The sequence below is a fragment of the Croceibacterium segetis genome (assembly GCF_011320115.1).
Lineage (GTDB): Bacteria > Pseudomonadota > Alphaproteobacteria > Sphingomonadales > Sphingomonadaceae > Croceibacterium_B > Croceibacterium_B segetis.
Genome location: NZ_JAANOZ010000010.1, coordinates 1 through 54,844, shown reverse-complemented (window position 1 = coordinate 54,844; position 54,844 = coordinate 1). Strand labels below are relative to the sequence as shown.

Annotated in this window: 56 protein-coding genes (1 of these 56 cut by a window edge); 30 read left to right on the top strand and 26 right to left on the bottom strand. The window is 67.0% G+C overall.

The window, feature by feature from the left end:
* On the bottom strand, nt 1–604 hold the 5' end (the start) of the coding sequence (locus tag G7B69_RS12110) for an MFS transporter (RefSeq protein ID WP_166179614.1). Its footprint begins 644 nt before the window's first position; 604 of the gene's 1,248 nt are visible here — the first part of the coding sequence; it begins with the start codon at nt 602–604; its stop codon lies beyond the left edge, outside the window.
* 86 nt (nt 605–690) lie between these two features.
* Between G7B69_RS12110 and G7B69_RS12105 the strand changes: the two genes are divergently transcribed.
* The gene (locus tag G7B69_RS12105; protein WP_166179612.1) at nt 691–1,773 is read left to right on the top strand and encodes an amidohydrolase family protein; all 1,083 of its coding nucleotides are present in this window, start codon (nt 691–693) and stop codon (nt 1,771–1,773) included.
* A gap of 95 nt (nt 1,774–1,868) precedes the next feature.
* Here G7B69_RS12105 and G7B69_RS12100 read toward each other — a convergent pair whose 3' ends face one another.
* Nucleotides 1,869–4,463 (bottom strand): TonB-dependent receptor, encoded by a 2,595-nt coding sequence (locus tag G7B69_RS12100; RefSeq protein ID WP_166179610.1) that lies wholly within the window; start codon nt 4,461–4,463, stop codon nt 1,869–1,871.
* Nucleotides 4,464–4,603: 140 nt separating this feature from the next.
* On the opposite strand from G7B69_RS12100, the gene G7B69_RS12095 reads away from it, so the two are divergent.
* Both G7B69_RS12095 and G7B69_RS12090 read left to right on the top strand, forming a co-directional pair.
* Entirely contained in the window at nt 4,604–5,494 is an 891-nt protein-coding gene (locus G7B69_RS12095) for a LysR family transcriptional regulator (protein WP_166179608.1), read from the top strand.
* 121 nt (nt 5,495–5,615) lie between these two features.
* Complete coding sequence (locus tag G7B69_RS12090; protein WP_166179606.1) at nt 5,616–6,098, top strand: DUF3237 family protein; 483 nt, start codon at nt 5,616–5,618, stop codon at nt 6,096–6,098.
* 3 nt (nt 6,099–6,101) lie between these two features.
* On the opposite strand, the gene G7B69_RS12085 is transcribed toward G7B69_RS12090, so the two are convergent.
* The 4 genes from G7B69_RS12085 to G7B69_RS12070 all read right to left on the bottom strand — a co-directional run bounded on the left by G7B69_RS12085 (nt 6,102) and on the right by G7B69_RS12070 (nt 9,593).
* The gene (locus tag G7B69_RS12085; protein ID WP_243415153.1) at nt 6,102–7,046 is read right to left on the bottom strand and encodes a DUF8021 domain-containing protein; all 945 of its coding nucleotides are present in this window, start codon (nt 7,044–7,046) and stop codon (nt 6,102–6,104) included.
* Entirely contained in the window at nt 7,043–7,495 is a 453-nt protein-coding gene (locus G7B69_RS12080; protein ID WP_166179604.1) for a DUF3237 family protein, read from the bottom strand. The genes G7B69_RS12085 and G7B69_RS12080 overlap by 4 nt, the downstream gene beginning before the upstream one ends.
* Nucleotides 7,495–8,025, bottom strand: coding sequence for a DUF3237 domain-containing protein (locus G7B69_RS12075; RefSeq protein WP_166179602.1), 531 nt, complete (start codon nt 8,023–8,025; stop codon nt 7,495–7,497). Before G7B69_RS12075 ends, G7B69_RS12080 begins: the two co-directional genes overlap by 1 nt.
* 89 nt (nt 8,026–8,114) lie before the next feature.
* Complete coding sequence (locus tag G7B69_RS12070; protein WP_166179600.1) at nt 8,115–9,593, bottom strand: carotenoid oxygenase family protein; 1,479 nt, start codon at nt 9,591–9,593, stop codon at nt 8,115–8,117.
* Nucleotides 9,594–9,701: 108 nt separating this feature from the next.
* Here G7B69_RS12070 and G7B69_RS12065 point away from each other — a divergent pair, with 108 nt between their 5' ends.
* Nucleotides 9,702–11,003 carry an MFS transporter gene (locus tag G7B69_RS12065; protein WP_166179598.1) on the top strand — a complete coding sequence of 434 codons (1,302 nt, stop codon included), beginning with the start codon at nt 9,702–9,704 and terminating at the stop codon, nt 11,001–11,003.
* Here the strand turns inward: G7B69_RS12065 and G7B69_RS12060 are convergent.
* Nucleotides 10,992–12,563 carry a GMC family oxidoreductase gene (locus G7B69_RS12060; RefSeq protein WP_166179596.1) on the bottom strand — a complete coding sequence of 524 codons (1,572 nt, stop codon included), beginning with the start codon at nt 12,561–12,563 and terminating at the stop codon, nt 10,992–10,994. The two genes, G7B69_RS12065 and G7B69_RS12060, sit on opposite strands and share 12 nt — an antisense overlap.
* Before the next feature lie 73 nt (nt 12,564–12,636).
* Between G7B69_RS12060 and G7B69_RS12055 the strand changes: the two genes are divergently transcribed.
* Both G7B69_RS12055 and G7B69_RS12050 read left to right on the top strand, forming a co-directional pair.
* Nucleotides 12,637–13,107, top strand: coding sequence for a DUF3237 family protein (locus tag G7B69_RS12055; RefSeq protein ID WP_166179594.1), 471 nt, complete (start codon nt 12,637–12,639; stop codon nt 13,105–13,107).
* A gap of 2 nt (nt 13,108–13,109) precedes the next feature.
* The gene (locus G7B69_RS12050; protein ID WP_166179592.1) at nt 13,110–13,625 is read left to right on the top strand and encodes a nuclear transport factor 2 family protein; all 516 of its coding nucleotides are present in this window, start codon (nt 13,110–13,112) and stop codon (nt 13,623–13,625) included.
* Here the strand turns inward: G7B69_RS12050 and G7B69_RS12045 are convergent.
* Nucleotides 13,622–14,410 (bottom strand): SDR family oxidoreductase, encoded by a 789-nt coding sequence (locus tag G7B69_RS12045; protein WP_166179590.1) that lies wholly within the window; start codon nt 14,408–14,410, stop codon nt 13,622–13,624. The genes G7B69_RS12050 and G7B69_RS12045 overlap by 4 nt on opposite strands.
* A gap of 174 nt (nt 14,411–14,584) precedes the next feature.
* Here G7B69_RS12045 and G7B69_RS12040 point away from each other — a divergent pair, with 174 nt between their 5' ends.
* Nucleotides 14,585–15,046: an NUDIX hydrolase gene (locus tag G7B69_RS12040; protein WP_166179588.1), complete on the top strand. Its 462-nt coding sequence runs from the start codon at nt 14,585–14,587 to the stop codon at nt 15,044–15,046.
* A gap of 58 nt (nt 15,047–15,104) precedes the next feature.
* Entirely contained in the window at nt 15,105–16,331 is a 1,227-nt protein-coding gene (locus G7B69_RS12035; RefSeq protein ID WP_166179586.1) for a Rieske 2Fe-2S domain-containing protein, read from the top strand.
* A 4-nt stretch (nt 16,332–16,335) separates the two neighbouring features.
* Here the strand turns inward: G7B69_RS12035 and G7B69_RS12030 are convergent, their stop codons facing one another.
* Entirely contained in the window at nt 16,336–17,187 is an 852-nt protein-coding gene (locus G7B69_RS12030; protein WP_166179584.1) for a formate/nitrite transporter family protein, read from the bottom strand.
* A gap of 127 nt (nt 17,188–17,314) precedes the next feature.
* Here G7B69_RS12030 and G7B69_RS12025 point away from each other — a divergent pair, with 127 nt between their 5' ends.
* From G7B69_RS12025 to G7B69_RS11995, 7 genes are all read left to right on the top strand, one after another.
* Nucleotides 17,315–19,381: a chemotaxis protein CheA gene (locus G7B69_RS12025; RefSeq protein WP_166179582.1), complete on the top strand. Its 2,067-nt coding sequence runs from the start codon at nt 17,315–17,317 to the stop codon at nt 19,379–19,381.
* Between the two features lies 1 nt (nt 19,382).
* A complete protein-coding gene (locus G7B69_RS12020; protein ID WP_166179580.1) occupies nt 19,383–19,817 on the top strand; it encodes a chemotaxis protein CheW in 435 nt (144 codons plus the stop codon).
* Nucleotides 19,818–19,872: 55 nt separating this feature from the next.
* Nucleotides 19,873–20,238: a response regulator gene (locus G7B69_RS12015; protein WP_166179723.1), complete on the top strand. Its 366-nt coding sequence runs from the start codon at nt 19,873–19,875 to the stop codon at nt 20,236–20,238.
* A gap of 9 nt (nt 20,239–20,247) precedes the next feature.
* The gene (gene cheB / locus G7B69_RS12010) at nt 20,248–21,348 is read left to right on the top strand and encodes a chemotaxis-specific protein-glutamate methyltransferase CheB (protein WP_243415152.1); all 1,101 of its coding nucleotides are present in this window, start codon (nt 20,248–20,250) and stop codon (nt 21,346–21,348) included.
* Entirely contained in the window at nt 21,348–22,199 is an 852-nt protein-coding gene (locus tag G7B69_RS12005; protein ID WP_166179578.1) for a CheR family methyltransferase, read from the top strand. The genes cheB and G7B69_RS12005 overlap by 1 nt, the downstream gene beginning before the upstream one ends.
* A gap of 109 nt (nt 22,200–22,308) precedes the next feature.
* The gene (locus G7B69_RS12000; RefSeq protein WP_166179576.1) at nt 22,309–23,832 is read left to right on the top strand and encodes a putative bifunctional diguanylate cyclase/phosphodiesterase; all 1,524 of its coding nucleotides are present in this window, start codon (nt 22,309–22,311) and stop codon (nt 23,830–23,832) included.
* Entirely contained in the window at nt 23,810–25,156 is a 1,347-nt protein-coding gene (locus G7B69_RS11995; protein WP_166179574.1) for a methyl-accepting chemotaxis protein, read from the top strand. The genes G7B69_RS12000 and G7B69_RS11995 overlap by 23 nt, the downstream gene beginning before the upstream one ends.
* 346 nt (nt 25,157–25,502) lie before the next feature.
* Here the strand turns inward: G7B69_RS11995 and G7B69_RS11990 are convergent, their stop codons facing one another.
* The 3 genes from G7B69_RS11990 to G7B69_RS11980 all read right to left on the bottom strand — a co-directional run bounded on the left by G7B69_RS11990 (nt 25,503) and on the right by G7B69_RS11980 (nt 27,306).
* The gene (locus tag G7B69_RS11990) at nt 25,503–25,892 is read right to left on the bottom strand and encodes a hypothetical protein (protein ID WP_166179572.1); all 390 of its coding nucleotides are present in this window, start codon (nt 25,890–25,892) and stop codon (nt 25,503–25,505) included.
* Between the two features lie 118 nt (nt 25,893–26,010).
* Nucleotides 26,011–26,493 carry a GFA family protein gene (locus G7B69_RS11985; RefSeq protein WP_166179570.1) on the bottom strand — a complete coding sequence of 161 codons (483 nt, stop codon included), beginning with the start codon at nt 26,491–26,493 and terminating at the stop codon, nt 26,011–26,013.
* Between the two features lie 258 nt (nt 26,494–26,751).
* Nucleotides 26,752–27,306 carry a nuclear transport factor 2 family protein gene (locus G7B69_RS11980; RefSeq protein ID WP_166179568.1) on the bottom strand — a complete coding sequence of 185 codons (555 nt, stop codon included), beginning with the start codon at nt 27,304–27,306 and terminating at the stop codon, nt 26,752–26,754.
* Nucleotides 27,307–27,383: 77 nt separating this feature from the next.
* Here G7B69_RS11980 and G7B69_RS11975 point away from each other — a divergent pair, with 77 nt between their 5' ends.
* The 3 genes from G7B69_RS11975 to G7B69_RS11965 all read left to right on the top strand — a co-directional run bounded on the left by G7B69_RS11975 (nt 27,384) and on the right by G7B69_RS11965 (nt 29,507).
* Nucleotides 27,384–28,787 (top strand): carotenoid oxygenase family protein, encoded by a 1,404-nt coding sequence (locus G7B69_RS11975; RefSeq protein ID WP_166179566.1) that lies wholly within the window; start codon nt 27,384–27,386, stop codon nt 28,785–28,787.
* A gap of 67 nt (nt 28,788–28,854) precedes the next feature.
* Entirely contained in the window at nt 28,855–29,214 is a 360-nt protein-coding gene (locus tag G7B69_RS11970; protein WP_166179563.1) for a hypothetical protein, read from the top strand.
* A gap of 11 nt (nt 29,215–29,225) precedes the next feature.
* Entirely contained in the window at nt 29,226–29,507 is a 282-nt protein-coding gene (locus G7B69_RS11965; RefSeq protein ID WP_166179561.1) for a hypothetical protein, read from the top strand.
* On the opposite strand, the gene G7B69_RS11960 is transcribed toward G7B69_RS11965, so the two are convergent.
* From G7B69_RS11960 to G7B69_RS11950, 3 genes are read right to left on the bottom strand one after another with little or no spacing between them, the layout of a single operon-like run.
* Nucleotides 29,497–30,369 (bottom strand): alpha/beta hydrolase, encoded by an 873-nt coding sequence (locus tag G7B69_RS11960; RefSeq protein WP_166179559.1) that lies wholly within the window; start codon nt 30,367–30,369, stop codon nt 29,497–29,499. The two genes, G7B69_RS11965 and G7B69_RS11960, sit on opposite strands and share 11 nt — an antisense overlap.
* Complete coding sequence (locus tag G7B69_RS11955) at nt 30,366–31,475, bottom strand: NAD(P)-dependent alcohol dehydrogenase (RefSeq protein WP_166179557.1); 1,110 nt, start codon at nt 31,473–31,475, stop codon at nt 30,366–30,368. Before G7B69_RS11955 ends, G7B69_RS11960 begins: the two co-directional genes overlap by 4 nt.
* Entirely contained in the window at nt 31,472–32,935 is a 1,464-nt protein-coding gene (locus G7B69_RS11950) for an aldehyde dehydrogenase family protein (RefSeq protein WP_166179555.1), read from the bottom strand. Before G7B69_RS11950 ends, G7B69_RS11955 begins: the two co-directional genes overlap by 4 nt.
* A 192-nt stretch (nt 32,936–33,127) precedes the next feature.
* On the opposite strand from G7B69_RS11950, the gene G7B69_RS11945 reads away from it, so the two are divergent.
* Nucleotides 33,128–33,343, top strand: coding sequence for a 1,4-beta-xylanase (locus tag G7B69_RS11945; protein ID WP_166179553.1), 216 nt, complete (start codon nt 33,128–33,130; stop codon nt 33,341–33,343).
* Nucleotides 33,344–33,471: 128 nt separating this feature from the next.
* Nucleotides 33,472–33,636 (top strand): hypothetical protein, encoded by a 165-nt coding sequence (locus G7B69_RS11940; RefSeq protein ID WP_166179551.1) that lies wholly within the window; start codon nt 33,472–33,474, stop codon nt 33,634–33,636.
* 60 nt (nt 33,637–33,696) lie between these two features.
* Here the strand turns inward: G7B69_RS11940 and G7B69_RS11935 are convergent, their stop codons facing one another.
* Nucleotides 33,697–35,703, bottom strand: coding sequence for a TonB-dependent receptor (locus tag G7B69_RS11935; RefSeq protein WP_166179549.1), 2,007 nt, complete (start codon nt 35,701–35,703; stop codon nt 33,697–33,699).
* A gap of 107 nt (nt 35,704–35,810) precedes the next feature.
* Here G7B69_RS11935 and G7B69_RS11930 point away from each other — a divergent pair, with 107 nt between their 5' ends.
* Both G7B69_RS11930 and G7B69_RS11925 read left to right on the top strand, forming a co-directional pair.
* Nucleotides 35,811–36,338: a nuclear transport factor 2 family protein gene (locus G7B69_RS11930; RefSeq protein WP_243415151.1), complete on the top strand. Its 528-nt coding sequence runs from the start codon at nt 35,811–35,813 to the stop codon at nt 36,336–36,338.
* Nucleotides 36,339–36,389: 51 nt separating this feature from the next.
* Nucleotides 36,390–36,614: a YgaP family membrane protein gene (locus G7B69_RS11925; RefSeq protein ID WP_423717940.1), complete on the top strand. Its 225-nt coding sequence runs from the start codon at nt 36,390–36,392 to the stop codon at nt 36,612–36,614.
* Between the two features lie 10 nt (nt 36,615–36,624).
* On the opposite strand, the gene G7B69_RS11920 is transcribed toward G7B69_RS11925, so the two are convergent.
* Genes G7B69_RS11920 through G7B69_RS11910 form a run of 3 tightly spaced genes read right to left on the bottom strand, consistent with a single transcriptional unit; the run spans nt 36,625 to nt 41,262 of the window.
* The gene (locus tag G7B69_RS11920; RefSeq protein ID WP_166179547.1) at nt 36,625–38,097 is read right to left on the bottom strand and encodes an aldehyde dehydrogenase; all 1,473 of its coding nucleotides are present in this window, start codon (nt 38,095–38,097) and stop codon (nt 36,625–36,627) included.
* 52 nt (nt 38,098–38,149) lie between these two features.
* A complete protein-coding gene (locus G7B69_RS11915) occupies nt 38,150–40,351 on the bottom strand; it encodes a PQQ-dependent dehydrogenase, methanol/ethanol family (protein ID WP_166179545.1) in 2,202 nt (733 codons plus the stop codon).
* The gene (locus tag G7B69_RS11910) at nt 40,348–41,262 is read right to left on the bottom strand and encodes an SDR family oxidoreductase (protein WP_166179543.1); all 915 of its coding nucleotides are present in this window, start codon (nt 41,260–41,262) and stop codon (nt 40,348–40,350) included. Before G7B69_RS11910 ends, G7B69_RS11915 begins: the two co-directional genes overlap by 4 nt.
* Nucleotides 41,263–41,344: 82 nt before the next feature.
* On the opposite strand from G7B69_RS11910, the gene G7B69_RS11905 reads away from it, so the two are divergent.
* The gene (locus G7B69_RS11905; RefSeq protein ID WP_166179541.1) at nt 41,345–41,842 is read left to right on the top strand and encodes a nuclear transport factor 2 family protein; all 498 of its coding nucleotides are present in this window, start codon (nt 41,345–41,347) and stop codon (nt 41,840–41,842) included.
* A 22-nt stretch (nt 41,843–41,864) separates the two neighbouring features.
* Complete coding sequence (locus G7B69_RS11900; RefSeq protein ID WP_166179539.1) at nt 41,865–43,454, top strand: tannase/feruloyl esterase family alpha/beta hydrolase; 1,590 nt, start codon at nt 41,865–41,867, stop codon at nt 43,452–43,454.
* Between the two features lie 3 nt (nt 43,455–43,457).
* On the opposite strand, the gene G7B69_RS11895 is transcribed toward G7B69_RS11900, so the two are convergent.
* The 4 genes from G7B69_RS11895 to G7B69_RS11880 are packed head-to-tail and all read right to left on the bottom strand — an operon-like array spanning nt 43,458 to nt 46,522.
* Nucleotides 43,458–43,826 (bottom strand): hypothetical protein, encoded by a 369-nt coding sequence (locus G7B69_RS11895; RefSeq protein WP_166179537.1) that lies wholly within the window; start codon nt 43,824–43,826, stop codon nt 43,458–43,460.
* Complete coding sequence (locus G7B69_RS11890; RefSeq protein ID WP_166179535.1) at nt 43,823–44,185, bottom strand: c-type cytochrome; 363 nt, start codon at nt 44,183–44,185, stop codon at nt 43,823–43,825. The genes G7B69_RS11895 and G7B69_RS11890 overlap by 4 nt, the downstream gene beginning before the upstream one ends.
* Nucleotides 44,182–45,744 carry an FAD-binding oxidoreductase gene (locus tag G7B69_RS11885; RefSeq protein WP_207786010.1) on the bottom strand — a complete coding sequence of 521 codons (1,563 nt, stop codon included), beginning with the start codon at nt 45,742–45,744 and terminating at the stop codon, nt 44,182–44,184. The genes G7B69_RS11890 and G7B69_RS11885 overlap by 4 nt, the downstream gene beginning before the upstream one ends.
* 10 nt (nt 45,745–45,754) lie before the next feature.
* On the bottom strand, nt 45,755–46,522 hold the full coding sequence (locus G7B69_RS11880; RefSeq protein WP_166179532.1) for an SDR family NAD(P)-dependent oxidoreductase: 768 nt from the start codon (nt 46,520–46,522) through the stop codon (nt 45,755–45,757).
* Nucleotides 46,523–46,630: 108 nt separating this feature from the next.
* Between G7B69_RS11880 and G7B69_RS11875 the strand changes: the two genes are divergently transcribed.
* Together G7B69_RS11875 and G7B69_RS11870 are read left to right on the top strand one after the other, a co-directional pair.
* Nucleotides 46,631–47,491, top strand: coding sequence for a DUF8021 domain-containing protein (locus G7B69_RS11875; protein WP_243415150.1), 861 nt, complete (start codon nt 46,631–46,633; stop codon nt 47,489–47,491).
* A complete protein-coding gene (locus tag G7B69_RS11870; protein WP_166179530.1) occupies nt 47,473–48,705 on the top strand; it encodes an MFS transporter in 1,233 nt (410 codons plus the stop codon). The genes G7B69_RS11875 and G7B69_RS11870 overlap by 19 nt, the downstream gene beginning before the upstream one ends.
* On the opposite strand, the gene G7B69_RS11865 is transcribed toward G7B69_RS11870, so the two are convergent.
* Nucleotides 48,695–49,126: a nuclear transport factor 2 family protein gene (locus G7B69_RS11865; protein ID WP_166179528.1), complete on the bottom strand. Its 432-nt coding sequence runs from the start codon at nt 49,124–49,126 to the stop codon at nt 48,695–48,697. The genes G7B69_RS11870 and G7B69_RS11865 overlap by 11 nt on opposite strands.
* Nucleotides 49,123–49,653, bottom strand: coding sequence for a MarR family winged helix-turn-helix transcriptional regulator (locus G7B69_RS11860; RefSeq protein WP_243415149.1), 531 nt, complete (start codon nt 49,651–49,653; stop codon nt 49,123–49,125). The genes G7B69_RS11865 and G7B69_RS11860 overlap by 4 nt, the downstream gene beginning before the upstream one ends.
* Nucleotides 49,654–49,754: 101 nt before the next feature.
* Here G7B69_RS11860 and nov2 point away from each other — a divergent pair, with 101 nt between their 5' ends.
* The 3 genes from nov2 to G7B69_RS11845 all read left to right on the top strand — a co-directional run bounded on the left by nov2 (nt 49,755) and on the right by G7B69_RS11845 (nt 53,418).
* Nucleotides 49,755–51,245, top strand: a complete 1,491-nt coding sequence (gene nov2 / locus G7B69_RS11855; protein ID WP_166179526.1) for a lignostilbene-alpha,beta-dioxygenase NOV2 — start codon at nt 49,755–49,757, stop codon at nt 51,243–51,245.
* A 101-nt stretch (nt 51,246–51,346) separates the two neighbouring features.
* Nucleotides 51,347–52,447, top strand: a complete 1,101-nt coding sequence (locus tag G7B69_RS11850) for a hypothetical protein (RefSeq protein ID WP_166179524.1) — start codon at nt 51,347–51,349, stop codon at nt 52,445–52,447.
* On the top strand, nt 52,447–53,418 hold the full coding sequence (locus G7B69_RS11845) for a DUF8021 domain-containing protein (RefSeq protein WP_166179522.1): 972 nt from the start codon (nt 52,447–52,449) through the stop codon (nt 53,416–53,418). The genes G7B69_RS11850 and G7B69_RS11845 overlap by 1 nt, the downstream gene beginning before the upstream one ends.
* A gap of 52 nt (nt 53,419–53,470) precedes the next feature.
* Here the strand turns inward: G7B69_RS11845 and G7B69_RS11840 are convergent, their stop codons facing one another.
* Nucleotides 53,471–54,001 carry a DUF1097 domain-containing protein gene (locus G7B69_RS11840; RefSeq protein ID WP_166179520.1) on the bottom strand — a complete coding sequence of 177 codons (531 nt, stop codon included), beginning with the start codon at nt 53,999–54,001 and terminating at the stop codon, nt 53,471–53,473.
* A gap of 155 nt (nt 54,002–54,156) precedes the next feature.
* On the opposite strand from G7B69_RS11840, the gene G7B69_RS11835 reads away from it, so the two are divergent.
* Nucleotides 54,157–54,714: a nuclear transport factor 2 family protein gene (locus tag G7B69_RS11835; protein WP_166179518.1), complete on the top strand. Its 558-nt coding sequence runs from the start codon at nt 54,157–54,159 to the stop codon at nt 54,712–54,714.
* Nucleotides 54,715–54,844 lie beyond the last annotated feature (130 nt).

The window sequence follows — 54,844 nt, the reverse complement described above, 5'->3', positions numbered from 1 at the left end:
GCTTGCCGGGGAGACCCAAAGAAATCGGCACGAGCGCGCCCGCCGCCAGCGCGGCCAGAAGGACGAACCCGCTGCGCCAGCCGCCGCTGACGATTTGTGCAGCAACGAGCGGCGGCACGAGCGCGGCCGCTAGACCGATCCCGATCTGGGTTATCCCAAGCGCCAGCCCGCGGCGCCGCGCGAAAATTCCAGCCACCGCGCGAGTGTGCGCGACCGGTGCGGACAAGCTGGCGCAGAAGCCGATCACAACCAACGCGGCGGCGTAGAAGGCGACCGACTGGGTGCGCGAAAGCGCCAGGAACCCGACGGCAAGGATGGCCGAACCCGTGGCAGCAACCGCTCTCGGGCCAAACCGGTCGACAAGGCGTCCGACGAGGGGCATCGCCAGCGCGAGCGCCAGGTTGAGGCCGAGGAGCACACCGCCATATGTCGCGGGAGTGAGGCCGATCTGGTATTCCAGATCAGTGGTGAACAGGCCCAGGTTGTAAGTCAGCAGGCCCGAGACCCCGAGCCCTACGCCGAACGACGCGCCGAGAAGCACTCGCCATCCGAGCGCGAACTCCCGCCACGATTCATGCGCAAGATGGTGACCCCGAGCGTCCATCATCTCCTCCCCGTTGGCGCACCTATTGCACGCAGCCCAGCTTTAACCGATAAAATTCCGGAACAGCGGAATTAAAGGAGCTGGCCGTGACGGATGCAAAGCTCTCTGGCGAGATTTCGCGCCTTTCGGGCTGTACTCGACGCTACGTGCTCGCCGGAACCGCGGCCACGCTGGCGCGCGGCGCGCCCGCCCGCGCTGCCGACGCCCCCCGGTTCGTGAGGGCAGCGATCGACGTCCACCATCATTTCCTGCCGCCGTTCTACAAGCCTCTCGCGAAGCCCTGGCTGGACAAGTTCGCCACCGGCGTGTCGGCGGTGCTGGCGTGGACCCCGGAAGCCTCGCTGGCAGCGATGGACGAGGCGGTTGTCGGCACGGCGATCTTGTCGATTTCCTCGCCGGGAGTTCATTTCGGAGACGACCTGCAGGCAGTGGAACTGGCGAGAGCATGCAACGATTATGCCGCCGGCTTGTGCAAGGACCACCCGGACCGCTTCAAGTTCTTTGCCGCCCTGCCGCTGCCCGACGTAGACTCCGCCATAAGGGAGGCCGAGCGTGCGCTGGCCCTCTCAGGGTGTCGCGGCGTGGGCATGCTGAGCAACTACGGCGGAGGATATCTCGGCGAGGCTCGCTTCAAGCCGCTGTTCGAGTGGCTGAACCGGCGCGGTGCCTTGGTCTACGTCCACCCGACCGACGCACCTTGTTGCGCAGGGCTGGTGCCCGGCCTCGCCACGCCGCTCATCGAGTTCCCCGTCGACACGGCTCGCACGATCGCTAGCCTTCTGTGGTCGGGCACCTTGAGCGCCCATCCCAATATCCGCTTCATCTTCTCACATGGCGGCGGCGCCTTGCCGATGGTGACGGAGCGCGTAATCGCGATGGGATTTGTCGATCCATCGCTCGGGGCCAAGGTCCCCGAGGGGGCCCCGGCGGCACTGTCGCGAATCTACGTCGATACCGCCAGCGTCACAGGCAAGCCGGCTATGGCCGCGTTGACCGCATGGTTGCCGCCCGACCATATTCTATATGGCACGGACTTCCCCTGGGGCACGCTGGCGGCCTCCCGCGCGGCTCTGGAGCGCGTGGGGCTCTCCGCGGAGCAACTCCTCCGGATCGAGAGCGAGAATGCGGCCGCACTTATGGGCCTGAAAACCGATCGCAGACAGTTGTGATCAGACAGACCGTGCCTCTATTTCCCGACTGACCGGCAAAAAAAGGGGCGACCCGATGGGCCGCCCCTTCTGTGAACCGCTCTAGTGCGCCGAATCTAGAACTTCTTCTTGAGTGAGACCGCCCATTCCTGCGGCCGGCCCGGCTGCCCCGTGGCATAGCCCTGACCGCCCGTGGTCTGATCGAAAATCGTCAGCAGGTAGTACTTGTCGAACAAGTTCGTCACTTCGAGCGACACGTCGAGGTCCCTTCCGACGTTACGCCATGTGAGCCGCGCGTTGGCTAGCGTGTACGAGCCGATTCTGTTGCTCGGGCGATTGGCCGATACGGTATAGACCGTGCTCTGATAGGCGGCGTCGAAGCGCGGAGTCAGCGACCCCGCCGTCCCGAGATCGATCTCGTACTGGACCCCGGCGCTCCACTTCCACTTCGGAGTGAACGGCGCGTAGTCGCCGAACTGGGGTCCGTTTAGATTGGTCGGTCCGCCGACCGATACCGTCGTCGCGCCCGCGGTGTACGAGCCGAACTTCTTGTACTTGAAGTCGAGGTAGCTCAGCGAGCTGTCGATGCTCAGCCCGGTGACAGGATGGAGCGATGCCTCGACCTCTATGCCCTTGATGTCGGCATCGCCGGCGTTGACCGGCATTGCGCAGGGTGCACCGAAGCCGGGACCGGTAATGGCGGTGCAGTTGCCGAGCGAAAGCTGCATATCCTTGTATTTGCTGAGGAAGGCCGCGACGTTGAAGCGAAGCATGCGGTTGAACAGATCGGTTTTCAGGCCCGCCTCGTAAGCCTGAAGCGTTTCCGGTCCGAACGGCAGCGCCTGCTGCACGAAGAACGGACGCGGGTTGACGCCGCCGCCTTTGTAGCCGGTCGAAAACTGGGCATAGACCATGACGTCGTCGGTGACGGCGAATTGCGCGGTTGCGCGATAGTCCACGCGATCGCCGCTGTATTTGCCGATGGTACCGTTGAGCGGGAGCACCGCGTTGGCAGTGGTCGAGGTCGGATCGTTGTACGGCTTTTCGCGGATGTACGTGTAGTCCTTCGATTCCTTCGTGTAGCGAACACCGCCGATCAGGGTGAGCGGTTCGATCGGGTTCCACGAGAGGTGCAGGAAAACGGCCTTGCTGTCCGCATTGACCGGATCACGCTGTTGGAACTCAAGGGCCGAGGAACGCAAATCCTGGAAGGAGGCATAGACCGACTTTTGATCGCTGTAATAGCCGCCCAGGGTATATTCGATGGTATTGCCGATCGAGCCGTTGAGCCGCAGTTCCTGGCTGAAGAAGCGGAACGTCAGAGGCCCATACCCCAGGCTGTGCGCCATCGGCGAAGCATCGTTGTCGTTCGAGAAGATTGAGCGGTAGCCACGATAGGCAGTGATCGACTGGACCTGCAGCGCATCGGACAAGTCCCAGTCAACCTGACCGGAATAACCCCAGCCCTTGTAATGCACCCGCCCGTCCGCGGTCGAGGCGCGGAACGGGCCGTCGGCCGGGTTGTCGAAAGAAACGAAGTTGCAATACGGCCCACAGAGAAACCGATTGTCGTAGGACAAGAGGCTGCTGGGTGCCGCGAACGGATTGATGTCGCGCGAACCTGGCGTGGGAGTGGCATAGTTCTGCGGCGGCGACGAACCCGGGGCGGGAATCAGCGGCAGCGGGTAGTGCGGCGAAGCGATAGATCCGTCGGGATACTTGCGCAGAAGAAGGACCGTGGGCGCCCCGACGCGATCGTCATCCGTGTAGTCGGCGATCAGGTTGATATCGAGCGTGTCGGTCGGGCGGATGCGAAGCTGAGCGCGTCCGGCGATGAAACCGACTTCGCCTTCCTTGGCGGTGACGCAGTTCGCATTGTTGGTCCGCGCCGGCACGCCGCCGACCGGGTTGACCAGCATCGGCGCCATCGTCGGGTTGCTCGCGGTCGGAAACGCCGGGGTGAAGGTGGCGGGGCCACCGGCCGGGTAAACGCAACCGAAGTCGTAGCGTTTGACGTAGCCTTCCTGGTTTTTCGACACGCCGGCGATGCGCATGTCGATGCCCGGCGCCAGGTTGAAATCGGCGCTGGCACGAAGATCCATCCGATTGCGGCTTCCATACGTCGCCGTCACCGAGCCGGAATTGCTGCCTTCCGGCTTTTGCGAATAGAGCTTGATCGCCCCGCCGATCGAGTTGCGCCCGGCGAGAGTGCCTTGCGGACCGCGCAGCACTTCCACGCGGTCGAGATCGAGCAGGTCGAGGATCGAACCCGTCAATGTGGCATAATACACATCGTCGACGTAAAAGCCGACGCCGGGTTCCAGCGCGGGATTGAAGTCGAACTGGCCGACACCGCGAATGTTTGCCCCAAGCGAAGGCCCATAGGCGGCCCCTTGCGGCTTGAGCGTTACCGACGGCGCCTGGTTGGCGACCTGGCTGATGTCGGTCTGACTACGCGCCTCGAGCATCGCCGCGTTGACGGCGGTGATCGCCAGCGGCGTGTCCTGCAGGTTCTGTTCACGGAACTGCGCGGTAACGATGATTTCGCTATTTCCGTCGCTCCCTGTGGCGCCGGCGGCTCCAGCTTGCGTTGTATCCTGAGCCGACGCCGCCTGATCCTGGGCCGGCGCCGGCGCGGCCAAGAGGGCCACTGCCGATACCCCGGCTGCCAAAACGATGCGCGCCACAGCGCTGCTGGTGATACCCGTCATGCAATCCTCCCGATGCGGCAGCTGAGTCCGCTCGCGGATCGCCAGCGCTGCCTGCACTCGCGGGTGTGCTGCGGTTGACAAAAGCAAAGCAATATCTTGGGTGGCTATCGGTGTGATAGCCTTTGGGATATCATTCGCCGGTGCCGACGACCCGCCAACTCGAACTCTTCTTGGCCGTTGCCGAGTGCGGCAGCATGCGCCGCGCAGCCGACGCTCTCGACATTTCGCAACCGTCGATCAGCAAGCAGATCAAGGCACTTGAAAGGTCCGTTGGCGGTGAACTCGTTGTCCGCACGAGGGGAGGACGGGCGGAACTTTCGGCGCTGGGCAGAGAGCTCTTGCAGGACGCCCGCGCCACGCTGGAGCTACAGCGGCGGCTCATCCGGCGCGAGACGGATGATGGCCGCGCATTGCCCCGCATCTATGTGCGCGAACTCCAACTCGCCAAGATCAGTTCGATTATGCCCGAGCTTTTTGCCGCGGGTTTACCGCGACGCACTGCTTTCGTGATGAGCGGAGATCCCCTGGCTGCGTTGGATTCGGACCCCGCGAAACGAGAGGCCTTTGCCCTGTTCGGTTCGGTCCGCATTCCGGTGCGCACGGACTACATCAGTCACGTTGTCGCAGAGCAGCATGGCGCCTTGTTTGCTGCGCCTTCCATCGCGCGCGATCTTGCCGAGGGCAATCGCAAGCTTGCGGACCTCGTCTACCTCATTCCATCCCGCGCGCCGCAGCTTAGCCAGTGGCTCGAGGATACGATGTCGAGGGCGGGCCTGGATCCCGCCAATCGCCGGGAAGTCACAGGCTCGCTGGATTCCCTCGTTGATGAGGTTCGATCAGGAGCCGGCGTAGCCGTCTTGATGAACATGCATGTGGGAGACCTTGTTCGCGCAGGCGACCTTGTGCCCATAGCGCCGGTCGCCCGCCCTCTCCTGCTTATCCTCATGGCGGACCCGGGGTGCGATCTTGAAATCTACGAAGGGGTTTGCCGCGCACTCCATGTGCTCAACGTGCCACCGCTCACACTCTGACAGCTGTCGCCATGTCTCGATGGCCGCGTCCATCGCCAACAATCTTGCCCCGAGACCATTGCCGGCGAACGCGCGGCGATTGCGTTGACTTGACGACAAATTCGCCGTCTATGCCTGCGCGATGGCCGATCCGCACCCTTTCGCCCCGCGCTTCGAACACGCCTTTACGATCTCGATCGACCTGTCCAAGCCTTATTGGGTGGAGCCCTCCGTGCGCGGCGAAACCCGGGCGGCGATCTACGCCGCGAGCGGCACGGTGGAAGGGCCCCGGCTCAACGGAAGGGTGATCCCCATGTCGGGCGGCGACTTCCCGCTCCAGCGCCCCGACGGCGTGATCGATTTCGACGCGCGCTACTTGCTCGAAGCCAGCGACGGCGCAATCATATACTTGGAAAACCGCGGCTATCGCTGGGCGCGCGGCGAGAAAGTCGGCGCTGCCATGCGCCGCAACGAAGCGGCCGACTTTTCCGACTACTACATGCGCGTGACCCCGAAGTTCGACGCCCCCGCCGGGCCGCACGAATGGCTGTCCCGGCATGTCTTCGTGGGGGTGGCCGAGAAACTGCCGGGAGCCAATCGGATCCACTACTTCGTGGTGGTGTGACGATCAGCGCCCCCGCGGCGTCCACGGCGACACCGTGTAGTACGGCGCCTGGTAAAATGTCGCGACCACGGCGGCGATGCAGCCGTCGGTGACCTTGAAGCTTTCGAGCAAGCCCCAGCTCTGCGGTTCCTGGAAAACCGACTTGGCCTTGGTCCCGTCGGTGAGGTTGTATTCGTCGAGCACGCCTTTGTGATCGATGAACCCGCGCGCCATCACCACCTGGCGCTCTTGGTCGACAAGCACGATCTCGCGCCGCACGCGGTCGTTGAAGGCGTAGCGACCGGATTCGAAGCCGCCCTTGATGTCGCTGAACAGCATGCCGTTCTCGCGGCGGGTGGCGTCGGGGTGAAAGCAGGTACCGCGGATTTCGCCGTTGTTGTGCTGCAGCGTATCGAAATAGCCGTCGGCGTGACCCATCAGCGCTTCGCGCGACGCGCGCTTTTCCTTCGGCACTACCTGGTCGACGATCGGGGGTAGGGCATAGCCTTCGATGTCCCCGATCGGCGTCGGCGGGCTGCTGAGATTGCGCTTGGTCGAAATGATCTGTTCGACCTCGGTGATCTTGCGGCCCTCGACTCTTAGGCGGACCGCCAGGAAGCCGGGGACTTCGCGCTGCTTGATCGCGGTGTAGATGCCAATGTCACCGGTCTGAGGATCTGACAGCGTCAGCGTCGGGCCGACTTCCTCGGTCACGGTGTCCCAGGTTCCGTCGGGGAAAGGCATCTCGATGTTGTTTTCGCTGAAGCGAACCTTTGCCGCGAAGGGCGCCCTGGCTGGATCGTGCGCCAAATAGGCGGCGCGGTAGCTGTCGCCGATTTGCTCGAGGCATGCCTTGTCGCAGGGCTTCACGCGGCTGTCTCCCGATGCGCCGGTGAGCAGGAACGCGGCGGCGGCCACGGTGATCTTGGCGGCCGCAGCGAAACTCGAGCTCGTCCTCCTTCCGTTCATAGGACCTCGAAGTAGCGAATCGTGACGCGATCCTTGCCGCCCGGTTCGGCCATCCCGAGGAACAGCAGTCCGAGCACCCAGTCGTGCTTGCCCCGCACGTCGGCGTCCACCCAACTGGTTACGCGGTAATAGCCGTCCTGCCGGGAATAGCCGATGTTGCGGATGTAGATCCATTCGCCGCCCTCGTCGCGGACCAGGACATGCTCGTTGACGTCGGTCACGCCGTCACTGCGGACCAGCGAATACTCGCCCGCGCCTTGCGGGTAGACCGTGGCTTCGATCTTGCCGGAGACCGCACCGCCCGTGATCTTGCGGAAAAGGCGCCCGCCGTGCGGGGTTCGTTCGAGGTGGCGGGGGCCGTATTCGAGCGTCAGGGTGAACGCGGGTTCGAAGCCGATCGGTGCGACGAGGTCGGGCGAACGGTCGCCGGGAATTGCCATCTCGGCCATCAGAGCACCTCGTAATAGGTGAAGATCGTCCGGTCGGGATCGGTTCGGCGCAGCCCGTGGCCGAAGAACAGCGTGCGGTTCATCCAGTCATGCGGGCTGTTGCTCGGCGCGTCGAAGAAGGGCGAGGTGCGCATGCGCAGCGGGACCGCCGAATCCGGCGGGGCGATGAAGTCCTGGCTGAAGCGATCGCCGGGCGCGGGCTGCGCTACGTGCCGCTCGACGCCGGTCGCCGGATCCCACCCCACGCGGCGCATGTAGGCGCGGTTGTTGATGTAGATGTAATGCCCGTCGGCCGCCTCGAACATGTAATGCGCGTCGAGCGGCCCCCCGCCGCCGCCGAAGTCGGCTCCGCCATAGGGGACCACCCTGCCCTGCAGGCGCGGGCCCCAGATGTCGCCCCCGACCGCCGGCACGAAGGTGCGGCGATAGGGGGATTCTATGGCCACGCGTTCCTTGAAGAAGACGCTGACCGAAAACGCCCAGCGATAGCGCACGCCGGCCATTTCCTTGATCGGGGATGCCTCGCTCATTCCGTTTCCCTTTTTCGCGCTCGATGGCGTGGCGGTTGCCGCCAGCGCGCCGGCCGCAGTCATGCCCGCGAGGACTTCCCGGCGATCGATCATGCAGGACCTTCCGCCAGTGGTGTGAGTTGCTCCGCGTCGTACCAGCAACCGTGGACTTGCGCCGCGGCGCGAAACGGCAGGTGCAACCGCGCCAGTTCGCCTTCACCGAGGCGCTGAGCATCGGCGATGACCAACTCGGTGCGCATCTCGACGAGATTGGAGACGGTGCCGATCAAATAGCCGTCGCCTTCTTCGCTGCTGCCGCGCCGAGGCACGAAACTGCATTCCTGCAGCGTGTGGGTGTCACCAACGAACAGGCGGTCGATCGCGCCTGTGTGCAGGTCGAACCGCCCGTAAGTATTGGTGATCCGCGCCCGCGGCATTCCGGTTCGCGCCTCGTCGAAGGGTCGCGCCGCGTCGGCGAAATTGGTGAAGGCATAGCGCTGCGGCAGAGTAGTGTAGCGCGAGTCGACCTTGCCGAGATCGCCGATCGGGTTGGGAAAGAGAATTTCTTCGTCCCAGCTTTCACCGGGTTTGCCGAGGTCGAAGGTCAGCCTTCGGACGTAGGCGACGGCCTTGGTCGGATCCCACGGCGAGCCGTCGACGTTGGGGAAGAAGGGGAAGAAGTTCGATTCATAGAACGGCGCGTGGAGGACCACCTTGTCGCCTTCGCTGTAGGCGTTGAACACGTGCATCATGCAGCGTTCCGGCCCCTTGAACCAGCGGATGTCGGACCCGTCCCCGTCGCGGCGCATCACCCCGATCATGCTCGGCAATTGCCGGTTCCACGCCCAGTGGACCTTGCCCGCCTCCAGCCGCTCCATGCTCGTCGTGTAGCAGGCGAAGGGGAAGATGAGGTGGTCCTGGGTGACCGCGAAATCGTGGATCATCGAGACATAGGGCACCTTCAGGCGAACCTCGCGGGCGACCTGGCCGTGCCCGTCGATGAAATAGACGAACAAGTCGTCGCTCGCGAGGCCCGTCGCCTCGTAACCGAAGGCGATCATCTCTCCTGAAGTGGGGTCGACCTTGGGATGCGCGGTGAACGTCTCGCTCTTGTAGTCGCCGCCGAAATCCCACTGTCCGATCGTGTCCAGCGTATCGGGATCGATCTCGATCGGCAGCGCGTCCTCCTTTAGCGTGAACAGCTTTCCCGCATGGACCAGCGGAGCGGTGTTGGAGACCGTGCCGTTCAACCCGCGGACTGCGGCCTCGCAGGTGAATGGGTTGCGGTAATAGCCGAACTGCTGGCGCCCGGCGGCGAGGTTGGCCTCGAACCGGGGCGTGCGGACGAACCGGCCTTTGTACGCAACGCGACCGTCCTTGAAGCGGAAGCGGCTGATGTAGCCGTCGGAATGGAGCGGCGCGTCGTCGGGGAACTTCGGCGGGTAGAACCACTCGCCGCCGACGCGGACGAAGTCGCCGTCCATGTCCGCGGGAATCGTCCCCTCGACCTCGCAATCGAGCAAGTCGGCGTCGAAGCGTTGCGGCGCGAGGAAGCCTTGCGGCTGGGGCCTGGAAAAGCGGGCGACCATTCGACGCCCATCGTCACACGCGGCAGGGGGCCGGGCAAGACCCTTTGCGTCGGCACTATCGTGGCTGCGCGGGACCGCATAGACGGGGGTGATCGAGGGGGACGAGCATTGGCAGGACCGGACGAGGGCGACGAGGGGCTCAGGCGGCGGGTCGAGCGCAAGCTGATCGTCTGGCTGATCGTGCCGATCGCCCTGATTACCTTCGTCAACTCGATCGACCGGGTCAACATCAGCTACGCCGGCAGCGCAATGTCGGCCGATCTCGGTCTTTCGCCGAGCCAGTTCGGCCAGGGGGTGAGCGCGTTCTTCATCGCCTACCTGCTGTTCCAGTATCCGCACGTGCGGCTGCTGAGGGCCTGGGGGATCAAGTCATGGATCTTCGTGTCCATGCTCCTGTGGGCGGCCTCCGGGTTGCTGATGGCGCGGATCGCCAGCGCCAACGAGTTCTACGCCGCGCGCTTCCTGCTCGGCATGGCCGAAGCGGGCTTCGCACCCGGAATGACCTGGCTGATCTCGCAATGGGCGCCGCCCTCGATGCGCGCCCGGGCGCTCGCTGGGGCGCTGGTCGCAGTGCCCTTGTCGATGGTGCTCGGCGGGCCGCTGTGCGGCTGGCTGCTCGGCATCGCCAATCCCTTGGGAGTGGCGCCGTGGCGCTACATGTTCCTGCTGCTCGCCGTGCCCAATGCGATCATCGCGGTGGCCGCGGCCCTGTACATGGTCGACCGGCCGGACAAGGCGCGCTGGCTCTCGCGCGAGGAAGCGCACTGGATCGAGCGAGAGTTTGCCAACAGCGCGGCACCCGCCACCACCAGCGCGGCACCGAACCTGCGGATCCTGCGCGATCCCTGGCTGTGGCGCTGCTCGGTGGCCTGGCTGCTAGTCATGACCGGTTCCTACGCGCTGGTGTTCTGGTTGCCCCAGCTCGTGCGCCAATTGGCGCTCGGCGGCAGCGAGCTCGCCATCGGCACACTCAGCGCCTTGCCTCTGTTGGGATTGGCCGTGGGGCTGGTCGCCAACGGGCGGCGCTCCGACCGCAAACGCGAGCGGCTCCTGCACACCGGCCTGCCCTGCGCCGCCGCGGGTCTCGCCATGCTGGCCGCGGCCTTGCTCCCGCCGGGCTGGCCGGTTCTTGCGCTGCTTTGCGTGGCGGGATTGGGCATCGGCGCCGCGCAAGGCGTGTTCTGGGCAGTGCCCGCCAGCGTGCGGCTCGGCGGCGACAGCGTGCCGGTCGGCGCCATCGCATTGATCAGCATGTTCGGCACGGCGGGCGGGGTGATCGGGCCATGGCTGACCGGGGTGCTGGTCGCCGGCCGCGGGGGGTTTCCGCTGGCGATCGGGTTGCTCGCCTCGCTGTTGATACTGGCGCTGCCGGTCATCGCCCTGGCTCCCGGCCGACGCTCAGCGAACTAGCTTCGCCGCCTTTTCGGCGATCATCACCGTCGGCGCATGGGTGTTGCCGCGAATGACGCTGGGCATGACCGAAGCGTCTGCCACCCGCAGCCGTTCGACCCCGACCACCCGCAACGCGTCGTCGACCACCCTGCCCATCGCGCATGTGCCGGTCGGGTGCCCTGCGCTGATCAAGGACGCCCGCAGCCAGGCGTCGATCTCGTCCTCGCTCTGCGCCTGCAGGCCGGGCGCCAGCTCTGTCTCGACCAGACCGCTCGCCGGGGAGGTGGCGAAGAACCGGCGGATGAAGCGAAAGCCGCGGCGAAGACGCTCGCGGTCGCCCTCGGCGCTCATGAAGTTGAACTGCACTCGCGGCAAAGCCAGCGGATCGGCCGAAACCAGCGTAACGTCGCCGCGGCTCTCGGGATTGAGCAGGATCGCGCCGCAGGAAAACATCGGCGTAGGGGCCTTGCGCCAGCCGGGAAACCAGACCCGCGCGTCGTAGCCGCTATGGACGATCTGGAACTGCAGGTCGGGCCGCTCCTGATCGTCGCCCGAGCGCACGAAGCCCTGGATCGACATCGGGCTTTGGCTCAGCGGGCCGCGCCCGGTCAGTTGCCAGCGCACGAAGTTGAGCGCCAGCCGGTCGAGGCGAATGTCGCGGTTGAAGCCGATCGGCACTGCCGACTTCCAGATGCTCATCGCGATCGGGTGGTCCTGCAGGTTCTGTCCCACCCCCGAAAGGTCGACCAGCGGTTCGATCCCGGCAGACTTGAGCGATGCGGCGGGACCAATCCCCGACAGCATCAGCAGGTGCGGGCTGTTGAGCGCGCCGGCGCACAGGATCGTTTCGCCTCGGCAACCCAGCCTGCGCCCGTCCGCCAGCTCGACGCCGGTCGCGCGGCGATCCTCGATAACGACGCGGCGAACAGTGGCGTTGGCCACGACCGAGAGGTTCGCCCTTCCGGCGACCGGGTCGATGAACGCCCGCACGCTGCTCGCCCGGCGGCCCGCGCGGATCGTGCAGTCGGGCATGCCGAAACCTTCGGGCTGGGGGACGTTGAAGTCCTGACAGTCGGGGTACCCGAGCGCGTGCGCCGTTTCGAGAAACGCCGGATACAGCATCGGGTCGGGCCGCATCGGCGAAACGTCCATTTCGCCGCTGCCGCCATGAACCTCGCTCGCCCCGCGCCAGTTCGCTTCGGAACGCTTGAACAGCGGCAGGACGTCTTCGTAGCCCCAGCCCTCATGGCCGGCGTCGCGCCACGCATCGTAATCGGCGGCCGCCCCACGGATATACATCGTGCCGTTGATCGAGGACGAGCCGCCCAGGACCTTGCCGCGCGGGATCGGCTGGGTTCGCCCGTCGAGGTTGGGATCGGGTTCGCTTTCGTAGCCCCAGCCGAACCGAGGCGAGGCGGCTGCCTGCATCCAGGTCAGCGGCATGTCGATCAGCGGATGGCGGCATTCGCCGCCCGCCTCGACCAGCGCCACCCGCATGGCCGGATCAGCGCTGAGACGATTGGCGAGAACGCATCCGGCGCTGCCGGCGCCGACAATGATATAGTCGAACTCTTCCACCTTGCCCGTCGTCCCGTTAGGAGTCGCCGCCTGTCTAGCGCATGTGACCAGCGGCGCTACAAGGAGGATCGGCTTGCAGACACCGTCGCTCGAACTGGCGTTTCGCGCGCGCCTCGATTTCGGCGAGGGGCCGCGGCTGCGGTTCGAGCCCGCTGCCAAGGCCTTCACCCGCGGATTCGTCGCCGTCGTCGGCGGTGAGATCAGCGGCCCGCGCTTGTCCGGCCGGGTGGTCCCCTTCTCGGGCGGCGACTGGCCGCGCATCTGGGCCAGCGGGCTGATCGAATTCGAAGCTCATTATATGCTCGAAGCCGACGACGGCACGCCGATCTACATCCACAACCGCGGCATCGCCTGGTCCGATCCCCAGGTAGTTGCCAGGATCGAAGCTGGCGAGAGCGTCGATCCCGCCGCGACCTACTGTCGCATCACGCCCACCTTCGAGGTGCCGCCCGGCCCCCATGACTGGCTCAATCGGACCGTCTTCGTCGGCGTGGCCGAGCGCCAGGGCGCTTCCACCGCGTTCGACTATTACGCGGTGACCTGATCGTGACCCCAACCCTCACCGCCGATGATCGCTTGGCCATTCGCGACACCATCGCCCGCTATGTCTGGGCGCTCGATACTGGTGACGTCGATGGCTTCGTGGCCTGCTTCTGCCGCGACGGCGTGCTGGTGTGGGATGCGTTCGAAAAACCGGAGCGATGGCAGGGCGCGAAGGCCCTCCGTCACTTCGCCGAATTCTTCCGCAGCCTGCCGTCGTCGGCCGGGCGCCAGCACCATGTGAGCAACACGCTGATAGAGCCCTGCGCAGAAGGCGCGCGCAGCCGGTCTTATGTGGCGGTCGCCTTGCGCCAGGGGGACGGGCCGCACCTGCTCAACGTAATGGGCTATTACGAAGACCTGTTCCGCCGCGAGGAGGGCCACTGGCGCCTCGCCGAGCGGCTGATCCGCGACTGGTCCGGGCCGGTCTTGCGCGGGATCGCCGGCCAGACCGGAGAACGTGTCGCCCGGCCCAAGCCGGCGCCGCTGGACGGCCTGACTTACACGCCCGATGCGGGCTAGAACGTCGAAGTCGTCGCCCCGCCGTCGATAACCAGGCTCTGGCCGGTGATATAATTGGCGAACTCGCTGCAGAACATCGCGGTGATGGCGCCGACGTCGTCGGCATCGCCGAACCGCCCGCTGGCGATGCGCCAATCCTTGACGAATTCGGCGACCTCGTCGTCGTAGGTGATGCCCTTGGCCTTGGCGCGGGCCGTGAACAGCTCTTCGACGGTCGCCGTATGGTGCATTCCGGGCAGGAGATTGTTGATGACCACGTTGTGCGGAGCGACGATCTTCGACACGGCCACCGTGTAGTTGACCAGCGCCGCCCGGGTGCTGCCTGAAAGCGCACGGATCTCGCCGGGATACTTGGCCGCCACGGTGGCGATGTTGACGACGCGGCCCCACTTGCGCTCGACCATTCCGTCGAGCACGCGGCGCATGAATTCAATCGGCGAGAGCAGTGAAATGTCGATCGCCTCGCGCCACTGCCGGTCGGTGATCGCCCGGTAGTCGGGCGTCATCGGCGGCGGCGCGCAGGTGCCGACGAGGATGTCGGGCTCCGGACAGGCGGCGAGGATCCGTTCGCGGCCTTCGGCGCTGCTGTGGTCGGCGCATATGGGCGTGACCTTCGCCCCCGTTTCGGCGGCGATCTCGGCGCACGCCTTGACCAGGCGATCCTCACGCCGGGCGGAGACGAAGACCTCGACCCCCTCGCGTGCCAAAGCCAGCGCGGCACTTCGGCCCATGCCCGCGCTGCCTCCATTGACGATCGCCCTGCGGCCTCTGATGCCCAAATCCATCGCGCCCCTCTCCACGTATGCTCGGTGGTTTCCAATCGCGGGTTGGCGTGAACCGTCGCCGCATTTATGGCCAGTCTTATGGCTTTCGCATCAACTCCAGGCGCTTCCTCAAATAAGCAAGCCGAATTGGCATATTCCATCTCCGTCATTTGCTTCGACTAGATCGCCGGTCGGATGGTCGCTCGCAGTGCCGGAATGCTTCTCTACAGGCTGGCGCCCGAGATCGAAGTGTTGCTCGTCCATCCGGGCGGGCCATACTGGCGGCGCAAGGATCGCGGGGCCTGGCAGATTCCCAAAGGTGCCATCCATCCCGGCGAGCAACACGATGTCGCCGCCCGGCGCGAGCTGGCGGAGGAGATCGGGCTCGAGCTCGCGGAGGAGCTCGTCCCTCTGGGCGAAATTCGCCAGGCGGGCGGCAAGTACGTGACCGCCTTCGCGGTAGAGCACGATTTCGACCCGGCCACGCTTGCCAGCAATGCGTTCGAGCTCGAATGGCCGCCGAAGAGCGGCAAGATGGCCGCCTTTCCGGAGGTCGACGCCGCGCGATGGATGAACATTCCCGAAGCGCGCCAGATGATGCTCGAAAGCCAGCACCCGCTGCTCGATCGCCTGCTTGAGGCGCTCGGCAAAACCTAATCGTTGATTTTGTCCGCTCGCTGTCCGAGACTGCCCGACAGGGAAAGAGGAGCCGCCGATGGCCAGCGTGATAGACCCCACCGCACCGACCCAGCAATCGGTCCCGCAAGGCACCGCTTACGGCCGTTCCGCGCAGCACCCTGAGGCGGCGCTGACCCAGGTCGGAGCGGGCACGCCGATGGGTGAGCTGATGCGCCGTTACTGGCAGCCCGTACTCGCCAGCCGCAATGTCACAACGCGCCCGCGCGAGGTGCGCATTCTCGGCGAGGACCTGATCGTGTTCCGCGACGGCGAGGGGCGGCCCGGGCTGCTCTACCCGCGCTGCATGCACCGCGGCACCAGCCTGCTGTGGGGCCATGTCGAGCCCGACGGACTGCGCTGCTGCTATCACGGCTGGAAGTTCGACGTCGAAGGCAACTGCATCGAGCAGCCGTGCGAGCCGAACCCTTACCTCTGCCGTTCCGAGCATCGCCAGCCGTGGTATCCGGTGCGCGAGCGCTACGGCCTGGTCTGGGCTTACATGGGCCCGCCCGAGAAGATGCCGGTGCTGCCGCGCTTCGATTCGATGGAGCCTCTGGAGGACGGCGAAGACTACCTCGCCTTCGACAATTCGCTCGGCTCGCACGGCGACATCAATGGCCCGGAGGTCGTGCCCTACAGCTGGCTGCACATGAACGACAACGTGATGGACCCATTCCACGTGCAGGTGCTGCACACGACCTTCAGCGGCACCCAGTTCGTCCGCGAGTTCGCGGTCATGCCGACGGTCGAGTTCGAGGAGATCGACGGCGGCGTGGTCTACAAGGCGCACCGCGATCTCGAAGACGGTCGCCACGTCAACCGCGTCTCGACCTGGATCATGCCCAACGTGATGTGCGTGCCCGACGTGGCGATGCGCCCGGGCCGACCGAACGGGATCGGCTTCTCGGTGCCGGTCGACGACAGCCATAGCCGCATCCTGATGGCGATGCGCGCGGCCGTCACGCCCGACGGCCGCCGGCCGATGCGCGGGCTCGAGGCGGAGAACTTCAAGCCCTGGTCGCAGCGCACCCTCGAAGAGCGGCAGGACCAGCCGGGCGACTATGAAGCGCAGGCCGGCCAGGGCGCGATCTCGCTCCACAGCGAGGAGCACCTGGTGACCTCCGACAAAGGCATAGCCATGCAGCGCCGCGCCTTGCGCCGGGCGATGGAGACAGTAGCGGCAGGCGGTGACCCGCCCGGTGTCGCCTTCGACGACGGCGCCGCGACGATCCACTTGCCCTCGGGCAATTACTACAGCGGCTAGCAGCCTAGTCCTTGCCGCCTTCGGTCTGACCGTAGGCGAGAAAAGCGAACAGCCCGGTCCCGCCAATCACGTTGCCGGCGAGCACGGGCAGCAAGATTGTGGAGAATCCGCTCCACAAGCCCAGTTCGCCGTGCACGACGAGCAGAAAGACTTCGGCCGAGCCAACGATGACGTGCGCGAACGCGCCGGCGCCGATCAGCCACGCGAAGACCAGGATGGTGAAGAACTCGAAGCTTTTCGAGCTCGGCAGCATCCACACGATCGCGGCGATGTAAAAGCCTGCCGGAATGGCCTGGAAGAATCCGGACCAGCCGGCTTGCTCGAGTACCTTGCGCGAAACCTCGAGCATGGCGGCGGTGTTCTCCGGGCTCGTCGTTCCAAGCTTGAGCGAGATAAAGGCGGTCGCAAAGGTGCCGGCCAGGTTGGCTACGAACACCACCGCCCACAGGCGCGCCGCACGCCACAGCTTGTCGCCGGTCGGCTCGGCCAGCACCGGCAGGACTACACTGATGGTGTTCTCGGTGAACAGCTGCAGCCTGGCCAGGATCACCAGCACGAAGCCGAGCGCGTAGCCGCAAGCAGCGATTATTTCTTGCGCCGGATTGCCGGCGAATGCCCGGTAGAGCACCGCTTCCGCGAGGACCGACGTCGGCAACGCGATGCCGGCGGCAACGCCCGACCACCACAGGGCAACGACCGGCCGTTCGAGTTCGTCCTCGCCCTCCCCGCGGAGCGTTTCGAAGACGGTCACCGCCGACAGGCGTTGGCGTTCGCTGGCCTGCTCCATGTCCGGCTGGTCGGTTCCGCCGTCGATGCTGCCCCCTGGCTTCGCACTACCGTCTGGCTTATTCGACATCGTCCCGCGCTCTCCGCAACAAGGGCCTCACCCGAACAGGTTAGCGCGCCGCCGGTTCCATGTGCTTTCCGTAACTGCCGCTTAACCATCTGCAGGCATAAGGCACGGGCAAGAGGACCGAAGCCCGATGGAAGACCTGCTCGCCGAATTCATCGCCGAATCGCGCGACATGCTCGAAGCGCTGTCGGGCGAGATCGTCGCGTGGGAGGCCGATCCCGCCGATCGCGCGCGCCTCGATGCGATCTTCCGCTTCGTCCATACCGTCAAAGGCAATTGTGGCTTTTTCGAATTTCCGCGGCTCGAGGCTTTGAGCCATGCCGCCGAGGATGCCCTGGCCGACGTGCGCGCCGGACGCCGCCAGCCCGATCAGGCGCTGGTCAGCGCGGTCCTCGCCATTATCGACCGTATCGCCGAAATCGTCGCCGCGATCGGCGACGGGCGTGAACAGCCAGAGGCCGACGACGCGCCGCTGATCGCCGCGCTCGACGCCAACGCCGAGGAAAGCGCGCCCGCTCCCGCCGCCGCCGCCACCCGCGCCCAGCGCCGCCAGTCGGCGACCCCGCGGACCATCCGCCTGCCGGTCGAACTGCTCGACCGCGTGATGAGCGGCGTGTCCGACATGGCCGTGGCGCGCAACGACCTCGCCCGACGAATCGCGCAGCATGAGGGAGAAACCGGCCTCGACGCGCCGTTCAACCGACTCTCGGCGATCCTCGCCGATTTGCGTGAGGCAATCACCCGCATCCGCATGCAGCGGATCGAGACGCTGTTCTCCGGCTTTCCGCGGATGGTGCGCGACTTGTCGCACGAACTCGGCAAGCAGGTCATGGTGGAGATCGAGAGCGGCGACGTCGAGATCGACCGCGAGATGATCGAGGTCGTCCGCGATCCGCTCGTCCACCTCATCCGCAACGCCGTCGACCATGGTATCGAGACCCCTGCCGAGCGGCAGGCCGCCGGCAAGCGCGAGATCGGCATGCTGCAGATCTCGGCACGCCAGACCGGCAGCGAGATCCGCATCGGCATCGTCGACGACGGCAAGGGCATCGACGGCGACAAGCTGGTCGAGAAGGCCGTGGCCGCCGGCATCCTGACCGCCGAAGAGGCCAAGTTGCTCAGCATGCGCGAGCGCAACGCGCTGATCTGCGAGCCCGGTCTGAGCACCGCCAAGGAGGTCACCGCAGTTTCCGGCCGCGGCGTCGGCATGGACGTCGTGCGCGCCAATATCGAGAAGATCGGCGGCTCGCTGATGATCGACAGCACCCCGGGCTCGGGCACGCGAATGATGCTCAACGTTCCGCTGACGCTCAGCATCGTGCCGTCGCTGACCATCGGCGTCGGCGAGCGCACGTTCGCGATCCCGCGCAGCTACGTCGAAGAGATCGTCCGCGCCTCGAGCGAGGAGATGGACAGCGCCCAGATCGGCGGCCGCGAGTTCATCACCGTGCGCGGACAGCGCATCGCCTGCGTCGGGCTCGATGAAATCCTCGGCGTGGAATCGACCTGCCCGCGCGAAGCGCGCCTCTATGTCCTCATCCGGCTGGTTGGCGGCGACCTCTTCGGCCTCGCGGTCGATGCGATCCACAACCACGAAGAACTGGTGGTCAAACCGATCGCGCCGGTGCTGATGGCCTGCGGTTTCTACGTGGGCACGACCCAGCTCGATGACGGCAGCCCGGTGCCGATGCTCGACGTCTCCGGCGTCGCCCGCTCGGCCGGAATGATCCGCGAGGTCAAGGACCGCTCGCTGCGCCGCGAGCTGCGCCACGAACGCACCGAGGAGCGCGAGCTGGTGCCGGCGCTGATGTTCCGCGGCTTCGACGGCGCCGAGCGCGCGGTCGAGATGGACGCGGTGCGACGGATCGAAAAGCTTCCGGTTTCCGCCTTGCGCACCGCCAAGGATGGCACTGCGCAAGCCGTTATCGACGGCCGCATCGTCCCGCTCATTGGCCTCGGCGGATTCAAGCCGGAAGGCGAGGAGATCAACCTGTTCCGCGCCGGCGAGGATGGGGATGAGCGGGCTTATGCCTACGCCGAGATCGTCGATTTGTGCGAATTCGACCCGGCCGAAGTCGTCGTCGCCAAAGGCGAGACGGGTCAACGCCTGGCGCTGATCGGTGGACGCCCGGTCGAATTGTTCGACGCAGACGCGCTGCTGGCGGGCGCGGCGATCCTCGCGAATGCGGAGGCCTGAGATGGACCGTTCGCTTCTCCTCGTTTCGATCGCCGGCGAACGCGCCGCCTTCGCCTCCGAGATCATCCGCTCGGTCGTCGAGCTCGACGGCATAACCCCGGTGCCGCGCGCGCCGGAGCACATCGCCGGGCTGGCCGCGCTGCGCAGCCGGGCGATGACGGTGGTCGATTGCCGCCGCACCCTCGAGCTGCCCGAGGCTGAGGTGCCCGGTTCGCTCGCCGTAGTCGTGGAGATCGACGAGTTTCTCTACGCGTTGGTCGTCGACGCGGTCGAGGAAGTGGTCCCGTTCGACACCGAGCCGAGCGAAATTCGCGCCGATCTGCTGCCGGGCTGGGCCCGCGCGGCAATCGGCATGGTCGAGACGAGCGCCGGGCCGGCGCTGGTCGTCGACCCCGCAAAACTCATCGAAGGCCCTGCAAAAAGGAAGGCTGCGTAAGCCAATGTTTACCGTGAAGCGACTATCGGACACCGCCAACAAGGGGCCGAACGCCATGAAGAACTGCCTGATCGTCGACGACTCGCGGGTGATCCGCAAGGTGTCGCGGCACATCGTCGAGACGCTCGGCTTCGAAGTCGACGAAGCCGCGGACGGCCAGGAAGCGCTCGCCAAATGCGACGAGGCCATGCCCGACGTGATCCTGCTCGACTGGAACATGCCGGTGATGAGCGGGATCGAGTTCCTGACCAAGCTGCGCGACCGGCCCGACGGCCGCGTGCCCAAGGTCGTGTTCTGCACCACCGAGAACGACGTCGCCCACATCCGCGAGGCGATCGACGCCGGGGCGGACGAATATGTCATGAAGCCGTTCGACCACGATACGCTGCAGATCAAACTGCAGCTGGTCGGCGCCGCTTAGGAGGAGAGCTTGGGCTACTCTTCCCCGCTAGGCGCCCCCGGAGCGGGGCCGGCGCTTCAGCGCGGCCGCCAGATCCGGGTCATGGTGGTCGACGATTCGCTGATCGTCCGCGCCGCCTTCTCGCGCCTGGTCGACCAGGAGGCCGACCTCGAGCTGGCCGCCGCCGTCTCGACCGCCGAGGATGCCCTGACGCTGCTCGCCAGCGAGCGGGTCGACGTGATTCTGCTCGACCTCGAGATGCCCGGGATGGGCGGTCTCGGCGCCTTGCCGCAGATGATCGAGCGGGCCCGCGAAGCCAAGATCATGGTCGTGTCGAGCCTCACCGCCGACGGCGCCGAACATACCGTGGAAGCCCTCGCGCTCGGCGCGGCGGACACCCTTCAGAAGCCCGCTTCGGGCGGCTTCGACCGCGACTACAAGGACAAGCTGCTCGCCAAGATCCGCGCGCTCGGCCGGCGGCCGCTGCGCAAGGCGGTCAGCGCCGACGGCCCGGCGAACACGGCGACGCTGCGCAGTCCTTCGCGCGAACGCGCCAGGATCGTCGCCATCGGCGCATCGACCGGCGGCATCCATTCGATCGGCCAGCTGTTCGGCGCGCTGCCGATGGGGCTCGGCATCCCGATCCTGATCACACAGCACTTGCCGGTCTCGTTCATTCCCGCCTTCGCGCAGCAGTTGCGCGAACTGACCGGACGCGAGACTTTCGCGGCGGCCGAAGGCATGGCGCTGGTCCCCGACGGCATCCTGATTGCCCCCGGCGACGCTCACATCACCGTCGTGCGCAAGCCGAGCGGCGTGGCCGTCAAGCTCGAGCGGCGCCCGGCCCCGAGCGGCTGCATGCCCTCGGTCGACCCGATGTTCGCCTCGATCGCCGAAGTCTACGGCGGCGGCGGCCTCGGCGTGGTGCTGACCGGCATGGGCCGCGACGGCACGCTCGGCGCCGAGGAACTCGTCGAAGCGGGCGGGACCATCCTGGTGCAGAACGAAGCCACTTCCGCGGTCTGGGGCATGCCCGGTTCGGTCGCTCGAGCGGGGCTCGCCTCGGCGATCCTCCATCCGCTCGACATCGCCGGCCGCATCGCTTCCGCCGCGACCGGACGGAGCGCCTGATGGACCCTGATGACATCGCGATCGGCATCATCGCGGGACTGCTCGAAGCGCGCACCGGCCAGAAGCTGACCGAGGATCGCCGCTGGCGCATCGCCCCGGCGCTGGCCGGGCTGTTCCGCGACCGCGGCATCTCGAGCAACCAGGACCTCGTCGTGCTGCTCACCCAGCCCGACGAATCCTCGCTCGCGCAGGACGTCGTCGAAGCGCTGCTCAACAACGAGACCTACTTCTTCCGCGACCGGCAGATCTTCGATTACCTGGCCAGCGGCGTGCTTGCCGATCTCAGCGCCAAGCGTGCCGCCGAGCGCAAGCTGGCGATCTGGTGCGTCGGCTGCTCGACCGGGCAGGAGACGTTGTCGGTGGCGATGACCTTCCTCGAGCAGCAGGCCCGCTGGGACGGCTGGTCGATCGAGATCCTCGGCACCGACGTGTCGGCCTCGGCGGTCGATTTCGCCCGCACGGCGACCTACTCCAACTTCCAGATCCAGCGCGGGCTCGGCGTCGGCCAGATGCTCGGCTTCTTCACCGAGACGCCCGAAGGATGGCGGGCGCGCGACAACTTGCGGCAGATGGTCCGCTACGAGGTGCACAACGTTCTGCACCCGGCGCCCTACCCCGGGCAGTTCGACCTGATCCTGTGCCGCAACGTGCTCCTCTACTTCGATGGCCCGGTACGGGCGCGAGCCTTTGCCCGCCTCGCCGAGGCGCTCGCGCCGGACGGCAAGCTGCTGCTCGGCGGCGGCGAGACGGTGCTCGAGAAGGGCGCCTATTTCCGCCCCTCGGAGGAGCGCTTCGCACTTTACGAACCGCTGCCGGCGGGCGACCGCCCGATCCGCGCGCACGCCGCCTGAAACCGGCACCCAAGACGGTAAACGCCGACTTAAACCTTCCTTAAGTCCTCCCCCCGTATTGATGACGCCAAAGGGGGAGAGAGTGGCAAGCACGCTCCGCAGGGACCAAATGTCTGCCAGGGTGCTGGTATTCGCGCCGATCGTGGTCGTGACCGCGATCGTCGCCGCGGCCGTGCTGTACCTTTCCAGCCGCGGTCTGCTCACCACTCCCGCCAGCTATCGCGCGCTCGGCATCGGCCTGGCGCTGTACTGCGCGGCCGCGCTGCTCTTCGCCCGCATCGGTCTTTCGAGCATCGGACACCTCGAGTTGCTCGGCCTCACCGACAGCCTCAGCGGCCTGCCCAACCGCCGCGCGCTGCATCTCGACATCGTCAATCTCGCCGATGCCGACGACGAGGTCGCGCTGGCGTTGGTTGACCTCGACGGGTTCAAGTCGGTCAACGACCACTACGGCCACTTCGTCGGCGACAAGCTGATCAAGGAATGCGCCGCTCTGCTGCTCGACTTGTGCGGCCAGGAAGCGCGGGCCTATCGCCTCGGCGGCGACGAGTTCGCGCTGGTGGTGATCGGCCCGATCGCCGGCAACATCCTCGAAGGCCTGTGCCGCCGCCTGCTCGAGCGCCTGGCCAAGCCGATCGGCATCGAGGACCGGCAGATCAGCATCGGCGCCAGCATCGGCCTGTCGCGAGGCACGCGCGGCAACCGCGCCAGCTCGTCCGACCTGCTGCGCCAGTCCGACGTGGCGATGTACGCCTCGAAGACCGGCGGCAAGATGCGCTGCACCTGGTTCAATCCCGATTTCGACCGCAAGCGCGAACTCTCGCAGCAAGTCGAGGCCGACCTGCGCAACGCGATTCTCAACAACGAGTTCACCCTCAACTACCAGCCGCTGGTCGACGCCACGAGCGGCGAGATCGTCGCGGTCGAGGCGCTTATGCGCTGGGAACAGCCCGACGGCAGCTTCATCAGCCCGGCGGTGTTCATCCCGATCGCCGAGGAGACCGGCCTGATCAATCCGATCGGCCGCTGGGCGCTGCGCCAGGCGTGCACCGATGCGCTCGAGTGGGACGTGATCAAGCTTTCGGTCAACGTGTCTCCCGCCCAGTTGCGCAACCCCGACTTTCCGGTCCAGCTCGGCCATATCCTCGAGGAAACCGGCTTCCCGCCCGAGCGGCTCGAACTCGAGATCACCGAAACCTACCTCGTCGGCGACCCGGTCATTGCCGGCCGCGCGCTCGACGTGATCCGCGGCTTCGGCGTCGGCATCTCGCTCGACGATTTCGGCACCGGCTATGCCTCGATCGGCTTCCTCAGGAAGTTCCGCTTCGAGAAGCTCAAGCTCGACCGTTCGCTGATCGTCGAAGCGGCGGACGACGCCGGCAGCCGGGCGATGATGGTGTCTTCCATCGCCGTCGCCCGCGCCATGAACATGTTCGTGACCGCCGAGGGCGTCGAGACGCAAGCGCAGGCGACGCTCGCCCGCACCGCGGGCTGCGACACCATGCAGGGCTGGCTTTATTACAAGGCCATCCCTGCCGCCGAGATCACGCGTCAACTGAATATGAACCATTCCAACGCTAACAAGACGACCGATTCCGGAGACGATTACCATGGACATGTCGCACACGCCTGAGGTGCCCGAAGCCGACGAACTCGAGCGCGAGCGCGCCGAACGCCGGGTTGAACGCCGCGCGCCGACAAGGCGCGACATCGGCTATTTCGGCATCGGTTCGATCGCCCAGCGCATGCGCACGGTGGTGGCCGCACAGGCCTTCCTCGCCGCCGGCAACGGCCTTCTCGCCGCTGCCGCGCTGACCAGCATGGGGGCGGCGCCCCGCTGGGTCTTCGGCGTGCTGGCCGTGCTGACGCTCGGCGCCGCCGGTCTCGTGTGGTTCGCGCGGCAGTTCATCCAGCAGGACATCGTCCGCCCGCTGCAAAGCGCGGCGGCGAGCGCGGTCGAACTGGCCGACGGCCACCACGACGTCGACGTCGAAAACGCCGAGCGCCAGGACGAAATCGGCGACATCGCCCGCGCCCTGCTGACGATCAAGAAGGCGGCCTTCAAGTTCCAGAAGCTGCAGGCGCAGACCGAAACCGACCGCCAGGGCCACTTCGATACTTTGCGCAAGCTGACCGAAGGCTTCGAGAAGAACGTCAGCGAGATCGTCGGCAGCGTCGCCAGCGCGTCGAGCGAGCTGCAGGCCACCGCCACCGCGATGGCCGCCTGCGCCGAGCAATCGGCCAACCAGTCCTCGCGCGTCTCGATGTCGCTCTCCGAGGCAACCGCCGGCGTCACCGCCGCGGCCGCCGCGAGCGACGAGTTCGCGATGTCGATCGGCGAGATCAGCCGCCAGGCCTCGACCAGCGCCGAGCTCGCCCGCAAGGCGAGCAACGCCGCGGTCGCCGCGGATTCGACGATTTCCGAGCTGGCGGATTCGGCCAGCCAGGTCGGCGACATCGTCGAGATGATCTCGACCATCGCCCAGCGCACCAACCTGCTCGCTCTCAATGCCTCGATCGAGGCGGCGCGCGGCGGCGAAGCCGGCCGCGGCTTCGCGGTCGTCGCCACCGAGGTCAAGGAACTGGCGACGCAGACCGGCAAGGCGACCGAGCAAGTCGCCGGGCAGATCCGCGCGATGCAGGAAACCACCGGCGCCAGCGTGGACGCGCTGCGCAAGATCGCCGAGCAGATCAAGCAGCTCGAAACGACCGCGGTGTCGATCGCCGCGGCGGTCGACCAGCAATCGGTCGCCGGCCAGGATCTCGCCCGCTCGATCGACCTCGCCGCGCGCAGCGCCGAGGAAGTGACCAGCAACCTCGACCAGGTCCGCGACACCTCGCTCGCCACCGGCAGCGCGGCAACCCAGGTGCTGACCAGCTCGACCGAGCTCGAACGCCAGGCCGCGGCCCTCAAGACCCAGGCCGACGACTTCCTCCAGCACGTGCGGGCGGCCTGACGCGCACGCCCAGCGAACCCCTCCCCCTCGGGGATGGGGTTTTCCGGGTGACACTTTACGGACCCTGTCACCCTGGCGTCGCCCGCGAAGCCGCGGAAATCCGCGCTTTTTGGTCAGGCGACAGGGTGACACTTCTCCAATACGATTCGCCCGATTCACCTGCGAGCACGCGACGTCTTTTCGCTGGATGGTGGATTCGCCCATCCCCAGCATAAGCCACAAACCGGGGTTTGTAGGACAGCGCTTTCTTCGCGCGCCAAAGCTTTGATGGATTCGGTCCGCCTCATCCATCGGCCGCCGGCGCGGTTGCCGGCGGCACCCTGGTTTCGCCGCGAACCCGCGACGCTCAGCCGGCGTCGATGCTCCGCAACTCCGCGACGCAGTCCTTCATCACCAGGCGCGCGGTTTGGGCGCCCTCCGGCGTGGCGAACTCGGCGTCGGACTTTGCCTGCATCTTCTTGAGTTGGGCATCGCTCACCTTTGCCTCGAGCACGAACCCGAAGAAGCGATTCTCGAGTGAGCGCAACCGATCCATGTCCGCGTCGAGCGCGGTCACCGTTCTGGCAGCCTGGGCATCGTTGGCGAGGCTGTCGCGCGTCTTCTGCCGCGATTGCAGCATCGCCTCGGCAGCCGATCCGCAGCGAACCCACGCTTGCGGTGTGCGCGCCTGCGGCGGCTCTTCGGCGAACCCTTGCGAGATCGGCGCGGACGCGCAAGCGACCGCCGCCATCGGCACGACCAAGCATCTTTGAAACTGCATCTTGCCCCCGTCGACTACCTTTCGGCTTTGAATAACCGCAATCGATGCGAACGGGAAAGCCGTCTGCGCAGTCCGAGACGCGGCTTTTCCGCAGCTAGTCCTCGAACCGCCCCTCGCTTTCCCGGTTGTGCGCGTAATGGTGCGCGAGCGGGAACGGCGGCAGCCAGGCTTCGCGGCGCACGGTCCATAGCTCATAAGTCGGGGTGAACCGGTCGGGCGCGTCGAAGGCGCCGAGGGCGACCTCGATCTCGTCGCCGCTGCGCCCGAACACCGTCGAGCCGCAGCGCGGGCAGAAATGCCGCCCGGCGAACTCGCGCGTCTCGCCCACGACCGTCACCGCGTCCTGCGGGAACATCGCCAGCGCCTGGAACAGCGAGCCGCTGTTCTTGCGGCAATCGAGGCAATGGCAAAGGCCGACACGATAAGGCTCGCCCGTCGCCATCAACCGAACCTCGCCGCATAGGCAACTGGCAGTGTTTTGGGTCACGAGTGGCTGCCTTCGATTGCGGGACGAGCCCACCCCCGGCCCCTCCCGCAAGAGGACAGGGCCATGTCTACTTACCTTTAGCCTCGACATCGCGAGTAAAGTTAATTGCAAAGACGGCCATGGCGCTAGTAATAAAAATAAATAATCCGCCGCTTACATAACCTCGTTCCACTCCGATGAGGTTGAGAATTTCCCGACTGAAGAAGTTTAACATACTCAGAACAAGGAATATGACCATTCTAACGTACCACATAGTTTTTCCCCGACAGAATGTCGAAACGTGTTCTAATCCATGTCCAATCGAAATATATAGCTCTTGGGACACAAGACTAATCGCCGTCACGCTCCCTACCACTCATCTGCCGTCGCCTCGTCGAACGGGCGCGTGTCCGCCGGCGGGCTCTTGTACGGCGGTCTCATCGGCAGCGTCCGTTCGCCCTTCCACGGCACCTGGTCGACCGCGGTCCAGGCGTTGACCACCAGCCGCAGGAACCTCCACCGCCCGCCCCGCTTCACCAGCCGGTCGTCCCGCGTGCCGATGCCGAAAACGAAGTTGGTCTGGTAGTCGGCGTTCCACTGCAGGATCTGGAAGAAGCAGCGCACGCGGGCGCCTTCGGGGCGCGGGTCCATGATGAAGTGGTTCATCAGGTGCTGGCGTCCGTACCACCAGTGTTGTCTGTCGTACCACAGCTTGCGCAGGTTCTCGCGGATCGCGGCGTGGCCCTTGACCTTGCCCTGCCACAGGTGGTCGAACTCGCCGTCCTCGGCGAACGTGTTCACCGCCAGCTCCTCGTCGGCGAGGTCGATGCCCCAGCAATAGCGCGCATAGAGCTCCTCGATCTCGGCGCGGTCCTGCGCCGGCATGATCTCCGGCACGCCATCGGGCCACGGATTGTCGGACATTCTTGCTCTCCCTCAATGCGCTCTTGCCAAGCCGCCGTATCGCGGTTCTATTTTGACCATAACAAACGGAGGCGAGGATGCCCGAGATTTTTCTCCCTTACGACAGCTTCGGCCTGCAGAAGCGGCAGACGATGCGCTTCGAGGCCGATGTCTACGAATGCGAGGTCGAGGGCGAGATCCCGGCGGAGCTCGAAGGGGCCTATTTCCGCACCGGCGGCGACCGGCAGTATCCGAGCCTCGAGAACGACATCATCCTCAACGGCGACGGCCTGGTATCGATGTTCCGCTTCGAGGGCGGCCATGTCAGCTTCCGCAGCCGCTACGTCCAGACGGAGCGGCTGAAGCGCGAGCGCGAGGCGCGGCGGCGGCTCTATGGCCACTACCGCAACAAGTACACCGACGACCCGAGCGTCGATAACCTCCCCGAGCGCGACAACACCGGCAACACCAACGCCTTCAACCACCACGGGCGGCTGTTCATGCTGCGCGAGGATTCGCACCCCTACTCGGTCGATCCCGAGACGCTCGACACGATCGAGGTCGCGCGGTTCGGCAACCTCGGCTCGACCGCGCTGACGGCGCACCCGAAGATCGACCCGAAAACCGGCGAATGGTGGAGCTACGGCGTGTTCGCCAAGGGCGAGCCGACCACCGACGCTTCGCTCCACGTGTTCGACAAGTCGGGCGCGCTGATCCGCGAGGAGTGGTTCTACACCCCCTACCCCGGCGTGAGCCACGACTGGGGCGTGACCCGCGAGCACCTGGTGTTCCCGATCATGCCGCTGACGGCCGACGACAAGCGGCTGCGCGCGGGCGGCCAGTACTACCAGTACGACCCCGACCTGCCGAGCATGTGGGGCGTGATGCCGCGCAATGGCAGCGTCGCGGAGATGCGCTGGTTCAAGATCCCGGGCATCGTGATGGGCCACGTGATGAACGCCTACACCGAGGGCTCGAAGGTCATCGTCGACACGCCGGTGAGCCCCGGCAACTGCTTCTGCTTCTTCAAGGACAAGCACGGCAACCTGCCGAGCCTGCCCGAAACCATCACCCAGCTGACGCGGATCACCTTCGACCTCTCCAAGCCCGACGCCGAAGCGGTGACGTTGGAGCCGGTCCAGGGCGCCTACGGCGACATGCCCAAGATCGACGACCGTTATGCGATGGAGAAGTACCGCGTCGGCTACCTCGCCTTCCGCGATTACCCGCGCATGGGCGTGGCGCAGATCGACTGGGACACGCGCGAGATGCGGTTCCACGACATCGATGGCGGCGCGGCGCAGGAACCGCTGTTCGTGCCCCGCAGCGCGAATTCGCCCGAGGGCGACGGTTTCATCCTCACCGCGGTCGACCGCTTCGCCGAAAAGCGCACCGACCTGCTGGTGCTCGACGGCAACGACGTCAGCCGCCCGGCGCTCGCCACCGTCAAGCTGCCTTTCGCGCTGCCGATGGCGTTCCACGGGAGCTGGATGCCCGCCTGAGCCCGTTCAGGTTGAATTCCGCGCCGTTCATCTCCAAACCGGGCCAAACCCGGAAATGGAGATGGCGATGGCTAGGCCCGAATTTGGCATCCGCGAGGCGATGATCCTCGCGCTGATCGTCGCCTGCGGCGTGCTCGCCTGGCGCACCGAGGCAATCGCCAAGGAGCGCGACGACTTCGGCCGGCAGGCGATCGCCGAACGCCAGGCGCGCGCCGCCACCGAGCTGTCTTTGAACGCGCTCAAGTACCAGGTCGCCAGCGGACAGTTGAACAGCGACGTGCATGAAAATATCATCGACACCAAGATAGCCGACGCCCAGAAGCGCGCCGAAGAGCTCGAGCATCAGGCCGAGACCTTGCGGCAGGAAAAGGTCAGGGAAGCCAATTGCGTAACCCCCAAGTCTATTCGCAACGCCGAAGGCCTGTAGCGCGAGCGCTCGTGCTCACGCTGCTGCTCGGCGGCTGCGCGGCATTTCAGAAGCAGGCGCCCGCCGCTGTCCTGCCGACGCCGGACCCGGTCGCCTGCGTCGATCCGGCGCAGATCCCGGCCGAGCCGCCGATGGTCGGGCAGCGGTTCAACGGCGACGCCAAGCACGACCTCCAGGTCCTCGCCCCCAACGCCAAGGCCTTGCGCGACTGGGGCCAGCAATTGCGCACGCTGCTCGAGGGTTGCGCGCCGAAACCTGCCGCGACCGAAGCGAAAGCGGCGGCTAAGCCGTAATCCGCCGCACGAAGCCCGCCACCAGCGCCTCGACGTCCTTGACCGGCGAGCCGAGCGATTGCGAGGGGGTCAGGTGGTTGTGGCCGACGAGGTAGTGCATCTCCGGATAGGAGCCCTTGGCCTGGCCCCAGGCACCGACGACATGGGCCGCTTCGGCCTGGAACATCGCCGCATCGAACTCGCTGACGGTGAAGCAGAGCGGAATGTCAGTCGCAAGCAGGCCGGGCAGGCAGTTCGCTTCGGCAAATGTCGCCGCATCGGTGCCGTAGTAAGGGTGGGGACCCTCGCCCGGGCGGCCGATGGTGGTATCGAAAATCCCGCTCATCAGCACCGCGCCGCGCAGGCCGCCGCCGGGGACCGCGTGGTACGCCGAATGCGCAACGTAGCCGGCCACGTGTACCGCGCCGGCCGATTGGCCCGACAGGACGATCCGCTCCGGATCGCCGCCGAATTCGGCGGCGTGCTCGCGAATCCACTCGACCACGCCGCGCACCGCCTCGGCGCCGGCGGGCCAGGGATGATCGGGCGCGAGCGGGTAAGTCGGCACCACGCCGATCCACCCGTGACGCGCGGCGAAATCGCCGACGTTGCGGTAGAACGGGCCCGGCGGATTGCGCTTGTTGCCCATGACGAAGCCGCCGCCGTGGACGAACACGAACACCGGTGCCTTCTCGATGTTCTGCTGGCGGTAGAGGTCGAGCCGATGGCGCGGGTCGGGGCCGTATGCGATGTCCTCGTCCTCGATCGTCTGCGGGTCCATCCCTTCGAACATCCCGGCCATCATCATGCTGGTGCCGGTGAGCAGCTCGGGGGTCAGTTCGCGGCCGAAGCCTTGCACCTTGGCGCGGAATTCGGGGGTCATGCGGGGTCTCCTATCAGCAGCACCGGCTTGATCGCCTTGCCCGAACGGGCGTCGGCGAAGGCGCGGTCGATCTCGGCGAAGGGGTAGAAGGTCAGCAAGCGGTCGAACGGGAAGCGGCCCTGGCGCCAGTAATCGACCAGCTTGGGCAGGAACAGGCCCGGGTGCGCGTCACCGCCGAGGATGCCGCGCAGCTGGCGCCCGCCGGCGAGCATGGCGAACATCTTCGGCGCCCATTGTTCTCCTGCGCTATTTGGGCGCGGCGCGGCGACGAAGCCGGCGGTGCCGTTCATCGCCAGAACTTCGAGCGCCCAGGTGTGCACCTCGGGCACGGTGGTGGTGTTGAAGCTGAAATCGACTCCGCGCCCGGTGACCGCCCGGACCTTGTCGGCCACGCCCTCCTCGTCGGCCGCGATGCAATCGGTCGCGCCCAGCTCGCGGGCCAGCTCGAGCCGCTCGCGGTTCACGTCGACCGCGACGATCCGCCGCGCGCCGACCAGCTTGGCCGCCATGACGGCGCTGAGGCCGACGCCGCCGGTGCCGAACACCGCGATGGTGTCGCCGTAGCCCACTTTAAGCGCCTCGATCACCGCCCCGGCGCCGGTGACCACGCCGCAGCCCAGCGGCCCGAGCTTTTCGAGCGGCAGGTCCTTGTCCATTTTCACCGCGGTGCGCTGCGGCACGAGGCAATGCGTCGCGAAGCTCGACTGGCCGAAGAAGTGCGAATGGACCGCGCCCCCCTCCAGCGAGGTCGAGCCGTCGAGCCGCTGACCGCCGAAGCACAGCGGCATCGCGAGGTCGCAGTAAGTCGGCCGGTTGGCGCGGCAGCTCGGGCATTGCCCGCACGAATTGCCGCTCAGGATGACGTGGTCGCCGACCTCGAACCCGCTCACGCCGTCGCCGAGCTTCTCGACCACTCCGGCGCCCTCGTGGCCGAGCACGATCGGGTGCGGCGAGTGGCGGCCGGGATGCTCGTGCAGGTCGGTGTGGCAGATGCCGGTGGCGACGAGGCGAATGCGCATCTCGCCCGCGCGCGGTTCCTCCAGCTCGAGCTGTTCGAGCGCGGGCGCGGGCGTGTCGCCGCGGCTGACGGCGGCGGTGATCTTCATGCGGTCGCGCCAAGGTGATGATCGTTCTGAATGTCGGCCACCGGCCCGGTCTGCGTCAGCAGGCTCTTGCGGCGCAGGAAGCGGCGCAGGCTTTCGGGCCCGATGCGCGGCGCGCCGTAACCCGACCAGCCGAAGCTGTCCGACCCGAACGTCCCGAGCTTGGCGAAAGTCAGGAAGGTATCCTGGAGGAATATCCCGCCGGCGTTGATCCGCCGGCCGATCGCCTTCGCTTCCTCGACATCGCCGGCGATCACGCTGGCGGTGAGGCCGAACTGCGTATCGTTGGCGAGGCGGATCGCCTCCTCGGTATCCTTGTAGGCCATCACGGGTATGCACGGGCCGAAGGTCTCGTCCTGCATGATCAGCATGTCGTGGGTGACGCCGGTCAGCACCGTCGGCCGCAAGTAGAGCCCGCCGCCGATGTCCTCGATCTCGCCGCCGGTGAGCACCTTCGCGCCCTTGGCCCTGGCATCCTCGATGTGGCGCCTGACGATCTCGGCCTGCGGGGCGAACGTGAACGGGCCGATATGCCCGGCGCGCGGGTTGTCGGCATTGAGCCGCACGGCCTTCGCCTTCTCGACCAGCTTCTCGACGAAGGCGTCGTGCACGCTCTCGTGCACATAGACCCGTTCGACCGAATAGCAGACTTGCCCGGTGGCATAGACCGCGCCGCGCAGCACCGCCGTCGCCGCACGCTCGAGGTCGGCCGTCTCGGTGACCACGCAGGGATCCTTGCCCCCCAGCTCGAGGTTGCACGGGATCAGCCGCTCGGCGCAGGCGACGGCGACCTTGCGCCCCGTGGGCACCGAGCCGGTGAAGCAGATCGTATCCGCCTCGGCGATCACCGCCTGACCGACCTCGCCCGGGCCGGTGACGTAGTCGAACACCGCCGCCAGTTCGGGCACTTCGCGCACCGTCTCGAATAGCGTGTCGATCACCCGCGGGGTGACCTCGCTCGGCTTGAGCAGCACCGCGCTGCCGGCAAACAGCGCGGGAACCGCGTCGAGCAGCGCCAGCATCAGCGGCGCGTTCCACGGGGAGATCACCCCGACGAGCGGATAGGCGACGACCTGGCTCTCGATCGCCACGGTCGGCATCGAAGTGCTCATGCCTTGCCACTTGAGCGCCTCGAAGGCCTTGGGCGCATCCTCCAGCCAGCCGCCGATATTGCCGCACGTGATGAAGCCCTGGAGGTAGCTTGTGTGACAGCCCCCGGTGTCGACCGCGTCGGCCTCGCCGATGTCCTGAGCTCTGGTCTTCACCGCCCCGAGCCAGCGCGCCATGACCGCGCAGCGGCCGCCGACGCCGAGCGCTTCCCAGGCCGGCTGGGCTGAGCGCAATTGCGCTGCCTTTTCAGCGACTTCCGCGCGGCTCGAAACGGCCAGCGTGCGGTCCGGCTGCCCCGTTCTGGGGTTGCGGATCTCGAGCATGACTTCCTGTGCGATCGCAGCCGACGCCATCGTTCTCCCCTCGGAATTTGTCGTCGTTGCGTAACGCCTGAGGAGCGACGTGGGTAGCGCGAAGTGCAGCGAATCAGCGGACTGGCGCGAGCCGCGCGCGTCCCGTCGAGAATGCACTCATCGCACGGGATACACGGCCCGCCACAGCGTTGATCTATCGACCGCAACGTCGCGGATCGAGAGGAGACCCCCATGACCGATCAGAACAACAATCCGGGCCAGCCGCAGAACCCCGGCCAGCCGCAGAATCCCGGCCAGCAGGAGCAGGAAGAGCGCCAGCCCGGCCAGCAGCCCAACAACCCGGACCAGGAAGAACAGGAAGAGCGCCAGCCGGGGCAACAGCCCGGTCAGCAGCAGCAGCAGGGTGGCCAGACCCCGCAGCCGGACGAAGGCGGCCGCGAAGGCTGATCGTCACGCCATAGGCAGCGCGCGATCCGGCAAGAGCCACGTATGGGCTCAATTCCCGGAACCGCGCGCTGCTAAGGCGTTGATTCTCCTGTCCGCCCGCGAATGGCGGACACAAAAGGAGAAGATCGATGGGTAACCGCAACCACAGCGACAGCCGCAAGCCGCAGCACGGCCAGCAGGGTCGCCAGCCGCAACAGCAGGGCGATCGCAGCCGCCAGCAGGAACAGCAAGGCGGCAGCGGGAACCAGATCGGCGAGCGGGACAGCGATCCCAGCACTCGCCGCAACCCCTGATTTCAACCATTAAACCCGGACAAGGGCCGCGCGCTGCGCGGCCCTTGTCTTGTGCGAGGCCTAGAACCCGTAACGCAACCCCGCCCACAGAGTGCGCGGGGCGCCGAGGTCCATCGAGCCGCCCTGGTTGCGGGTGATTACTTCGGCATCGAACAGGTTCTCGGCGCGGGCGACGAAGCTCAGGCGGTCGACGATGGGCACTTGCGCGAACAAGTCCACGGTCGTCGCACCCGGTAGCACGTCGGTCTGCTGGTCATCCTCGTACTGCTTGCCGACGTGACGCACCGTCGCCGAGAACAGCATGCGCTCGGCCGGGCGGTAGGTCACCGTCGCGCTTTCGGCCCACGCCGGCGTTTGCGACGGAATGAAGCCGTCGAGGTCGGTTCCGGGGCTGTGCTGGCGCGCGTGCGTGTAAGCGAGCGAGCCGTCGAGGCTCAGCTGGCCGAACGTCGCCTGCGCCCCGAACTCCAGTCCCCTGGCGCGGATCGCGTCGATGTTGCGGCGCTGGCGGGTGTTGGTGGCGATGGTGACGTTGGTGATCGCGTCCTTGACCTTGTTGTCGAACGCCGTGGCGGTCAGCTTCACGCCGTCGGCCACCTGCCAGTCGACCCCGGCTTCGTAGCCCACCAGCCGCTCGGGCTTGAGGTTCTCGTTTGCCTGCGTCGTCACCGGGAAGACCACGAACGGACGATACAGCTCGTTGAGCGTCGGCAGGCGCAAGCTGGTGTAGGCCGCGGCGCGCAATTGCAGCGCGTCGCTGGCGTGGAACACGCCGCCGCCGCGCCAGGTGAACTCCCAATCGGACCGATTGGCGAAAGTCTTGTCGATGGTGGTGATCCCGGCGCCGTTGACCGAGCGGTAATATCCGTCCCTGATCGCGTAGCGGTCGCCGCGCACGCCGCCGGTCAGGGTGACCGGGCCGAGCTCCCAGTCGTCCTCGGCAAAGAGGCCGACGTCGGCGTTCACGCCGCCGCCGAAGCGGTGAGCCGTCAGCACGCCGGTGGAAGCGTTGTAGGCGTCTTCCTTGAGGTCACCCTTCATGCGGCGATAATCCCCGCCCAGCCGCAGCGTGTGCCCTCCGCCGACCGGCGGGCGGATTTCGATCTTGCCGCCCTGCCCGCTCGCCGGCGTATCCTTCTGGTCGAGCGAGAGCTTGTAGGTGCTCGACGAGATCACCCGGTTGTTGAAGTTGCGCCACTGGGCATAGGCCACCGCGTCGAACTGCCACGCGCCGCGGCCGACGAGGCGCGCGCTGACGTCCTGCCCTTCCATGCCGGTGGTCGCGCCGGCGAAGCGCAGCACGCGGTTGTCTTCGAAGGCAAGCCCGCGCAGCTGCAGCGTCAGGTCGTCGCCGATCGGCTCGACGAGGCGCGCGCTGGTCGACCAGCTGTCATACTTCGCGCGGACGGTGGCGGGCACGCGCTGCGCCTCGGGCGTGGTGAAGAAGCCCTTGCCGCGATCCCAGCGGCCGCTGACGACCGCGTAACCCTCGCCGATTTCCGGCGCGAGCGAGCCGCTGAGCTCGGTCTCGCCGCGCTGGTCGAGCATCGCCGAGCCGGTGAACAGGCCGAGGTCGGGCGCGTCGGCGCTGTCGAGCTCGATCACCCCGGCGAGCGCCCCCGAGCCGAACGGGCCCGAGCCGCCGCCGCGGGTGACGCGGATGTTCTCGAGCCGCTCGGGCGCGATCGCCGAGAGCGGGACGTAGCCGAAGAACGGATCGGTCATCGGCACGCCGTCGAGCAAGACGAGCGCGCGGCTGGTGGCGTTGCCGCCCAATGCGCGCAGGGTGACGCCTTGCGCCGAAGGGTTCGACGAGCGGCTGTCGGAGCGGCGGAATTGCTGGAAGCCGGCGACGTTCTCGAGCGCATCCTCGAGCCGGCCGGAGGAGGTCGAAACGATCTCGTCGCGGCCGATCTCCTGCACGTCGTAAGCCGGCGTCGCCGGCGTCTGGTCGAGCCCGCGGCCGGTGACGACGATCTGCTGCGAAGCGGGCGCCGCGGCGTCCTGCGCCAGCGCGGGCGCGGCGGGCAACGCGAGGCCCGCGAGCAGCAAGTACTTGACGTTCATGGCATCCCTCAAGGTGATCTCGTTGACTTTGTCCGGCGTGATAGCCGAGCAGGCTTGCCCTGTCACCTGCCCTTTGGCAGGGTGGCCTGAACGGGAGATTTCCGCCGATGCGCCTATTCGTTGCCGCCGCGTTGCTGGCCTTCGCCAGTAGCGTCCACGCCCAGGAGAGCAAGCCGCCGATGACCGCCACCCCGCCGCAAGTCGCGACCGACCACGCCGCGCTGCTCGCCAGCCCGGACCCGAAGCTCGCGGCCAACAAGAAGCTGGTCTACGACATGTACCGCATCGTGCTGCAGGCCGGCATCTGGGAGCGCGCGGGGGAGTTCATCCGCGACGACTACCTGCAGCACAATCCGAACGCCGGCCAAGGCCTGGCGGGCGTGCAGGAATACATCCGCAAGACCCGGCCCCACCGGGAGATCAGGGACAAGCTCGAGCTGCCGCTGATCGACCTGATCGCCGAGGGCGACAAGGTCATGACCGCGTTCGTCCGTCCCGAGAAGGATGCCAGCGGACAGACCTACTACTCCACCTGGTTCGACCTCTACCGGATCGAGGACGGCAAGATCGCCGAGCACTGGGACCCGATGCTCAAGAGCGACGCGCCGGTCGATCCGAACGACAAGAAGCTCTAGCCCGCGCCTCCGGACAATTGCGAATGGGCGGACCGCTTCGCGCGCCCGATGATGCCTGCACAACAGCCTGCGGGAGATTTCACCATGCGCACGAACGAAGGCACGATTGACCGACTGCTCCGCATCGTCGTCGGCGTGGTCTTGCTGGCCCTGGTGTTTACCGGTCCTCACACCCCGTGGGGATGGCTGGGCGTGATCCCGCTTGCAACGGGCCTGATCGGCGTTTGCCCGCTCTACTGCGTTCTGGGAATCAACACCTGCGCCAAGGCTTCCTGACGCTCGGCAGTCAAAAGACCGCCGGCGCGGCGTCGAGCAGGATGGTCTTGGTCTCGACGTAAGGCCACAGCCCTTCCTCGCCGCCTTCGCGGCCGATGCCGCTCTGCTTGAAGCCGCCGAAGGGCATGCCGAACTCCATCCGCATGCCGTTCTGGCCGACGACGCCGGTGCGCACCCTGCGGGCCACGTCGTAGGCGGCCTGGGCGTCGCCGGTCATCACCGCGCCGTTGAGGCCGTAATTGCTCTCGTTGGCGATGCGGATGGCGTCTTCCTCGTCCTCGGCCGGGATCAGGCACAGCACCGGGCCGAAGATCTCCTCCTGGGCGATGCGGGACTGGTTATCGACGTTGGCGAACAGTGTCGGCTCGATGAAATAGCCCTTGTTGAGATGCGCCGGCCGGCCGCCCCCCGTCACGAGGTCGGCGCCCGACTTCTTGCCTTCCTCGATGTACATCTCGACCCGCTCGAGCTGGCGCTTCATCGCCAGCGGGCCGAGCTGGGTCTCGGGATCGGCCGGATCGCCGATCTTCACGCCTTTCATCACCTTGGCGATCGCCTCGGCGAGCTCGTCGTGGCGGTCCTTCGTGACGATCGCTCGGCTGAGCATCGCGCAGATCTGGCCCGACAGCATTGTGATCGTGTTGCCGAGGATGTTGGCGGCGTCCTCGATCGGGAAGTCGTCGCGCACGATCGCCGCCGACTTGCCGCCGAGCTCGAACGTGGCGCGAGTCATCTTGGCGCCGCACACGCTGGCGATATGCATGCCGGCCGCCGAGGACCCGGTGAAGCTGACCTTGTCGATGTCCCTCGAATGGATCAGGTGATCGGAGGCCTCGCGATCCGCCGGGACGAGGTTGATCACGCCCGGCGGCAGGCCGGCTTCCTCTGCCGCTTCGGCGATGATGTAGGCCTCCAGCGGGGTTTCCGGCGAGGGCTTCATCACGATCGTGTTGCCGGCGATCAGCGCATAGGCGACCTTGTTGAGCATGATGCCGAACGGCGCGTTCCACGGGGCGATGCCGACGACCACGCCGACCGGCTCGCGCACGATCACCGCCGTATCGACCATCTGGCCCTTCTTGGTCTCGGTCCACGGGAAGCTTTCGCCCAATGCGGCAATTCCGCGCAGGCCCATCACCGAGCCCATCTGCATGCCTTCCGAGCGGGTGGTCAGGCCACCGATCTGGGCACACCAGGCCTTGGCGATTTCGGGCACGCGCTTTTCGAGGATCGCGGCCATCGCCATCAGCACCTTGCCGCGCTCGGCCGGGGGAGTGGTCGGCCACGGGCCGTGGTCGAAGGCCTGGCGCGCGGCGGCGACCGCTCGCTCCATGTCGGCATCGCCGGCGGCGGCGACGCGGGCGATCACTTCCTCGCTGACCGGATTGACCACTTCGATGCTCTCGCCGCTGAGCGGGGCGACCCACTCGCCGCCGATGTAGAGCTTGTCGGGATTGCGGATGAAAACGCCTTCGGGGGTCATTGGGAAATCTCCTCTCGCTCACGCCTTCAACACACGGGCGCGGCCGTTGGTCCTAGTAACTACTCAAAATCGTCAGGCTCTGCGAATCGAGCGGCTTGCCCGCCTTCTTCAGGGCCGTTTCCTTGTCGTGCAGCGGGCCCTGCAGGCTGATCAGGTAGGCGTGGATCGCCTTGACCTGGTCGGCGCTGAGCCGGTCCTCCCAGTGCGGCATTCCGCGCGGGGTCAGCAGCCCTTCGAGCACGATCTTGTCGAACTGGTCGTGGACCGGCTGCGGCATCCGCCGCAGGTCCGGTAGGCCCGAGCGGGCCTGGTTCGAATGGCAGATCGAGCAGTTCGCGGTGAACAGCCCCTGGCCCTGCGCCAGCATGGCCGGGGTCACGCCCGGAAGCTGCGGCGGCGGCACGGGCGCAGGCTCGAGCGCGGGCAACGGAGGCGGCACCGGCACAGGTCCGCCGCCGAGCTTGAACACCAGCAGGCGGTTGGCGTTGCCGCGCTGGTAGGCGGCCGAATAGCCGGGGGTGAAGCCCCACCCGCCGCCGCCCCAGCCGGCCTGCACCGCGACGTATTGCACGCCGCCCACCCGGTAAGTCATCGGCGCGGCCATGATCGAAGTGCCGGTTTCGACCTGCCACAGCGCCTTGCCGGTCTCGGCGTCGCGGGCGAACAGCTGCCCGCCGACGTTGCCGTGGAACAACAGGCCCGAGGCGGTGGCAAGGGTGCCGAAGCGGTCTTGCCAGCCGAGCGCCTTGACGCTCCACTTGGTCTTTCCGGTCAGCGGATCGATCGCCCGCAGCTCGCTGGAAAACGGCTTGTCCTTGACCCATTGCCACTGCGCGGTCTTCTCCATCGCCTCGCGGATCGGCGGCGGCAGGCCGGGCGCGGCCGCCTGCAGGTCGGGCGAGAAGATCACCGCCGCGCCGGCGTTGAGGAACTTGGGATCGCGCTTGGTCTGTGGCGGACCGGGAACCCACAGCAGGTTGCCCATGTCGAGCACGTGCGCGAAGTAGGTGCCCCGCTGCGGGTCGTAGGCCGCCGGGTACCAGTTGCGCGCGCCCGGCGTCGCCGGGAAGACGACCTTCGGTCCGTTACTGTAATCGCTCCCTTCGGGCGTCAGGTGCGGCAAGCCGGTCTTCAGGTCCCAGCCGTCGGCCCAGCTGGTGCGGACGATCGGGTTGGCCGCGAGCGGCTTGCCGGTCTTGCGGTCGACCACGAAGAAGAATCCGTTCTTGGGCGTGTGCAGCAGCACCGGCCGCTTCCCGCCCCCGCCCACGTCGAGGTCGGTCAGCACGATCGGCTGCACCGCGTCGTAATCGGACTGGTCCTTAGGCGTTTCCTGGAAGTACCACTTGAGCTTGCCGGTCTTGCGGTCGAGCGCGACGAGGCACTCGAGGTACAGATTGTCCCCGCCGCCGGGCGAACGCGCCGACTGCGGATAGGGCGTGCCGTTGCCGACGCCGACGATCACCTGGTCGAACTCCGGGTCGTAGACGATCGCGTCCCACGCGGTCCCGCCGCCGCCGATCTCCCAGCTCGAGTTCGGCGCCCAGGTCTTGACCGCGGCGTCGAGCGCGGGGCTTTCCTGAGGACCTTCCCTGGGGTCGTGCGGCACGGTCCAGAAGCGCCACACCTGCCCGCCCTCGTCGGCGTCGTAAGCGGTGACGTAGCCGCGGGTATCGTCTTCCGCCCCGGCGTTGCCGATGATCACCAGGTTGCCGGCGATCTCCGGTGCGCCGGTGCTGGTATAGGCGCGGGTGTGATCGGCGACGGTGTCGGTCTTCCACACCACCTGCCCGGTCTTGGCGTTGAGCGCGTAAAGCACGCCGTCGAGCGAGGCGACGTAGACCTTGCCGTTGTAAACCTGCACTCCGCGATTGGCCTGGTCGCAGCAGGCGTAGCGGTTGACCTGCCCGTCGACCTCGGGCGTGAAGATCCACAGTTCCTTGCCGGTCGCCGCGTCGAGCGCATAGACCCGGCCAAGGTTGCCGCTGGTGTACATCACCCCGTCGATCACCACCGGCGTTGCTTCCTGCACCCGGTCGCTGCCGAGGTCGTATTCCCAGGCGAGACCGAGCTGGCCGACGTTCTTCGGGCCGATGTCGGTCAGCCGCGAGTAGTGGCTTCCGGCCCAGTCGCCGCCCGGGTTGTCCCAGTTGTCTCCGGCGCCAAAGGTCGCGGTGTCGACCTGCGGCTTGTCCGAGGTGACCGCGTTGCATGCGGCGAGCGCCAGCGCGGCGAAGAGGACCAGCCTCCTCATTGCGGCCACAGGTGCCGGTACTGTTCGAGAACCGAGCGCAGCGTGCGGGGCGGACGGCCGGTGATGCGCTCGACGTCGTTCGACTCGACGTCCATGAAGCCCTCGCGGATCGACTGGCCGAAGGTGACCATGCCCTCGCTCGCCCACGGAATCGGGCCATCGGGCATCACGTCGGACGCCTTGCGCGCCACTCCGAGCGAATCGAAATAGGCGTACATCCCTTCGTCATCGACCGGTTCGACCTCGATCGGCTTGCCGGCCATCTGCGACACCAGCGCCATCGCGTCGGGCAGGGTCCACAGCTCCGGCCCGGTGACGTCGTAGGCCTTGTTGGCATGCCCATCCTGGGTCAGCACGCTCACCGCCGTCGCCACGCAGTCGTCGCGGCTGACGATGGGGACGCGGCCCGCCCCCGAATTCTCCGGCTTGCGGCCCGCCTGCAGCGCCGGAATGGCCATCGCGGTGGCCACGGCTTCGGCATAGAGGCTGTCGCGCAAGTGGGTCCAGGCAAGGCCGGACGCCTCGATCATCCGCTCGGTGGCGATGTGATCGAAACCCTCGACCGAGGGATTGCCCGGCGTTCTCACCCCAAGGAGCGAGGTATAGACCACATGCTTGACCCCCTGCGCGACGGCCGCCTCGACCGCGGCGGTGTGCTGTTCGACGCGGCTGCCGACGCGAACCGTCGAGATCAGCAGCATCCGCTCGCCGCCTTCCATCGCGGCCTGTAGCGTCGAGGGATCGTCGAAGTCTGCACGGCGGATATGCGCGCCGCTCTCGGCGAACTCGGCGAGGTTTTCCGGCGTGCGCGAAAGGAACACCAGGTCCTCGGCCGGAACCTGCTCGAGCAGCATCTTCGCCGTCGCATTGCCGAACTGGCCGGACGCGCCGGTCACGATGATCTTGCCCACGAATCTCTCCCGTGCGGAACTCGCCCGCTTGCCTCAATCATAACGAGTGTTACGATTGAGGCAACATGAGGAGAGGGATTCCGTGAGCAAGCTTTCCATCGAAGACCGCATCGCCCTGCAGGACCTGATCGCCGCCTACAGCTGGGCGCTCGACACCGGCGACGCCGACGGCCTCGTCGCCTGCTTCACCGAGGATTGCGTGATGAGCGAAGAGGTGTTCGAAGACCCCGACGTCTGGGAAGGCCACGACGGCATCCGCGGGCTGATGAAGCACTACGCCAACGCGCCCGGCTTTCCCGGCCGCCAGCACCACGTGACGCAAGTCCAGTACGCGCCGCAGGCCGACGGCAGCGTAAAGATGCGCGGCTTCGCCTTCGTCACCGAATGCGAGGGCGAGCCGCCCTACGTCCTGCGCTTCACCGGCTGGTACGACGATCACGCGGTCAAGGGCGCCGACGGGCAATGGCGCTTCAGGCGCCGCACGGTGCGGCTGTGGGACGGCGAGGTCTTGAAGAACTTCCCCGGTCGTGGTCAGTGGGTGGCAAGGAAGCGGCCGGAGAGCCTGATCATCAGGCGCTGAGCGCCATCAAGGGGGAGCCAAGATGAAATTCACGACGCACCTGGCGATCGGCACCGCCGTCGCTGCACTCGCCTTCGCCGCGCCGGCCGGCGCCAAGGATTGCGCCAGCCTCGCGAACCTCAAGGTCGACGGCAAGGTCACCGCCGCCACGCTGGTTCCCGCCGGCGGCTTCCAGCAACCCGCGGGACCCGGCGCGCCTCCGGGCGTCGGCGGCGCGTCGTACAAGGACGTGCCGGCGTTCTGCCGCATCGAGGCGACACTCACGCCGACGAAAGACTCGGACATCAAGGTCGAAGTCTGGCTCCCGGCCACCGGCTGGAACGGCAAGTTCGTCGCCGTCGGCAACGGCATCTGGGCCGGCCAGCTCTCCTATTCGGCGATGGCCGCCCCGCTCAAGCAGGGCTACGCCGTCGCCACCACCGACACCGGCCACAAGGGCAGCGGTCTCGACGCCAAGTGGGCGGTCGGCCACCCCGAGAAGCTGGTCGATTTCGGCTACCGCGCGGTCCACGAAATGGTCGTGACGGGCAAGCAGGCGATAAATGCCTTCTATGCCGCGAAGCCGACGAAGTCCTACTGGGACTCCTGCTCGACCGGCGGCCGCCAGGGCCTGATGGAAGCGCACCGCTATCCGAACGATTTCGACGCGATCAGCGCGATGGCCCCGGCCAACCCGATGACCGGGCTGATGGTCCAGTCGATGTGGGTCGGCTGGGCGCCCAAGCACGCGCCCGGGGCGGCGCTATCGCCGGCGACGATGGGCATGGTCCACGCGGCCGTGGTGAAAGCCTGCGACAAGCTCGACGGGGCCGAGGACGGGCTGATCGGCGATCCGTTGCACTGCGGGTTCGATCCGGCGGTGCTGCAATGCAAGGCGGGCGAGACCGCCTCGTGCCTCGCCCCGGCGCAAGTCGATGCCCTGCACATGATCTACGGCGGCGTGCGCGATGCGACGGGCAGAGTGATCAGGCCCGGCTGGCCGGTCGGCAGCGAAATGCAGCTGGCACTGCTGATCGGCGGCAATGAGCCGTTCCCGGTGGCGACGAGCTATTTCCGCGACCTCGTGTTCGCCAGCCAGCCCGGATGGGACTGGAAGGTGAGCGACTACGGCGCCGAGCTCGCTGCCGCGCGCGCTTATGGCGCGAACATGCTCGACGTGCCGCCGACCGGCCTCGGGCCGTTCTTCGCCCGCGGCGGCAAGCTGCTGATGAGTCACGGCTGGACCGACGGGCTGATCCCGGCGAACAACTCGGTCGAGTTCTACACCGGCCTGCTCGGCGCGCTCCCTGCGGCGCAGGCGCGCAATCAGGTGCGGCTGTTCATGGTCCCCGGCATGGACCATTGCGGGGGCGGCGAAGGCGCCTCGACCTTCGACACGCTGGGCACGATCGATGCCTGGGCAACCTCCGGCAAGGCGCCCGAGCGGATCGTCGCCACCCGCACGCCCTCGCCCAACCCCAACGCGCCCAAACTGCCGCCGATCAGCCGCCCGTTATGCCCGTATCCGCTGATCGCGAAGTACGACGGCGTGGGCGACGTGACCTCGGAGAAGAGCTTCGTGTGCGCGAAGGCGGACACGGCCGCGACCGGATCGCCCGGCGAGCGCGGCTAGCGATCAGACTCGCGGTGCCAGCGCCCAGGCGAACTCGCCTACGAGTGGTGCCGGCACGGTGACCGGCGCGTAACCTGCCTCGCGCGCGACGTCCTCGATAAGGACCGCGTCGGCCGCGCGGCTGACGCCGATCACCAGCGCGGGCGCGCGTTCGAACACCGTGCGGGCGAAGCGGATGCGGTCGCCCTCGATGGTGAGGACCTTGTCGCCGCGCGCTGCGCCTGCAGCCGCGAAGCGGCGGCCGGCTTCAAGCGAAGGATCGTGCAGCAAGACGGTGCCGCTCGGCTTGCGGCGCGGCGTCTTCGCCAGCGAGGCGGCAGCCGGCAACGCCAGGGCTCCCGCCAGCGCCCCGCGCCGGGTGGCCCGGATCACTTGGCCGCTCCGTGCGGACCGGCCGCAAGATAGTCGGCGATCTGCTTGAGCTCGGCATCGCTGACCTCGCCGCGCGGGATTTGCGGCATGTTGCCGATGCCACGCCGCGCGGCCATGATCACGTAGGCGGCGGCGAGGTTGTCGCGCTGTTCGAGCAGCGCCGGCTGCACCCGGCGGGCGAGCAGGCCCGTGCCCATGCCGTTCGGGCCGTGGCACATCACGCAATGCTCGACGTAGAGCTTCTCGCCGCCGGTGGCGTTCGGGCGGTCGACGATGGTCGTCGGCTTGGGCATGCCTTGCGCCATGGCGACGCTCGCGAGCCCCAGCGCCGCGAGGGCGGCGAGTGCGATCCGGCTCATGCCTTGCGCTCCCCGTTGTAGGTCGTCGGCCAGATGCCGCTCTTGCCCGGCGCGAGGATGCCGTTGGGGTCGAGCGCGTTCTTGACCTTCTCGTTGAGCTTCCTGAGCGCCCCCCCGCCCCAGTCGTAGCTTTCCGCGACCAGGTCCATGTAGTCGAGGTGCGTGCGGTATTCGCCGTAGCCTTGCGCCTTGGCGTCGGCGACGAGCGTGCGGAAGAACGGGTCGATCCGCCCCATCATCTGCGGGTTGTCCTTGTCGAAGATCATCGCGTTGACGTTGACCAGGTGCCGCTCGCCGAAGGCGAAGCTGCCCTGGTAGTCCATGCCGTATTCCTTGTAGCGCGCGTAAGTCCGCTGGAACTGCTCGAGCGCCTTGGTGCCGTCCTGCGGCAGCAGCGGCGAAAAGCCGATGTGCCCGCCGCGCCCGCCGTACCAGTTGATGTTCTGCATCGGGAAGGTCATCGGCGTGCCGGTCCAGCCCGAATACTCCATCGGCTGGCCCTTCACCCAGGTGGTCGGCTTGAGCAGCATCGGCTTGATGTCGCTCATCGCCTTTTCGAGCACCTTGTAGACCGCCTTGTTGACCTCCTCGCGCCCGTAGAGGCGCAGCGAAACGCCCCACCAGCCGATGTTGAACTTCTTGCGGATCGCACTGATCACGCTGTCGTCCAGCGCGCCGGGCTTGTCGGTCCATTCCTTGCGCGTGGTCAGCACGGCGGCGGCGCGCAGCCAGTTGCCGATGCTCGGGCTCTGCTGGAGCAGGCGCTCGCGCCGCAAGGGCCCGATGGTGTCGACCATCGCCTTGAGGTCCTCCGGCCGGTCGAACTCGACGTCCATGCCCATCAGGCTCTCGGGCTCGGGCATCAGCCACATGTTGGCCTTGGTCACGATGCCGAAGTTCGACTGGACGAACATCTGGTCCCAGGCCGGGCCATAGCCGAACGGGTAGAGGCCCCAGGTCGGCGCGTTGGAGAACGCGCCCATGCCGGTGCGGACCACCTCGCCGGTCGGCAGCACCACTTCCATCCCGCAGAAGTTCTTCGTGTTCTCGCCGTACGGCGTGTAGCCGACCCCGCGGTCGAGGGCGTTGCCGATCACCGAGCCCCACGAATTGCCGGGGGTGGAGAGCCAGTAGGGCAGCTTGTGCTGCTGGATGTAGTCGTAGAGGTCGTAGAAGCCGACGCCGGGCTCGAGGGTGACGACGCCGTTGGCCGCGTCGAACTCGATCTTCTTCATTCGGCTGAGGTCGAGCACCACGCTGCCGGCGAGCTCCGGCGCGGTGCCGCCGTAGCCGAGGTTCTTGCCCCGGCTGATCGGCCACAAGGGCACGCGGAACTGGTTGGCGATCTTCACCGCAGCCTGGACTTCCTCGACCGAGGTCGGGGCGATGGCGCCGGCCGGATGATGGCGCGCCTCGTCGATGGCGAACTTGTCCTGGTAGCTGATCCGGTCGAGGGCCTCGAAGAACACCTTGTCGGCGCCGAGCGCGGCCTCGAACGCCTTCTGCGCCTGGCTCATCTTGGCGGCGGTGAAGCCGGGCGGGAGAGGAATGTCTGCCATTTAGGTCCCTTTACTGGCCTGCGGCCCATTGGGTGCGCGCGGGAGGCCGCGCCCCGGCGTCAAGGCGGACGACTTCGCCGTTTATCAGCGGCGTGCGGATGAGGAACTCGGCCACCGCGCCATATTCGTCGGGAGTGCCGGCGCGCTTGGGGAACTCGTTACCCGAAATGAGCTCGTCGACGAATTCGGGCGGCAGCGAGGCAACCATCGGCGTGTCCATGAAGCCGGGCGCGACGGCGTTCACGCGGATGCCGTGGCGCGACAGGTCGCGCGCCCAGACCAGCGTCAGCGCCGCCAGCGCGGCCTTGGCGGCGGTGTAGGCGCCCATGCCTTCCTGGCCCTCGAAGCTGGCGATGGAGCAAGTGTTGACGATAACCCCGCGCTCGCCGTCCGTGCCCGAAGGCGCGTTGCCGATCATGCGGTGGGAGACGTGCGCGGCGACTTGCGCGGCGCCGATCAGATTCACGGCGATGATCTTGCGGAACTCGTCCATGTTGCAGGGACACTCGGCCGTGGCGATCGGGGCGAGGCCGCCGATCCCGGCGTTGTTGAGCAGCATGTGGATTTCGCCGTAGCGGTCCACGACCTGCTTGACCGCGGACTTGACCGACCCTTCGTCGCTGACGTCGCATTCCACGAAATCGGCGCCCGGCGGAGGCTTGCCGGAGAGATCGAGCGAGACGACGCTCGCTCCCGCGCGCAGCAGGCGATGGATGCCGCCTTCGCCGAGGCCCGAATTGCCGCCGGTGACGATGGCGACCTTGCCGCTCGGATCCACTTCCCTCTCCCACCTGTCCCTGCGAAAGCAGGAGTCGCGCGAACCGCGACTTTAACGATCGTTACTTTTGAGCTAGCACCGCCGCAAGTCAAGCGGAGGGGATGAATTTTGGCAACTCGCGACGACCTGTACGCGGCGCTCGACCGCTATTGCGAGGCGCTGCTGGCGCGCGACCACACCCGCCTGGCCTGGACACCCGACTCGCTCGTCACCGAGAACAACGTCGCGCTCGAACCGGGCGACGGGCTGTGGGGAACGATCACCGGCCTCGGCCCGTACGACTTGCGCTTCGCCGATCTGGAGACGGGTCAGGTCGCGCTGTTCACTACGGTGACCGAAACCCGCGACATCTCGGGCGCGTGCATCCGCATCGGCCTGCGCGGCGACGCGATCGCCGAAGTCGAGACGATCGTGGTGCGCCAGGCCGACGAGGCGCTGGTGTTTCCCGATCCCAAATTCGAGCGCAAGCCGGTGATGGAAGAGATCGTGCCCGAAGCCGAGCGCTCGAGCCGGGCCGAGATGATCGCGCTCGCCGACGGCTATTTCGCCACGCTCGAGAAGAACGACGGCACCATCCGCACCAGGTTCCACCCCGGCTGCAACCGGATCGAGAACGGCGTCCAGACGACCAACAATCCCGACTTCTTCGTCCCCGTCGCCGGTCTCCCGTGCGAGGAGCAATTCCGCCTCGGCAACTACCGCTACGACGACCGCCTGCGCGGCCGGCGCTTTCCCCTGGTCGATGAGGAGCGCGGGATCGTCCTCGCGCACGGGTTCATCGATCATTGCGGCCGTCTCGGCGAGTACCAGCTGACCGACGGCACGCCCGCCTCCAGCCCGATCCGCCGGCCGCACACGTTCTATCTGTCCGAAGCCTTCAAGATACGCCAAGGTGCGATTCTGCAGATCGAGGCGAACTTCATCACCGTGCCTTATCACATGCCCTCCCCGTGGGACGCGCGGGCGTGACCGGCTTCCGCCGCATTCTGGCGCTGGTGCTGCTCGGCGGCGTGTTCGTGATGGAGGGGTACGACCTCAACGCGATGGCGCTCGCCGTTCCGCGGTTGAAGGGCGCGCTCGGGCTCGAGCCGGCGGCGTTCGGCTGGGTGTTCTCGGCGCTGCTGGTGGGCATCGGCGTCGGCGGGGCCACCCTGGCGCCGCTGGGGGACCGGATCGGGCGGCGACCGCTGATCGTGTTCGGCTGCCTCGGGGTTGCCCTGTCGACGCTGGCGACCTCGCTCTCGGCGAGCATCCCGGCGTTCCTCTTCTGGCGCTTCCTGACCGGCTTCGCGCTCGGCGCCTGCCTGCCCAACGTTTCAGCACTATCCGCCGAGCTGGCCCCTGACCGCCTGCGGGCGACCTTGATGTCGGTCGTCTCCGCCGGGATCCCGCTCGGACTCGCGCTCGCCGGTCTGATGACGCCGATGGTGGTTGCGGCCGGCGGCTGGCAAGGGTTGTTCGTCGTCCCCGGCCTGTTTGCCGCCTTGCTCGCCATCACCCTTGGGTTCGTGCTGGCCGGCGGCGCGCCCGAAACCGTGCCGGGCGCGCCCCCGCGCACAAAAGCCCCCCAGCTCGAACTGTTCCGCGCGCCGTGGCTGCTGCCGTTCGGGGTGGTCGCGGCCGTGCTCTCGCTGAATGCGATGAACCTCTACTTCCTCAATTCGTGGCTGCCGACGATCCTGCCGCGGGCCGGTTTCACGCTCGACGCCGCGGCGCAAGTCGCGGGCGAGGTCCAGCTGGCCGGGTTGGCGTTCGGCATCCTGGTCAGCGTGCTGATCGATCGGTGGCGGCCGGGTGCGACGCTGGTCGGCGCGTTCGCCCTGATGGCGCTGTGCTTCCTGGCGATCGGCACGACCGCCCCCGATGCCAGCCGCTGGACGCTGCTGCTGATGGTCGGCATGGGCGGCGCCTCGGCCGGCGGCATGGCGCTGCCGGCGCTGTGCGCCTATTTGTTCCCGCCGCGGCTGCTTTCCTCGGCGGTCGGCATGGGCATCCTGGTCGCCCGCATTGGCGCGATCCTCGGCCCGCCGCTCGGCCAGGTCATGCTCGGTGCCAACGTCGCCCCGCGCCTGTTTCTCGCTGCCGCCGCCGGTCCCGCCGCGATTTGCGCGCTGGTGTGCCTGGCGGTGCCGATGGCGCTGAGAGTGCGCGAAGCGTTCGACGCGAGACCGGCTACGGCCTGAAGTCGAGCCCGCCGACCCGTTCGGCGAAGCGCCAGCCCTCCTCCGTCAGCACCAGCCGGTCGGTGAAGGTGCCGACCAGCGGTGAATCCGCGCTCATCGCGGGTAACTCGCCCTCCGGCGCCGGGTCGCCCTGGTAAAGCACGATCACGCTGAACGCCCGCGCGGTGGAAGGGCTTTCGACGTCGACCACCACGTTTGCGATCACGTGCCGCTGGGCACGCGGCGGGCGGGCGCGGAAGCTGGCGAGGATCGCCGCGCGCCCGGCAACGAACTCGCCGGGCTTGCTCGGCCGGGCGAAGCGGGCGTCGTCGGTGTAGAGCGCGGCGACCGCTTCCCAGTCCTGCGCGTCGTTGAGATTGACGTAGCGCTTGATCAGCCGCTCGACGTCGGCCTCGATCGCGCGGCGCTCGGCGGGGCTCATCCTTCGTCCGCGGGCTTGGTCCGCTCGAGGAACAGCGAACGGCCCTTCTCGTCGGTCGCCTCGAGCCGGGCGATCAGGTCGCTCACCAGATGGTCGAGCTTGGCGAGATCGGCTTCGGGCAGATCGGACAGCAAGTAGTCGGCCACGGCGAGTGTCTGCGGGCGCATGAGCTCGTAGAGCCGGCGGCCTTCGGGCGTGAGCTTGAGCACCTTGCGGCGGCGGTTGCTGGGATCGGGCTCGACGGTGATCCTGCCGTGCCGCTGCAGCGTGGAGACCGCGCGGCTGACGCTCATCGCGTTGACGCCGGTGTGCTCGGCGAGTTCGTGGCTGGCGCTCGCGCCGAGGCGGCCGATCGCCATCAGCAGGCGGAATTCGTTGAGGCTGATGTTGTGCCGGTGCGACAGGTACATCGAGAACGGCTGCATCAGCCTGTTGTTGAGCTTGAGCAGCCGATGCAGCGTGCCCACGCTGCCTTCCGGCTCGCTGACGCCGAGGCGCCGGTCGTCGATCTTGTCCTGCCGTCCCAAGTTCCGTTCCCCCCCGGATTGCGCGCGAGCAAAGCGCGGCCTTGCCTCGACTGTAACATCCGTTACGGTCCGAAGCCAAGAATCAATGGGAGACAAGGGCCATGGGTGCCTTTCCGCAGACGATCCACTTCATCGGCAGCAACACGCCGCGCCGGACCGAGCTCTCCAAGCGCGACCTCGAGGTCGAGGGCGAAATCCCCGCCGAGGTCGACGGCGCGTTCTTCCGCGCGGTGCCCGACAACGCCCACGCGCCGATGTTCGAGGACGACATCGCGCTCAACGCCGACGGGATGATCGCCCGCTTCAACATCGAGAACGGCGCCGCCGATTTCGACATCAGATATGTCGAGACCGAGCGCTACCTCGCCGAGAAGAAGGCCCGCCGCGCGTTGTTCGGCCGCTACCGCAACCCGTTCACCGACGATCCCAGCGTCGAGGGAGTCGACCGCACGGTCTCCAACACCACGCCCGTGTGGCACGGCGGCCGGCTGTTCATGACCAAGGAGGACGGGCGCGGTTACGAGGTCAACCCGCACACGCTCGAGACCGCCGGCAAGTGGGATTACTACGGCGCGCTCAAGTCCGAGACCTTCACCGCGCACCCGCGGATCGATCCGGGCACCGGCGAGATGTTCTTCTTCGGTTACGAGGCGGGCGGGCTGTGCAGCCTCGACGTCGCCTACGGCATCGCCGACAAGGACGGCAATCTCACCAGCGAGCAGTGGTTCAAGCAGCCCTATTGCTCGACGATCCACGATTTCGTGATCACCGAGAAGTACGCCGTGTTCCCGATCTTCCCGACGCTCGCCGACCTCGATCGGCTCAAGGCCGGCGGCGCGCACTGGGCGCACCATCAGGACCTGCCGAGCTGGGTCGGGATCATGCCGCGCTACGGCAAGGTCGAGGAGATGATCTGGATCGAGGGGCCCGTCGGCGTCTCGGTGTTCCACGAGGTCAACGCCTACGACGACGGCAACCTGGTCCACATCGACATGTGCCTGACCGAGACCAACGCCTTCAGCTTCATGCGCGAGGCCGGCGGGATCCATAAGCCGCAGCAGGAAATCCAGGGCGCGCTCACCCGCTGGACGATCGACATGAGCAAGGCCCGGCCGACGATCCAGGAGCGCCCGCTCGGCCCTCCGGGCGACCTCCCGCGGCTCGCCGACGCCGACCAGGGGCGGCCGTACAGCCACGCCTGGTACCTCAGCATGAACCCGCAGGGCGGCCCGCCGATGCCCGGAGGCCCGGTCGGCGCCAACTTCAACGCGCTGCTACGGATCGAGGTCGGCAACGGCCGGGTCGAGCTGATGGGCGTTCCCCCCGGCGCGGCGATCAGCGAGCCGGCGCACGTGCCGTCGAGCGAACCGGGCCACGAGGGCTGGCTGCTCACCGTGGTGGACATTCCCAACAACCCGAACCCGGCGCAGCAGGTCCCCGGCGATTATTCATCGGAGCTGTGGATCGTGAACGCCGGCGAGATCGCCAGGGGCCCGGTGGCCAGGATCAAGACCGGGCTGGCGCTGCGCAGCCAGGTCCACGGCACGTGGGTGTCGCGGGCGAAGCTCGAGGCGAGCAAGCTCAAGGGCTGACGACCGGATCTATTTTGCCGCAGGCAAAAAGGGCAGCGCAACGCTTGCAACCCCGGCCATTGCGAGCATACTCTCCGGCAAAACGTGTGGGAGAGGTTTCGATGAGTCTGCGCTTTGTTGGGGCCGCGCTGGCCGTTCCGCTGTTTCTCGCCGCCGCCGGGCCGGCCGCGGCCGACGACGCCAGGCCCGCCGCTTCAGCGACCACACCCGACGAGCCGGGCCTCAAGGCCCCGCCCGGCTGGCACGCGCCGCGCACCGAATGGGGCGATCCCGACCTGACCGGCAGCTGGCCGATCGACATCCTCAGCTCGACCCCGTCGCAGCGGCCGCCGAACCTCGGCACCAAGGCCTGGCTGACCGACGAGGAATACGCCGCGGCGAAGAAGGCCGCCGACGAGCAGCTCAAGCTCTACAACCTCGAGGTCAAGGCCAACCGCATGGGCATGGGCCACTGGACCGAGCGCGGCGTGCCGATGCGGCAGACCTCGCTGATCATGGAGCCGGCCAACGGCCGCATTCCCCCGCCGACGCCGCTCGGCGCCGAGCTCTCCAAGAACATGAAGAGCAGCTGGACCGAGGACACTTTCACCTGGGTGACCGATTTCAGTCCTTATGACCGCTGCATCACCCGCGGCATGCCCAGCTCGATGCTGCCCGGCGCGTACAACAGCGGCATCGAGGTCTGGCAATCGCCCGGCTATGCGGTGATCAAGCTGGAGATGATCCATGAAGCGCGGATCATCCCGCTCGCCGGCAAAGGTCCGCCGCCGGCGCCGGTGAAGAGCTGGATGGGCTATTCGGTGGGACACTGGGAAGGCGACACGCTGGTGGTGGAGACGACCAACTTCGTCCCCAACCAGCCGATCGGCGGCAACGGCGCCGGTGGCCGCGCGATACCCAACAGCGATCAGATGAAGGTGGTCGAGCGGCTCACCCCGACCGGGCCCGACCATATCCACTACGAAGCCTGGGTCAGCGATCCGGTGACCCTCAGCGCGCCGTTCAAGCTCGACTTCCCGTGGACCCGCAACAAGGATTACAAGCAGTTCGAGTACGCCTGCTTCGAAGGCAACGAGCAGACCCGCGGCTATATCGAGGGCACCAGCCCCTACGAAGCCGCCAAGCGCGAGGCGCGCGAGAAGGCGCGCGCAGCGGGCACCCTGCAGGTCGCCGACCGCAGCACAAGCTCGAGCAACAAGTGATGCGCGCGAAGCTGGCACTGCTGCTCGGTGTTGCCGGGCTGACCCTGGCCGCGCCGACGGCCGCGCAGGACAAGCCGGGCCCATGCGACCGGCAGTGCCTGATCGACCTCTCCGACAAGTATGTGGCCGCGCTGGTTGCGCATAACCCCAAGGCGGTGCCGCTGGCGGCGAATGCCGTGACTGTCGAAAACATGAAGGCGATCAAGCCCGGCGAAGGCCTGTGGCAATCGCTCGGCGCCGGGCCGAGCGGGTTCGTGCTCCATGTGCCCGATCCGGTCTCCGAGCAGGTCGGCGTGCTGCTCGTGGCCGCCGCCGCCGACGGCAAGCCGGCGATGTTCGGCGTGCGGCTCAAGGTCGAGAACGGCAAGATCACCGAGGCCGAGCATCTGGTCGGCAACACGCCCGCCCCAACGGCGATGGCCAACCTGCAGGCGGTGCGTCCGGGGCTGCTGCGCGAGGTGCCGTATGAGTACGCGGATTCTCGCGGCCGGCTGATCTGGCTCGGCAAGAGCTATTACGACGCGCTCGACGACGGCAATTCGCAGGAATCCGCTTTCGCCGACGATTGCGAGCGGCACGAGAACGGCTTCCAGACCGCGCGCAATCCGCTGACCCGCCCCGGCACCGGCAACGTCAACGATCCCAGCTTCGCCTACCTCGGCGGGCTCGGCTGCGCGGCGCAGATGGACACCAACATGTGGGAGTACATCACCGAGATCCATCACCGGCGGGTGGAGATCGCCGACCCCGTGACCGGCCTGGTCTGGGGCATGAGCCATTTCCGCCACGACTTCACCAAGAAGGACTTCCCGCTGCTCGGGGTGCCTGGCACCACCGTCCGGCATATGGAATACAAGCCGTTCGACATGCCGGCGATCCACATCTTCAAGGTGTGGGGCGGCAAGATCCACGAGATCGAGGCGGTCGGCTGGACGGCGCCGTACCAGACGCCGGACGTGTTCGGGAAGTAACAGGCAAAGTCCCCGCCGGATCGCTCCGGCGGGGACTTTCTCATTCACTCGATCAGGCGTGGCCGGGATCGGCGGTGGCTTCGGCCGAAACGTCGCCCTTCTTCGTGAGCGCGTTGGCCAGCATCTCCGAGACGTAGCCGAACGCCGCGCCGATAATGATCGAGACGACCGTCGGCAGGATCGCCTTGTCGGGCGCCATGTTGGCGAGCAGGATCGGTCCGGCGATCGAGGCGAAGCCATAGACGCTCGCGGGGATCGTCTGCAGCAGGCCGATGGCCGACGACAGGCAGATCACCGCCGCGCCAAGGCCGACAGCGACCGGCGCCGCCAGCGTGCCGAGACCGGCGAGCACGCCGCCGGCGAGCATCACTGCGCCCATGCCGACCAACGCGCCCCAGCTCATGCAGGTGACGGTGGTGATCGAGCCCTTCGACCCGCCACCCGAATGGAAGTGGCAGCCCCAGGCGATGAACGAGATCCACACAAGGCCCGGCAGGAAGGCGGCCAGCGGGCCGACGTAGAGCCAGGTATCGAGGACGGCGAGCACGCCGACCGACAGCGCAAGTGCAATAAGTGCAGGCATTTTCCGTAGACCTCCCAAGCGACGAGTTATCGTTGTTGGCCGCGGCTCTCCCCCGGGCCCGCGGCGAGACTACGCTGCCGGAGCGCGCACGGCAATCCGCTTGCGTTTGTCCTCCACGGTGCGATTATCGGACAAACTCAACGACGGAGGGGATCATGCTGGGACGAACGATGGCCGCGCTCGCGGCGCTCACGCTGGCGGGGTGCAACGCAAGCGTCGGCGACAAGGCGCCGGACCCCGCCACCCAGGCGATGCTCGACCGGGTGGCGATCCAGGACCTGGTCGGGCGCTACTATGCGAACTTCGGCAAGAGCGATAATCACGCCTTCGAGGACTATTTCACCGACGACGCCGTGCTCGACGTCAACGGCAAGGTCGCGCACGGCAAGGCGGAGGTGCCGGGAATCTACGCCGCGCTGGCGGGCGACGCCAATCCTGCGTCCCAGGGCGTGTTCCACATGATCCTGAGCAACCCGGTGATCGACGTTCAAGGCGATTCCGCGACCGCCACGTTCCTGTGGACCGGGGTGCTCAACGACAAGATCGACGGCCCGCCCCGCTTGTGGGAGCAGGGCCGCGAGTACGACCGGCTGGTGAAGAAGGACGGCAAGTGGCTGATCAAGCACCGTGTCGTCATCGCCGACAGCGGCCTGCCGAAGTCGATGAAGGATACCTACACGCCGCGGATGGACTACGACATCACCAAGGATTAGGGTTCGGCACTTTTCTATTGACATAACGAACCATATCGGTTATGTGGACCGCCGCTTCCTTACCTGAGGAAGCAAGGGGCCGGGAGGCGCGGGTGCACACGTCTTCCTCCTTCTGCCGGGTTAGACCCCG

What these genes read in the sequence shown, in the direction of transcription:
- G7B69_RS11900 (WP_166179539.1), top strand. Translation starts at nt 41,865, where the DNA reads ATGAAATTCACGACGCACCTGGCGATCGGCACCGCCGTCGCTGCACTC.
- G7B69_RS12100 (WP_166179610.1), bottom strand. Translation starts at nt 4,463, where the DNA reads ATGACGGGTATCACCAGCAGCGCTGTGGCGCGCATCGTTTTGGCAGCC.
- G7B69_RS11950 (WP_166179555.1), bottom strand. Translation starts at nt 32,935, where the DNA reads ATGGCGTCGGCTGCGATCGCACAGGAAGTCATGCTCGAGATCCGCAAC.
- G7B69_RS11850 (WP_166179524.1), top strand. Translation starts at nt 51,347, where the DNA reads ATGAGTCTGCGCTTTGTTGGGGCCGCGCTGGCCGTTCCGCTGTTTCTC.
- G7B69_RS12080 (WP_166179604.1), bottom strand. Translation starts at nt 7,495, where the DNA reads ATGGCCGAGATGGCAATTCCCGGCGACCGTTCGCCCGACCTCGTCGCA.
- G7B69_RS12075 (WP_166179602.1), bottom strand. Translation starts at nt 8,025, where the DNA reads ATGAGCGAGGCATCCCCGATCAAGGAAATGGCCGGCGTGCGCTATCGC.
- G7B69_RS12045 (WP_166179590.1), bottom strand. Translation starts at nt 14,410, where the DNA reads ATGGATTTGGGCATCAGAGGCCGCAGGGCGATCGTCAATGGAGGCAGC.
- G7B69_RS11835 (WP_166179518.1), top strand. Translation starts at nt 54,157, where the DNA reads ATGCTGGGACGAACGATGGCCGCGCTCGCGGCGCTCACGCTGGCGGGG.
- G7B69_RS11865 (WP_166179528.1), bottom strand. Translation starts at nt 49,126, where the DNA reads ATGAGCCCCGCCGAGCGCCGCGCGATCGAGGCCGACGTCGAGCGGCTG.
- G7B69_RS11925 (WP_423717940.1), top strand. Translation starts at nt 36,390, where the DNA reads ATGCCTGCACAACAGCCTGCGGGAGATTTCACCATGCGCACGAACGAA.
- G7B69_RS11945 (WP_166179553.1), top strand. Translation starts at nt 33,128, where the DNA reads ATGACCGATCAGAACAACAATCCGGGCCAGCCGCAGAACCCCGGCCAG.
- G7B69_RS11940 (WP_166179551.1), top strand. Translation starts at nt 33,472, where the DNA reads ATGGGTAACCGCAACCACAGCGACAGCCGCAAGCCGCAGCACGGCCAG.
- G7B69_RS11960 (WP_166179559.1), bottom strand. Translation starts at nt 30,369, where the DNA reads ATGACCCCCGAATTCCGCGCCAAGGTGCAAGGCTTCGGCCGCGAACTG.
- nov2 (WP_166179526.1), top strand. Translation starts at nt 49,755, where the DNA reads ATGGGTGCCTTTCCGCAGACGATCCACTTCATCGGCAGCAACACGCCG.
- G7B69_RS11995 (WP_166179574.1), top strand. Translation starts at nt 23,810, where the DNA reads ATGGACATGTCGCACACGCCTGAGGTGCCCGAAGCCGACGAACTCGAG.
- G7B69_RS12085 (WP_243415153.1), bottom strand. Translation starts at nt 7,046, where the DNA reads ATGAACGGAAGGAGGACGAGCTCGAGTTTCGCTGCGGCCGCCAAGATC.
- G7B69_RS11920 (WP_166179547.1), bottom strand. Translation starts at nt 38,097, where the DNA reads ATGACCCCCGAAGGCGTTTTCATCCGCAATCCCGACAAGCTCTACATC.
- G7B69_RS11985 (WP_166179570.1), bottom strand. Translation starts at nt 26,493, where the DNA reads ATGTCGAGGCTAAAGGTAAGTAGACATGGCCCTGTCCTCTTGCGGGAG.
- G7B69_RS12030 (WP_166179584.1), bottom strand. Translation starts at nt 17,187, where the DNA reads ATGTCGAATAAGCCAGACGGTAGTGCGAAGCCAGGGGGCAGCATCGAC.
- G7B69_RS11840 (WP_166179520.1), bottom strand. Translation starts at nt 54,001, where the DNA reads ATGCCTGCACTTATTGCACTTGCGCTGTCGGTCGGCGTGCTCGCCGTC.
- G7B69_RS11970 (WP_166179563.1), top strand. Translation starts at nt 28,855, where the DNA reads ATGGCTAGGCCCGAATTTGGCATCCGCGAGGCGATGATCCTCGCGCTG.
- G7B69_RS12000 (WP_166179576.1), top strand. Translation starts at nt 22,309, where the DNA reads ATGTCTGCCAGGGTGCTGGTATTCGCGCCGATCGTGGTCGTGACCGCG.
- G7B69_RS12090 (WP_166179606.1), top strand. Translation starts at nt 5,616, where the DNA reads ATGGCCGATCCGCACCCTTTCGCCCCGCGCTTCGAACACGCCTTTACG.
- G7B69_RS11915 (WP_166179545.1), bottom strand. Translation starts at nt 40,351, where the DNA reads ATGAGGAGGCTGGTCCTCTTCGCCGCGCTGGCGCTCGCCGCATGCAAC.
- G7B69_RS11845 (WP_166179522.1), top strand. Translation starts at nt 52,447, where the DNA reads ATGCGCGCGAAGCTGGCACTGCTGCTCGGTGTTGCCGGGCTGACCCTG.
- G7B69_RS12005 (WP_166179578.1), top strand. Translation starts at nt 21,348, where the DNA reads ATGGACCCTGATGACATCGCGATCGGCATCATCGCGGGACTGCTCGAA.
- G7B69_RS12025 (WP_166179582.1), top strand. Translation starts at nt 17,315, where the DNA reads ATGGAAGACCTGCTCGCCGAATTCATCGCCGAATCGCGCGACATGCTC.
- G7B69_RS11890 (WP_166179535.1), bottom strand. Translation starts at nt 44,185, where the DNA reads ATGAGCCGGATCGCACTCGCCGCCCTCGCGGCGCTGGGGCTCGCGAGC.
- G7B69_RS11955 (WP_166179557.1), bottom strand. Translation starts at nt 31,475, where the DNA reads ATGAAGATCACCGCCGCCGTCAGCCGCGGCGACACGCCCGCGCCCGCG.
- G7B69_RS12015 (WP_166179723.1), top strand. Translation starts at nt 19,873, where the DNA reads ATGAAGAACTGCCTGATCGTCGACGACTCGCGGGTGATCCGCAAGGTG.
- G7B69_RS12070 (WP_166179600.1), bottom strand. Translation starts at nt 9,593, where the DNA reads ATGGTCGCCCGCTTTTCCAGGCCCCAGCCGCAAGGCTTCCTCGCGCCG.
- G7B69_RS12040 (WP_166179588.1), top strand. Translation starts at nt 14,585, where the DNA reads ATGGTCGCTCGCAGTGCCGGAATGCTTCTCTACAGGCTGGCGCCCGAG.
- G7B69_RS11930 (WP_243415151.1), top strand. Translation starts at nt 35,811, where the DNA reads ATGCGCCTATTCGTTGCCGCCGCGTTGCTGGCCTTCGCCAGTAGCGTC.
- G7B69_RS11935 (WP_166179549.1), bottom strand. Translation starts at nt 35,703, where the DNA reads ATGAACGTCAAGTACTTGCTGCTCGCGGGCCTCGCGTTGCCCGCCGCG.
- G7B69_RS12020 (WP_166179580.1), top strand. Translation starts at nt 19,383, where the DNA reads ATGGACCGTTCGCTTCTCCTCGTTTCGATCGCCGGCGAACGCGCCGCC.
- G7B69_RS12035 (WP_166179586.1), top strand. Translation starts at nt 15,105, where the DNA reads ATGGCCAGCGTGATAGACCCCACCGCACCGACCCAGCAATCGGTCCCG.
- G7B69_RS11975 (WP_166179566.1), top strand. Translation starts at nt 27,384, where the DNA reads ATGCCCGAGATTTTTCTCCCTTACGACAGCTTCGGCCTGCAGAAGCGG.
- G7B69_RS11980 (WP_166179568.1), bottom strand. Translation starts at nt 27,306, where the DNA reads ATGTCCGACAATCCGTGGCCCGATGGCGTGCCGGAGATCATGCCGGCG.
- G7B69_RS11885 (WP_207786010.1), bottom strand. Translation starts at nt 45,744, where the DNA reads ATGGCAGACATTCCTCTCCCGCCCGGCTTCACCGCCGCCAAGATGAGC.